This window comes from Mesorhizobium sp. L2C066B000, assembly GCF_000502335.1.
Taxonomy (GTDB): Bacteria; Pseudomonadota; Alphaproteobacteria; order Rhizobiales; family Rhizobiaceae; genus Mesorhizobium.
The window spans coordinates 338238-393913 of the sequence record NZ_AYWZ01000002.1; the positions used below are offsets into that span (position 1 = coordinate 338238).

The window sequence follows — 55676 nt, forward strand, 5'->3', positions numbered from 1 at the left end:
CTGGCTGGTCGCAGGCAGCCGATGGCGCCTCCATCAAGCGCAGCTTTGTCTTCAAGAATTTTTCCGAGGCCTTCGCCTTCATGACCCGCGTCGCGCTGGCCGCCGAGAAGATGGACCATCATCCCGACTGGTCGAACGTCTACAAGACTGTCGACGTGACGCTCAACACCCATGATGCCGGCGGTGTCACCGCGCTCGACATCGCGCTGGCCAAGAAGATGAATGGGTATGCTGGCGGCTGAACGCTGGGGCGGCAACGCCAAATCGGCGCCATCCTCTTGCAGTGGACCGGGACTTTCACCACATTTTCCGTGGCGGCCGCGCGCAACGCGTAGCGCGACGGCCGGCAAGGAGAGGATTGATGGCGCAGCAGCCCGGTTTTGATTTCTTCGGCTTCGGCAGCAAGCTCGGCGACGAGAGTGAAGTGCGCGCCAAATTCTGGCGCACGGCCAAAAAGGCCGCCCGGCAGATTCCGTTCATGGAAGAGGTCGTCGCCGGCTATTATTGCGCGCTCGACAGGAAGACGCCTTTGCGTGCCAAGGGCATATTGCTGGCAGCGCTTGGCTATTTCGTGCTGCCGGTCGACGTCATACCCGATTTCGTCTTCGGCCTCGGCTTCACCGACGACATCGCCGTGCTGACCGCCGCGATCTCCGCGGTAAGCGCCCATATCACCCCTGCGCACCGCAAGGCCGCCAAGGAGGCGATCGCCGACAAGAGCTGAATCGGCGTCGCGTTGGCAACTGGGTTCAGAAGAAATCCTCCGCTCAAACAGGACGATAGCGGCTTGGCTTCGGGTTCCGCTGCGGCCGTTGGAAAAGTCAAACTCTTGCCGCTTTCGTGGCCTCCAAGTCGCCGCAGGGACATTGCGAAAGCCGTTTTTTCAAGAAGCGGCGCGGAAATGGCGGTGGTTTCCATGGGTGAATGTCCTTTTCCAAGGGAAATTCACCGTTTGGTAACCCAGATTAAATCAAAATGAAGCGACGGGCAGGACGCCAAGCCGGCCTGCCCCGCACCATTTGGAATACGGGAAAAGCGATGCGCGGATTGATTGCACTAGTCTCGAGCCTGGTCCTGGTGGCCTTTGCCGCGCCGGCGCTGGCGCAGCAGGCGACCAAGATCGGCCAGCACAATGCCTGGGGCACCTACAGCTACCAGGCGCAGGGCGGCAAGGTCTGCTATGTGCTCACCGTGCCGACCGACAAGCAGCCGCCGACGCTCGATCACGGCGACATGTTCTTCTTCGTCAGCCAGCGCCCGGGCCAGCAAGTGTCCTACGAGCCGCAATTCATCGCCGGCTACACATTCCAGGAAGGCTCCAAGGCCACCGTCACCATCGACAAGAAGACGTTCTCGATGTTCACCCGCGGCAAGTCGGCCTGGGTCGAGAACGCCGCCGAAGAGCCGGTGCTGATCGCCGCCATGAAGACCGGCACCGACATGAAGGTCTCGGCGAAGTCCGGCCGCGGCAATCCGACGACCTATGTGTTTTCGCTGAAAGGCATCTCGGCCGCGCTGACGTCGATCGCCAAGTGCAAGTAGGCTGGCGCGGTTCCCGCCGCATGACTCTCGCCGCAACCTGTGCTATGCGCCGCGCTTCTTTTCGGCACGATGGATGAAATCGGCCGCAATTCGCTTATATTGGCGCTGATATGACCCTTTCCTTCGATCTCACCACTGAGGGCGCACGCGACGCGTTGCGCACTCGCGCCACGCCCGAGAAGCCGTCGCTGATCGGCCTGACCCGGACCGAGCTCGGCGAGGCCCTCATCAGTGCCGGCATCGTGCCCGAGCGCCAGGCGAAAATGCGCGCCCAACAGCTCTGGCACTGGATGTATGTGCGCGGCGTCTCCGATTTTGCCGGCATGTTCAACATCTCCAAGGATCTGCGCGCCGAACTCGACAAGCATTTTACCGTCGCCCGGCCCGAAATCGTCGAGGAGCAGATTTCCTCCGACGGCACGCGCAAGTGGCTGTTCCGCTTTCCGCCGCGCGGTGCCGGCCGTCCCGTCGAGATCGAGACCGTCTACATCCCCGAAATAGGCCGCGGCACGCTCTGCATCTCCTCGCAGGTCGGCTGCACGCTGACCTGTTCGTTCTGCCACACCGGCACACAGAAGCTGGTGCGCAATTTGACGGCGGAAGAGATCCTGGCGCAATTGCTCACCGCCCGCGACCGGCTCGGCGATTTCCCCGACCGCGACACACCCGACGGCGCCATCGTCCCTGCCGAGGGCAGAAAAGTCTCCAACGTCGTCATGATGGGCATGGGCGAGCCGCTCTACAATTTCGAGGCGGTGAAGAAGGCGCTGCTGATTGCCTCCGACGGCGACGGACTGTCGCTGTCGAAGCGCCGCATTACGCTCTCGACCTCCGGCGTGGTGCCCGAGATCTTCCGCACCGGCGAGGAGATAGGGGTCATGCTGGCGATCTCGCTGCACGCCACCAATGACGATCTGCGCGACTTGCTTGTGCCGATCAACAAGAAGTATCCGCTGAAGGAACTGATCGAGGCCTGCCGCGCCTATCCCGGCCTGTCCAACGCCAGGCGCATCACCTTCGAATATGTGATGCTGAAGGACGTCAACGATTCCATCGAGGACGCCAAGGGCCTGATCAAGCTGCTCAAGGGCATTCCAGCCAAGATCAATCTGATCCCGTTCAACCCGTGGCCGGGCACCAACTACCAGTGCTCGGACTGGGAGACGATCGAGAAGTTTGCCGACTACATCAACAATGCCGGCTATGCCTCGCCGATCCGCACCCCGCGCGGCCGCGACATCCTCGCCGCCTGCGGCCAGCTCAAATCCGACTCCGAACGCATGCGCAAGGTCGACCGCCTGGCGCTGGAAGCCATGATGATTGCGGGGCATGGCGAGGCGTGAGCCGCCTCTTCGCCTATATCCTCCGTTTCGCTGTCATCCTGTTCGGCTATGTCGTCGCCTCATTGGCGGCGAGCGCCTTTCTCAACGTGCTGTTCCTGGCTTCCGTCGGTTATATGCCGGACGATGCGCACCCAGCGGCGGCCGCGGCGCTGTATTTTTCGATCCCGTTCGTGGCGCTGTTTGTCGCCTATTTCGCTTTGATACCGGCGGTGGTCGCAATCCTGATCTCCGAGGTCCTCAGCCGCCGCGACTGGCTGTTCTATGCACTCGCGGGCGGCGTCGTGGCCGCGGCCTTCCTCGGCTTCGTCCACCAGAACGTGGATTTCGACGTCACCGAACCGCGCGCCATCGCCGCGGTGATCGGCTGCGGCATGGTCGGCGGCATCTTCTACTGGCTAAGCGCCGGCCGCTGGGCCGGAAGCTGGTGGCAGGCCGCTACTTCGCCTGAGCGGTCAGGATCTTGAGCGCGAAGGCCGAAAACACACCGGCAAAGAGATAGTCGACGACCCGCGTCACCCGCGGGCTGGCCTTCATCGCCGCCGAAAACCTTTCCGCGGCAAACACCATCGGCGCCGTCACAGGGATCGACAGCACGATGAACATGAGGCCGAGGAAGAACAGTTTTCCCGGCGCGTTCGGATCGTGAGCCGAGACGAACTGCGGCAGAAACGTCATGAAGAACAGGATGATCTTCGGGTTGAGCAAATTGACGCCGAGTCCGGCGGCCCAGCTGCGGAACAGCGAAATCTGCGGCCCGTTCTTCTTCTGCGGTGAAAACGCCGAGCCCTTGGTCATCGCCTGCCAGGCCAGGAACACCAGATAGGCGGCGCCGAAGATTTTCAGCACCAGGAAGGCCATCGGCGAGGCGACGATCAGCGCCGAGATGCCGACCGCCACCAAAGTTGTATGGATCAGCGTGCCGAACAGAGCACCCGCCAGCGAGGCAAAGCCGGCGGCGCGGCCCTGGCTCAGTGTTCGCGAGACGAACAGCGTCATATCCGGCCCCGGCGTGATCGCCAGGATCATGGTGGCGATGGCGAACTGGATCAGTGTTGTGGTGTCGGGAATGAAGGACATCGGTGGCCCCTGGCGAATGATCGTCGGTCTATAACGCAGCCTCCCCGCTCACGCCAGCAACTGACTGGCGTGGGCATCTGGTCCAGCGGCTGCGGCGGCCGGCGCCCGTTCATCCCTTGCGCTGGCCGGAAATGCCGTGATACCTCGCCCGCGAAACTCACGCGCGGAACCGCCAAAATGTCCCCAGCAATGCCCAAGACAAAAGACGTCAAGAAGGTCGTGCTCGCCTATTCCGGCGGTCTCGACACCTCCATCATCCTGAAATGGCTGCAGACCGAGCTCGGCGCCGAAGTCGTCACCTTCACCGCCGATCTCGGCCAGGGTGGCGAGCTGGAGCCGGCGCGCAAGAAGGCCGAGATGATGGGCATCAAGGATATCCGCGTCGTCGATGTGCGCGAGGAATTCGTCTCGGATTTCGTCTTCCCGATGTTTCGCGCCAACGCCGTCTATGAAGGCACCTATCTGCTCGGCACCTCGATCGCCCGCCCGTTGATTTCCAAGCACCTGGTCGAGATCGCCCAGGAGGTCGGCGCCGATGCCATTGCGCACGGCGCGACCGGCAAGGGCAACGACCAGGTCCGCTTCGAGCTGTCGGCCTATGCGCTGAATCCCGACATCAAGGTCATCGCGCCATGGCGCGACTGGTCGTTCAAGTCGCGCACCGACCTGATCAACTTCGCCGAGCAGCACCAGATCCCGGTGGCCAAGGACAAGCGGGGGGAGGCGCCGTTCTCGGTCGACGCCAACCTTCTGCACTCCTCTTCCGAGGGCAAGGTGCTGGAAGACCCGTGGAGCGAGCCGCCGGAATTCGTCCATCAGCGCACCGTCTCGCCGATGGAGGCGCCGGACAAGGTCACCGAGATCGAGATCGAATTTTTGAAGGGCGATCCGATTGCACTGAACGGCAAGAAGCTGTCGCCGGCCGCCATGCTGACGGCGCTTAACGATCTTGGCCGCGACAATGGCATCGGCCGGCTCGATCTGGTCGAGAACCGCTTCGTCGGCATGAAATCGCGCGGCGTCTACGAGACCCCCGGCGGCACCATCCTGATCGTCGCCCACCGCGCCATCGAATCGATCACGCTCGACCGCGGCGCCGGCCACCTCAAGGACGAGTTCATGCCGCGCTACGCCGAGCTGATCTACAACGGCTTCTGGTTCTCGCCCGAGCGGCTGATGCTCCAGGCGATGATCGACAAGAGCCAGGAAGACGTCGAAGGCACGGTGCGCCTGAAACTCTACAAGGGCAATGTCATGGTCACCGGCCGCAAATCCAAGAAGACGCTCTATTCCGACGCACTGGTCACCTTCGAGGATGACCGCGGCGCCTACGACCAGAAGGACGCCGCCGGCTTCATCCGCCTCAACGCGCTGCGGCTGAGGACGCTGGCGGCAAGGAGCCGCAAGGGTTGAGTCCAACTACTATTCCGGGCAACCCGGCGGAGACTGCCAAGAGGGGCTAACGCTGGGCTCTTGATTATTCGCATGGCCATGCACCAACAAAAAAGCCCGGCGTTGGCCGGGCTTTCATGTCGAATGAAGATTATCGTTCAGCTGCCGTCGATCGCGTCGGCGATCTGGGCGATGGCCTGCTGGTAGACGCTGGCGGAATTCCAGCCGGCGATGGCCCCCATATTCGCACTCGCGCTCGCACCGGCCCGCCAGCCATGAGCCTTGAGGAAGTTGGCCGTCGAAGCCAAGGCCGTCGCCTTGTCGCGCAGATTTCCGTTGCCGACGCCATACTTCAGGACATTGCCGGGCAGGAACTGCGTATGGCCGATCTCGCCATGCGCAGCCCCAACCGACGAGGCGCTCAGCGCGCCGCGATCGACCAGCTTCAGCGCCGCAATGGCATGCGGGTAAAAGAAGCCCGGGCGACGGCAATCATAGGCAAGCGTCAGAATGGCGGAGACCGTGTTCTGGTTGCCCAGGGAGGCTCCGAAGCCGGTTTCCATGCCCCAGATGGCCAGCAACACGCCCGGCGACACCCCATAATTGCTCTCGATCCTGTCGAACATCGCCGCATTCGACTTCTTCAGCGCACGGCCTCTGGAAATGATAGCAGCTCCGCCACGGCGCTTCATGAAGGCGTCCACCGAACCGCTGAACGCCTTGTGGATGGCGCGGTCGACGGAGATTGTCTTTGTCGCGTAGCTGGCACCGGCCAGAGCAGCCAGACCCTTCCCGCCGACACCTTCGGACCTGGCCTGCGCGGCAAAGTCCTGCTTCCACGCTTCGAAGCCCGCGCCGGTCTTGCCGCAGCTGGCCGCCGCCTGCGCGCCCGTCGCCAGCGCAAGTACCGCGACCACCGCGGCAGCAATAATCTTTCCCTTGGCAAGCAATGCCATGCTTTCTCTCCTGATTGCCTGAATCACGTCCCGGTTGCGAACTTGCCAGCGAAACGCGCCATTGTCACCGTACCCCCGGCGCTACGCTGGCCAATGCAGCGGAATTTGCTTACGATCAAGTGCTTATTGTGGCCGAAACGCCCGGGCGCCGGGCAGGCGAATTCGCTGCTCGGGTAAAAAGAGGCGACGGGGGCATGGAACGGCGGCCCGTGGCGGGCGTTTGGGCGAGGCGCCGCTCCGCACCATATTCCTCCTCTGACGCCATACGCCAACGCCTGACGCATCGAGATCGACATGAAACTGTTCGACTGCCCGCATTGCGGCCACCGCCTCTACTTCGAGAATGCGCAGTGCCTGAATTGCGGGAGTCTCGTGCTTTACGATCCCGAGCATGCGCGCTTTGCCTTGTCTGACGTCGACGGCATCTTCCACTGCACCAATGCGGATGAATGCGCCTGCAACTGGATGGCCGAACCGGGCCATACCTACTGCCGCGCCTGCTTGCTGAACCAGCTGATCCCCGACCTCTCCGTCGACGGCAACCGCCGCCGCTGGATACGCGTCGAGGCGGCCAAGAAGCGCGCCGTCTATTCGCTGCTCGCCTTCGGCCTTCCGGTCGCGCCCAAGCACAAGCACGGCGACGAAATCGGCCTCGCCTTCGACTTCCTTGCCGATCCGATCGGCGGCGGTCCCGGCGGCGAACGCATCCTTACCGGCCACGACAACGGCCTGATCACGCTCAACGTCGCCGAGGCGGACTCGGCCGAGCGCGAGCGGCGGCGCGTCGAGATGGGCGAAAATTACCGCACGCTGCTTGGTCATTTCCGTCATGAGCTTGGCCACTACTACTGGGACCGGCTCATCCGCGACGTGCCGCAACGGCTCGAAGCCTTCCGGGCGCTGTTCGGCGACGAACGCCCGGACTACGAGCGGGCGCTGAAGGCCTATTACGCCAATGGCGCTGCGCCCGACTGGCAGCAGAACCACATCTCCGCCTATGCGACGTCGCATCCATGGGAAGACTGGGCCGAGACCTGGGCGCACCATCTCCACATCACCGACACGCTGGAGATGGTGCACGCGCTGAATTTTCCACTCGGCCAGCTTGAGACGATGGAGACCAATGTGCTGCCGCAAGGCGACACCGGCGGCCGGTTGCAGGCGGCGCCCGCGGAACCCAACGCCGTGCCCGAGCCGTTCGGAAAGATTCTCGCCCGCTGGCTGGTACTCTCGGAAGCCTCCAACTCGATCAACCGCTGCATGGGCCTGCCCGACCTTTATCCCTTCGTCATTTCGGACGTGACGGCGCAGAAACTCAGCTTCGTGCATGAGCTTTTGACCGGTTTGCCGAAAGAAATCGGAACAAATCGTGAGCTGGCGTCGGTATTTTAGCCGGAACGCATGCGCTCTGGTTTCGTTTGGTGTCGCGAGGGACCATGAAAGGGAGAGAAATCATGAGACGCATATTGTTTCCGGCCGTCGCCGGGGCGCTTGTCGCGATGTCGGGTGCGGCACTCGCCGATACCGCCGTCTCGGCCGTCACCGACCTTAATGTGCGCGCCGGCCCCGGCCCGCAATATCCTGTGATCGGCGTGCTCGCCGCCGGCCAGTCGGCGACGCTCAATGGCTGCATCGAAAACAGCAAATGGTGCACCATTGCCGAAGCCGGAGGCCAGGGCTGGGTCTATTCCGACTATGTCACGGCCGATTTCGGCGGCAACCGGGTCGTTCTGACACGCCGCCCCGCCGACGCCGCCATCACCGTGGTTACACCGCCGCAGGATGATTATCCCGATACCTATACCGGTACGATTCTGTCCGACGACGGCCCCGTCGACCCCATCGACAGGCCACCGGCGGAAGTCGGCACCTATGTCAGCACGCACCGGCTCGATCCGGTCTATCTCGAGGGCGAGGTGGTGACCGGTGCTACCTTGCCCGACACGGTCGAACTACGCGAAATCCCCGACTACCGCTACCGCTACGTCTATGTGAATGGCCAGCAGGCGCTGGTCGACCCGCAGACACGGCGCATCATGTACGTCGTGCGCTGATTTTGCCTAGAAAGAATGACAAGTGAACTCGTGCCGCCCTCCTGCCGAGGCTGAGGGCGGCACAAGGGCTCGCTGAAACAGCAGCAATTGCGCGAGAGCCGACGATCCCCTAGATCATGCGACCCGATGCGTTCGGCAGAGGAACTCGCGTGATATCAGATCCAACCGCCTTCGAGCGCTATCGCAACACGGCCACCGAAAAGACGAACCTGCCGCGGCTGATAATCGGAACGGCGGTCGTCGTCCTGTTCTGGGTGGCGATCACCCTGGTTGTGGTGCTTGGCGGCACCTATGTCGCCATCCTCTGGCATGTATTGCCGGGCGATCCGCGCGGGCCGCTTCAGGGCTTTCTGGGCTCGCCCATCGGCATACTCACCGCACTCACCTCGTTTGCCGGCATCTGGCTCGGCCTCTGGCTTGCCATGCGTTTCGTCCATGGCGAGCCGCTCTCGGCGCTTTTCGGTGCCAGCCGCCGCGTGTCCTTGTCGGGCTTCCTCAAGGGCCTGGTCGCGGTGCTGATCACATCGGCGCTTTCCGAAATCCTGCTCTACTGGCTACAGCCCGAAATCGCCCGCGGCACGATCAACCTGTCGACCTGGCTGCTGTTCCTGCTCCCGATCGTGGCGCTGACCCTGCTGCAGACCTCGTCCGAGGAGATGCTGTTCCGCGGCTATCTGCTGCGCGGCCTGGCCAGGCGCTTCGAGAGCCCTTACGTGTGGGCGCTATTGCCCGCTTTGCTGTTCACCTCCTTGCATTGGAGCCCGGGCTCGACCCCCGCCATCAACGCCTGCGTGCTGGCCTCGATCGCCGCGTTCGCCTTGCTGTTGACGCTGGTGGTTTATGTCACCGGCAATCTCGGCGCCGCCTTCGGCGCCCATCTCGGCAACAATCTCACCGGCTTCCTGCTGATCTCGCATCAGGAGAACTACAATTCCTTCGCCCTGTTCAACGCCAAGCCGCTGGAAGGTCCGGACTGGACGACGACGGATGCCGTCATCATCGCCGGCATCGGTATCGTCTGCACCTTGCTGACGATGCTGCTGCTTCTGCACCCGCGCTCGCCGCTGAAGGTTACGGCCGACCCTCGGGATGCAGGGTGAACTAAACAGGGACCGACCCAGAGACCGGCAAGCCGCCCTTGTCTTGACTCTTCGGCCGATTTCCTGTCTACAGCCCCGAAATCCGCGACGAGTATCCCTCCGAGCAAGCCGACCAGGACGCCAAACCTTTTGAGGTGGGTGCTGTAAACAGATCCTGGAGGCCAACACCCGGCAGCGCTGAGCGCCCCCGGGTGCTTTTTGGTTTTGAGCTTTGCTTGGATGAGCGGCGCGAACGCACTACCTCTCGGGCACCATCGGGGTGCCTGAGAAAAGGAAACGGAATGTTTGAATCGCTGCAGGAGCGCACAAGAGGCGTGGAGGGCCATCGGCCCGACAGGGATCACCATGAATCCAAGGCGCTCTCGCGCGGCGGGTTGACCAATGTTTGAATCACTTCAGGAGCGCCTTGGCTCCATCCTGAACGGCCTGACCGGCCGCGGCGCGCTGTCGGAGGCTGATGTCTCGGCGGCGTTGCGCGAGGTGCGCCGTGCGCTGCTCGAAGCCGACGTTGCGCTGGAAGTGGTGCGTTCCTTCACCGACAAGGTGCGCGAGAAGGCCGTCGGCGCGGCTGTCGTCAAGTCGATCAAGCCCGGACAGATGGTCGTCAAGATCGTCCATGACGAGTTGGTCGACATGCTCGGCGCCGAGGGCGTCGCCATCGACCTCAATGCGCCGGCGCCGGTCGTCATCATGATGGTCGGCCTGCAGGGCTCCGGCAAGACGACGACCTCCGCCAAGATCGCCAAGCGCCTGACCGAGCGCCAGAACAAGAAGGTTCTGATGGCCTCGCTCGACACGCGGCGGCCCGCGGCGCAAGAGCAGCTGCGCCAGCTCGGCGAGCAGGTCAAAGTCGCGACCCTGCCTGTCATTGCGGGCCAGAACCCGGTCGACATCGCCAGGCGCGCCGTCCAGGCAGCCAAGCTCGGCGGTCATGACGTCGTCATCCTCGACACCGCCGGCCGCACCCATATTGACGAGCCGCTGATGGTGGAGATGGCCGACATCAAGAAGGTGTCGAGCCCGCACGAAATCCTGCTGGTCGCGGATTCGCTGACCGGCCAGGACGCCGTCAACCTTGCCAAAAGCTTCGATGAGCGCGTCGGCATCACCGGCCTGGTGCTGACTCGCATGGACGGCGACGGCCGTGGCGGTGCCGCGCTTTCGATGCGCGCCGTCACCGGCAAGCCGATCAAGCTGATCGGCACCGGCGAAAAGATGGACGGGCTGGAGGAATTCCACCCCAAGCGTATTGCAGACCGCATCCTCGGCATGGGCGACATCGTCTCGCTGGTCGAAAAGGCCGCCGAACACATCGACGCCGAGCAGGCGGCGGCGATGGCCAAGAAGATGCAGTCGGGCAAGTTCGACCTGAACGACCTTGCCGGCCAGCTTCAGCAGATGTCGAAAATGGGCGGCATGGGCGGCATCATGGGCATGATGCCCGGCATGGGCAAAATGAAGGACCAGATGGCCGCCGCCGGCCTCGACGACAAGATGTTCGGCCGCCAGCTCGCCATCATCTCGTCGATGACCAAGGCCGAGCGCGCCAATCCGGACATGCTGAAACATTCGCGCAAGAAGCGCATCGCCGCCGGCTCAGGCACGGATGCGGCCGAGATCAACAAGCTCTTGAAAATGCATCGCGGCATGGCCGACATGATGAAGGCGATGGGCGGCAAGGGCAAAGGCGGCGGCCTGATGCGCGGCATGATGGGCGGCCTTGCCTCCAAGATGGGCCTCGGCGGCATGATGCCGGGCGGCCCCGGGGGCATGATGGGCGGCGGCATGCCCGACCTCTCCAAGATGGATCCCAAGCAGCTCGAAGCCTTGCAGAAGCAGATGCCCGGTCTTGGCGGCATGAAGGGCCTGCCCACCCCGAGCGGCGGTGGCCTGCCCGGTCTGCCCGGCGGCATGAAGCTTCCCGGCCTTGGCGGCGGTGGTCTGCCCGGCCTCGGAAGGAAGAAGTGAGGACGCTATGAACGAAGAAAAAGACATGGCCGACGCACGCACCATCCTGGCCGGCTATCGCGCCTCGATCGACAACATCGACGCCGCCCTCATCCATATGCTCGCCGAGCGCTTCCGCTGCACCAAGGCGGTCGGCGTGCTCAAGGCCGAGCATGGCCTGCCGCCCGCCGACCCGGCGCGCGAGCAGGAGCAGATCACCCGCCTTCGCCAGTTGGCGGAGGACGCCCATCTCGACCCCGATTTCGCGGAAAAATTCCTCAACTTCGTCGTCCGCGAAGTGATCCGCCATCACGAGCAGATCGCCGCGTCCAACGGCGCAAGCAAAACCGGCTAACAAAGTGCATGTCGCCCAAAAGTGCGCAGCGGTTTTGGGACAACGACCTGCACCAGACAAAGCCATTAACCCAACACTGAGATCAGAAATTTTAGGAGAAATGAAATGCCCTTGAAGATCAGACTGGCCCGTGCGGGCTCGAAGAAGCGCCCTTACTACCACGTCGTCATCGCCGACGCCCGTTCGCCGCGCGACGGCCGGTTCATCGAGTCGATCGGCTCGTGGAACCCGCTGCTGCCCAAGGACGGCGAGCGCGTCAAGGTCGACGCCGACCGCGTCAAGCATTGGCTGTCGCACGGCGCCCAGCCGACCGACCGCGTGCTGCGCTTCCTCGATGAGGCCGGCCTCCTCAAGCGCGAAGCCCGCTCCAACCCGAAGAAGGCCGAGCCCGGCAAGAAGGCACAGGAACGCGCCTCTCTGCTGAAGAAGGCCCAGGAAGACGCTGCCGCCGCCGTTGCCGCCGCTGCTGCAGCCCCGGCCGAAGCGGAAGCCGCCACCGCCGAATAAGCATCGCGTCATCGCATTGCTAATGTGCGGCGATGTCATATGCGTTCGAACGAAAGATGACTGAGCGGACCGTCACGGAAGAGACCCTTTTCGGCGGCGTAGCCGGAGCGCTGTTGCGATGCGCCGGCGCCACGACAGGCGTCGTCGTGCTCAGCGGATCGAGCGGCCGCATCGACGTCACCCGCGCCCGGCTCTTTGCCAAGGAAGGAGCATCCGCTCTCGCGCTGCAATGGTTTGGCGGCGAAGGTCAGGTGCCCGGCATTTGCGAGATCCCGCTCGAAACGTTTTTCGCGGCGACCGACTATCTTGTCCAAATGGGATGCCGGCGCATCGTCTATGTCGGGACCTCGAAAGGCGCCGAGGCCTCCCTGCTTGCGGCGGCTCATGATCCACGCATTGACGCCGTGGTTGCGATCAGCCCGACATCGGTGGTCTGGGGCAATATCGGGCCGGGCCGCGACGGCGTCAGCTGGCCGGAACGATCGTCGTGGACGCTCGAGGGGATTCCTTTGCCGTTTGTCCCAAGCAATCCCGCTTGGAACGCTGAGTATGTCGATGGTCTGGTGTCCTACCGGGGGCTCTTCCTACGTGCCTTGCAAACCTTCAAGGACGCAGCGGCCAAGGCTGCCATTCCCGTCGAAGCTATTTCAGCCGACATTGTTCTGGTTGCAGGCGGCGACGACGCGCTATGGCCATCGCTGGATTTTGCCCAGTCGATCGTTCGGCGTCGCCAGGACACCGCAATGACCACCTGCCTCGTCTCAGTGCCCGACGCCGGCCACCGCATTCTGCTGCCGGGCGAAATCACGCCGCGCTCGAGGCTGCATGCCCATGGCGGCAATGACGACGCCGACACGCGCCTGGGCCGCCTGGCTTGGGAGCATATCCGGGGATTGCTGTAGCGCAGCCAGCCATGGTCCAGCTGCCTTGGGCAACAGCGAAACCGGCGATCTATAGCCGCCGGTTTCCGATGTTGGACCTGGCTGTGTTCAATAACCGTCGGGGCAGCTGGCGATATAGGTGCGCCCGTTGCGGCCGCGGTAGCGACATTGACCGCTTTCGCTGGCACGGCCGATCAGCGCGCCGGCTACGGCGCCGACGGCGCCGCCGACGACGGCGCCCTGAACCGGATCATTTGCCACAGCTGCGCCAACCGCCGCGCCGCCGAGACCGCCGACCGCGGCACCCTTTTCGGTTTGCGAGCACGCACCCAGTGCGGTCGCCAGTACCAGAATGATCATCGCTTTTTTCATTGTCGTTCCTCTCTCACGCGGATCGCCGTCCTCGCCGCCACGGCTCTAACTCCCAGACAGCTGATTTGATCCCGAAGACGTGAGAGATCCCGGTGCGCCCGCCTGTCACATTCGTAACGACCGCCGCCGAGCTTGTTGAAATGCAGGACGTTTTACCTTTCAGTGGCCTTCTTCAGATTGGCGAGGCCAGCCTCGAAATCCTTGCCGATCAGCGTATCGAAATTCATGAAGAGGCCCAAAAGCTTGGCAATGAAGGGCCGGCTGCCGCGCATTGCCCAGGTGACTGCGGTGGTGTCGCCCGAGGGCTTCAGGGTGAAGTCGACGCTGTTGTTGGCCCGGAACGGCTTCTCGAAGTCGAGCTTCAGCGACACCAGCGAGGATGGCACGGAATTGACGATCTCCATGCGTCCCTTGCCGGCCTTGGCATTGCCTTCCCAGGCGTAGGCGGCGCCCTTGCCGGCATCAGCGCCCGACAGCGTGCGCTTCATCTCGGGGTCGAGCTTTTCGTAGGGTGACCACTCCGGCCAGTGCTTGAAATTGTTGATCAGCGGAAAGATCGCTTCCGGCGCGGCCTTGATGCTGGCGGTGCGGGCGGTGACGAAATCATTCGACCTCGTCGCCGCATAGATGAGCACGGCGGCGATGATGACGACCAGGATGATGAGAATGGTGCTGAGCATGTTTTTCTCCTCGCTTAACGGCTGAACGGGATCAGGGCGCGCACGTTTGGGTCGCGCAGATAGAGACCGCCCCACAGGATGATGCCGAGATAGACGCTAAACAGCGTGTGCGAAAACAACGGGCTGCCGACGCGCATGTTTGTGGCGATGGCGCCGCCGAGATAGCCGGTGAGCAGGATGGCGCCGGGCACCGAGGTGCGGGGCAGCGCATAGAGCGCGGTCGAGATCAGCCCGACAATGCCGAGCGTGCGCGCGACATTGACATCGGCCGGCCAGCCGAGCGGCACCATGGTCTGGGTGACGACATCGAGCGGCGGCAGCTTGATGACGCCGTCGAAGATCATGAACAGGATGATGAGGCCGCTGAGCACGCGGCCGGTCCACAGGGCGCCCGATGAGACGGGCATGGTTTGAGAAATACTCACGGGTGTTCCCTCCTAAGCGGCTCGAGCCGTTTGCTGGCTTCGGACCAAGGACGAGCGATGGGGCGGCGATCCTACAGGGTGCGGATTCTTTTTGGGTAGCAGCAAGCAAAAGCCGCTGCGTGGCGATCCTTCACACCCCCCTCTGGCCCGCCGGCCATCTCCCCGCAAGGGGGGAGATTACACGCTCGACCGCTTCGGCAATGTTCCATGAATGAGCGGAGCATCGAAACCGCCGATCTCCCTCCTTGCGGGGGAGATGCCCGGCAGGGCAGAGGGGGGTGCTGTCCATTGACGGACTATCGACATCCACCAGTCACGGCTATTGATAGGGCTGGGAGAGAGACGAGCGAATGGCCGGCGAGACTGATCTGAAAAAGCTGCTGGCGGCGATGACGCCGGAACTGCTGCCGGACGTCTACGTGTTCGCTACGCTCACACCTGGAATCAGCCGGCAGGCAGGCCTCGATCCCGTGATGGTCTTTCGCGAGCGCGAGGGTGTGACACTGATCGTGACCGAGGACGCGGCACGGGCGGCCGGGCTGACCGCTTCGTTCCGCTGCCGCATGATCACCCTGAACGTCCACTCCTCGCTGGAAGCCGTCGGCTTCCTCGCCGCCATCACCGCCCGGCTGGCCGCCGCCGGCATGGGCGTCAATCCGGTCTCTGCTTTCTATCATGACCATCTGTTCGTGCCCGCTGAGCGGGCCGAGGAAGCGATGGAGTTATTGCGCCAACTGGCCAAGGATAACGCCGGCTGAATATCAAGCTCGACGCACGTAGAGAATATCCGGCAGGCCTTCTTCGTTGGTGGTGCCCGCGCCGAACGCCTCGGGGCGAAAGCCATGGCGCTCGTAGAAGCGACGCGCGCCGGTGTTGGCCTGGAAGCAATGCAGTTTAACGATCCGTAGCGCGGCGGTCGCTTGCACCAGCAGCCGGCTGCCGATGCCTTGCCCCGTCCAGGCGGGGTCGAGATAGAGCTGTTCCACCCAATCGCCGCTCAGGGCAATGAAGCCGACAATGCCGTGCCGGCCTCGGCGACCGTCACCTGCTGCCGGGACAGCACGATCTCGCGGATGAAGGCAAGATCCTCATCCGGCGTGTGGATGACCGGCATCCAGGAGAACGAGCCAAGTGCGGCCCGCATGACAATGGCGATGGTCGCGGCATCCAAAGCCGTGGCGGGGCGCAGCACGATTTTGGTGGGATCGTTCAAAGGCGTTTCTCAACAAAGGTCAGCGCTGCCCTCATCCCCCTGCCGGGACCTTCTCCCCGTGAACGGGGAGAAGGAAGGCTTCGGCCGAAGGCCGAGCCCGCGACTGCGGGCCGCCGGCTTTCCGGCGCCCCCGCGGAGGGCCCGCCGCGGCAGCGGCGATACGGCCCGTGAGCGAATAAACTATGCCGCCTTCTTCTTCGGCTGGATCAGGCCGCGCTCGACCAGCAGCTCGGCGATCTGCACCGCGTTCAGCGCCGCGCCCTTGCGCAGATTGTCGGAGACAATCCACATCGACAGGCCGTTGTCGATGGTCGAATCCTCGCGGATGCGCGAGATGAAGGTGGCGTCCTCGCCGGCCGATTCCAGCGGCGTGATGTAGCCGCCATCCTCGCGCTTGTCCAAGACCTGGCAGCCCGGCGCTTCGCGCAGGATGTCGCGCGCCTCGTCGGCGGTGATCGGCTTTTCGAACTCGATGTTGACGGCTTCGGAATGGCCGATGAACACCGGCACGCGCACGCAGGTCGCCGTCAGCTTGATCTTGGGGTCGAGCATCTTCTTGGTCTCGGCGACCATCTTCCACTCTTCCTTGGTCGAGCCGTCGTCGAGGAAGACGTCGATATGCGGAATGACGTTGAAGGCGATGCGCTTGGTGAACTTCTTGACCTCGACGCCATCGGCGACGAACACCGCGCGCGTCTGGGTGAAGAGTTCGTCCATGCCCTCCTTGCCGGCGCCGGACACCGACTGATAGGTGGCGACGACGACGCGCTTGATGGTGGCGACATCGTGCAGCGGCTTCAGCGCCACGACCAGCTGCGCCGTCGAGCAATTCGGATTGGCGATGATGTTCTTGCGGGTGAACAGCGAGATCGCATCCGGGTTCACTTCCGGCACGATCAGCGGCACGTCCTGGTCGTAGCGGAAGGCCGACGAGTTATCGATGACGACGCAGCCCTGCTTGCCGATCTTCGGCGACCACTCCTTCGAGACGTTGCCGCCGGCCGACATGATGCAGATGTCGGTGTCGGAAAAATCATACTGGTCGAGCGTCTTGACCTTCAGCGAACGGTCGCCGAACGACACTTCGGTGCCCTGGCTGCGCCGCGAGGCCAGCGCCACGACTTCGCTTACCGGAAAGCCGCGCTCTTCCAGTATGTTGAGCATTTCGCGACCCACATTGCCCGTGGCGCCGACTACCGCAACCTTGAAACTCATCAGAAATCTCCTGTCCCTCTCCGCTTGGTTTTTGGAGAAAACCCGCCGGCCAATGCGGGTTCCGTCCCCCGGGCCGGACCCGGGAGAGGGTGGTTAGGCCAAGGGAATCACACCGTGGTGGTGGTTTTTTTGGCCATGGTTTTGCTGGAACGGTAAGACGCGCCGACGCGCCCGGCCCCATGATTGTGGCCGGGGAAGTCGAAGGCAAGAAGAGCCATCAGAAGGCCGCGCATCGAAAATGATCCCGTTCGATGCCGGCTTTTACGCGGTTTGCGTCAGGAGTCAATTGCGGCCAGGCACACGCCTGCCCTGTACAATAGCGGCCGCAAGAAGTACGAACGCCCAAATAGTGTTTGGCTGGCGTGCGTCAGCCCCGGCATGTGCTCCATGATGAGCCCAGACCCTGAATTCCGAAAGAGTGAGATGTCCAATTTCGAAGCTATTGTTCCTGCGCTGGCAGAAGCGCTGGAAAAACGCGGCTATACCGAGCTGACGCCAGTGCAGAAGGCCGTGCTGGAGCTCGGCGAGTCCGACGCTCTGGTGTCGGCGCAGACCGGCTCAGGCAAGACCGTCGCCTTCGGCCTCGCTTTGGCGCCGACCCTTCTTGGAAGCGCCGAACGTTTTGACCAGGCTAGCGCACCGCTGGCGCTGGCCGTGGCGCCGACGCGCGAGCTCGCTCTGCAGGTGATGCGCGAATTGCAATGGCTCTACGCGCCGACCGGCGCCACCGTCGCGTCCTGCGTCGGCGGCATGGACATGCGCTCCGAACGGCGCGTGCTGGAGCGCGGCGCCCACATCGTCGTCGGCACGCCCGGCCGCCTGCGCGACCACATCACCCGCAACTCCCTCGACATGTCGGCGCTGAAAGCCGTGGTGCTGGACGAGGCCGACGAGATGCTCGACCTCGGCTTTCGCGAGGACCTCGAATTCATCCTCGATGCCGCACCGGCTCAGCGCCGCACGCTGATGTTTTCGGCCACCGTGCCGCGCTCGATCGCCACGCTGGCGCAAGGCTATCAGCGCGACGCCGTACGCATCTCGGCCGGCGGCGAGGAAAAGCAGCATCTCGATATCGAATACCGGGCGCTGAATGTCGCCTATCCCGACCGCGAGAACGCCATCATCAACGTGCTGCGCTTTTACGAGGCGAAGAACGCGCTGGTGTTCTGCAACACCCGCGCCGCCGTCAATCATCTGACGGCACGCTTCAACAACCGCAATTTTTCCGTCGTCGCACTGTCGGGCGAGCTCAGCCAGAACGAACGCACCCACGCGCTGCAGGCGATGCGCGACGGACGCGCCAAAGTCTGCATCGCCACGGATGTCGCCGCGCGCGGCATCGACCTGCCCAATCTCGAACTGGTCATCCATGCCGATCTGCCGACCAATCCCGAAACGCTGCTGCATCGCAGCGGCCGTACCGGCCGCGCCGGCCGCAAGGGTGTCAGCGCGCTGATCGTGCCCAACGGCGCCCGCAAGCGCACCGAGCGCCTGCTGCAGAATGCAGGGCTGAAGGCGACATGGGCGAGCCCGCCCTCGGCCGACGACGTGATCAAGCGCGACGACGAGCGCATCCTTGCCGATCCAGCCTTCGACGAGCCGGTGGCCGAGGACGAGCGCGGCTTCATCGACGCGCTTCTGGCCAGGCATGGCGCCGAACAGATTGCGGCCGCCTTCGTGCGCCAATGCCGCGCCAGCCGCTCGGCGCCCGAGGAGCTTACGGATGTCGCACCGTTCACGCCTTCGCGTGACAAACCGGCGGGCGAAAAATTCGAGCGCCGCGATGAAGCGCCAGGCCGGCGCGACGATTTCGGCGACAGTGTCTGGTTCTCGCTGTCGATCGGGCGCAAGCAAAATGCCGAGCCGCGCTGGCTGATCCCGATGCTGTGCCGCACCGGCAACATCTCCAAGCGCGAGATCGGCTCCATCAAGATGCAGCAGGATGAGACCTACGTGCAGATCGCGGCCGACTGGGCCGATCGCTTCCTCGCCNTCGGCTCCATCAAGATGCAGCAGGATGAGACCTACGTGCAGATCGCGGCCGACTGGGCCGATCGCTTCCTCGCCGCCGTCGGCCCCGACAAGAAATTGCAGGGCAACATTGCGGTGAAGCGCCTGGACGGCACGCCCGACCTGTCGCGGGCCGGCTACCAGGCGCCGAAGCCCGACAAGAAGCCGCATCGCGGCAAGCGCCCGTTCGAGGCGCCGCAAAGCGCACACAAGCCGAAATTCGAGAAGCGGGAACGGCCCCCCGGCGATGCAAAGCCTTGGGCCGGGAAACCGAAATTCGACAAGGCTGGACCGCCGAAGAACAAGAAACCGAAGAAGCGGCCGGTTTGAGGCTCTTATCGGCCAATTACAGATGCAGGCGCTGCCCCTCATTGCCCTGCCGGGCGTTTCTCCCCGTATAGTGACGGGGAGAAAGGGCTGACCGCAGCCTTGGCGCTCTCTTGCAACGTTGGCGATTGGCGGAATCGTCGATAACAGCGACCCCTCTCCCCGCCACTATACGGGGAGAGGATGCCGGCAGGCAGGTGAGGGGCAGCGCCAACGCACCGGAAAATAAAGCAACTCATGCCTGAACCGTTCGCCCTCCATTTCGTCCACCCCCTTGCAGTCCGCCGCAACTTTGAACAGTCTGTGCCTGCACGGGGGCGAGGCTAAATGCGCGGCGAAGTTCTTCACTATGACGAGGCCCAGGGTTTCGGCTTCATCACCGGGGCGGACGGCAACCGCTACACCTTCGCGCGCGAGGATCTGCGCCGTGATACCGTGATCGCGAACGGCGCTGTGGTCGAGTTTCTGCCGGCAAGCGGTCAGGCGCGCGACGTTTTTTCAATCCGCGCCCAGCCCGCCAGTCCCGCCACCGCTGCGCCAGCGGCAAGCGCCGCGCCGCCCAAGGCGGCTGCCGGTTCAGCCGCCCCACAGCATTTCGGCCGCCTGGCGGAAGACGGCGCGGTTCGCGATAGCGGACTGCCGGGTTATTTCTGGCGAGGCGTGACGCGCAACTACATCAACTTCGCCGAACGCGCCCGCCGCAAGGAATTCTGGGGCTACTGCCTGTTCTGGACCGTCAGCTTCATCCTGGTCGGAATTGCCGGCGCCCTCGCCGACCAGGCCGTCGGCAATTTCGATGCCGGCAACTGGCCGATTGTGATGATCGGCGTCTGGGGGCTGTTTTGGCTGGCGACGTTCCTGCCCTGGGTCGGGCTCGTCGTGCGCCGCTTGCACGACATCGGCCTGACCGGCTGGCTGGCAATACCTTACTTCGCAATCACCTTCATGTTCGCTCCGGCTACGCTGATCCTCGCGCTGATACTCGGATTGATCCCGACCCAGGCCCACGAAAACCAGTGGGGGCCGGTGCCTGGAGGAGGCGGAGCCTAGACCCGCACCAAGAAATGAGCAGCCGGCTGTTTGCGGACAGCCGTGCTATAACAATGGCTTAGGTCGCAGCCGGGAAGGCAGCTGCTGTTTTGACCGAACGAACGAAATATTTCTCTTGCCATTTAGTCTGTGCATAGATAATCTGTGCAATCATCAAATCGACGATCGAAAACGGATGATGGAGCCAAGACAAATGTGGACCAACGAGTACACCGCAATTTCCCCCCTTTCGGCGCAGGCCATCTGGAACGCGCTCAAGGCGCTGCACGAAGGCCGCCTCACCTACGAAGGGTCCGATACCTTCGTGCTGCACGGCCCGTTCGCCAAGGGCACCCGCGTCTCTGTAACGCCCGTCGGGCAGGACACCTTCGAATCGACGATCGTCGACCTCGTCGACGCTGTAACCTATGCCGACGAGACCTCGTTCGGCGACACGAAACTGCTGTTCAGGCATACGCTGACGCCGGTCGAGGGTGGCACTCAAGTGACTCATCGCCTCGAGATTTCCGGCCCATCGGCCGCCGAGGTCGGACCAGAGCTCGGGCCGCAGATCAGCGGCGATTTCGACACTTCGATGGCCAAACTGTTCGAGCAGGCAATGGTGTTGGCGAACGGTGGCTGATCAAGGGGATCTGAACACGCGCTTCAGCGGACCATCCGAGAGCCCCGGCTTGCTGCTCTGGCGAACCACCATGCGCTGGCAGCGCGTCATGACGGCGGCGCTGGCCCCGCTTGACCTTACCCATGTCCAGTTCGTGCTGCTGGCTTCGGCGATGTGGCTCGGCCGCTATGGCGAGCCGCCCAACCAGGTCCAACTCGCCGCCCAGGCCGGCACCGAGGTGAAGATGACGTCGGACGTCGTCGCCCGGCTTGAGGCAAAGGGACTGATTGTGCGGGACACCGACCCGCGGGATTCCCGCGCCAAGGTGATCCGCGTCTCCACGACGGGGACGGCCGCAGTCCAGCGCGCTATCGTCGCCGTCGAAGCCGCCGACGCTGCTTTTTTCTCAACCGTGGATGAGGCGCAACTCGTCGGCCTGCTGAAACGGCTGGCCGGCGAGATCCGCTGAGTCGGCCGCTAAGCCAGGAACTTGGCGATGATGGCATCGCCCATTGCGACAGTGCCGACTTCGGTCATGCCCTCGGACAAAATATCCTTCGTCCGCAGCCCGTCGTCGAGCACGGCGGCTATGGCGCCTTCGAGCTTGTCGGCCTCATCGACCATGCCGAAGGAGTAGCGCAGGCACATGGCAAACGACGCGATCATGGCGATCGGGTTGGCGATGCCCTGTCCCGCAATGTCGGGCGCCGAGCCATGCACCGGCTCGTACAGCGCCTTGCGCTTCCTGGTCTTCACATCGGGCGCGCCGAGCGAGGCCGACGGCAGCATGCCGATCGATCCGGTCAGCATGGCGGCGATGTCGGACAGCATGTCGCCGAACAGATTGTCGGTGACGATGACGTCGAACTGCTTTGGCCAGCGCACCAGCTGCATGCCGCCGGCATCGGCCAGCATGTGGTCGAGCTTGACGTCAGCATAGCGAGTCTTCTGGGTCTGGGTGACGACCTCGTTCCACAGCACCCCGGATTTCATGACGTTGCGCTTTTCCATCGATGTCACGTGGTTCTTGCGCGTGCGCGCCAGCTCGAAGGCGACGCCGGAAATGCGCTCGATCTCGAACGTGTCGTAGACCTGCGTGTCGATGCCGCGCTTCTGGCCGTTGCCGAGATCGATGATCTGCTTCGGCTCGCCGAAATACACTCCGCCGGTAAGCTCGCGCACGATCAATATGTCGAGGCCCTCGACGACTTCCTGCTTCAGCGAGGACGACGCGGCCAGCGCCGGATAGCAGATGGCGGGCCGGAGATTGGCGAACAGCTCCATATCCTTGCGCAGCCGTAGCAACCCGGCCTCGGGACGCACCTCGTAAGGCACCTTGTCCCATTTCGGCCCGCCGACGGCGCCGAACAGCACGGCGTCCGCAGCCATCGCCTTTGCCATGTCGCCATCCGAAATCGCCGCGCCATGCGCGTCGTAGGCACAGCCGCCGACCAAGCCTTCATCAGTGGCAAAACCGCTGCCGAGCTTTGCGTTCATGGCCGCGATCAGCTTCTTCACCTCGGCCATCGCCTCGGGGCCGATGCCGTCGCCGGCGAGCAGGAGAAGATTTTTCGAAGCCATGGAGAACCGTCCGATGCTGTTTGGAGAAACCGCGGCCTTGCTAAACGCCAAGAGCTTGCGGCGCAAGGGGATGAAGAACGCTACGACGGCGCCCGCCTCTCAAGACCTGGGTTCCTCGCCGTGGCCAGAGGCGGGGGAGAGGAACAAATCACTTGTGCGACAAAATATTCACCAACCGGCCGAACGGATCGTGCACATAAAACCGCCGTACGCCCCACGGCTCGTCGGCCGGACCGTATTCGACGGCAAAGCCGGCGGCCCTCATGCCTTGCAGCGCCGCATCGACATCGTCGACCTCGATGGAGAGGTCCGGCACCGGCGTGCCGGAGCCGCCCTGGGCCATGAAGCTGATCTGCACCTGCATCCGTTCGTCGGACCCGTAGGTGACGATCCAGCCCTGATCCATCAGCACATCGAGGCCAAGCACGTCCTGATAGAAGCGTTTCGCCGCCGCCGCGTCCTGCGTCCCGATATTGGCTACGATGCGCCGGACCGTCATGGCTTTGGCCTCCTCAAGCCGTGCGCCGCAGCGCCGTGACTTCGATCTCGATCTTCATTTCCGGCTTGTTGAGCTGGCACACGATCATCGTCGCCGCCGGCCTGATGTCGCCGAAAGCCTCGCCGAGGATGGGGAAGACGACGTCCACGATGGCCCGGTCTGTGATGTAGTAATGCGCCCGCACCACATCGGCCATGTCGAAGCCGCCATCCCTCAGCGCCTCCGCGATGGTCGCCAGGCAATTGCGCGTCTGCGCCTCCACCGTTTCCGGCATGGTCATCGTCGCATAGTCGTAGCCGGTCGTTCCCGACACGAAGCACCAGTCGCCCTGCACCACCGCGCGCGAATAGCCGGCGGTTTTTTCGAAGGGCGAACCGGTGGAGATGAGTGTGCGCATGGAGCCTCGCTGTGGTTTCGGACACTTTGCAGGAAAGGACCGGCCAGGCCATGGGCCAAGTCAGGTGCAAATCTTGGTCGTCGGCGGGACAGCACCCCCCTCTGGCCTGCCGGCCATCTCCCCCTCAAGGGGGGAGATTAGCAGTCCGGACGCCTTTCTCGCTTTCCACATTTGCGATTGGCGAAAGCCAGAGTGACGTCTGATCTCCCCCCTTGAGCGGGAGATGCCCGGCAGGGCAGAGGGGGGTGTGACGGATCGCGACGGAACAAGCATGAACACCGAGTGTTCGCCGCGCTGCCGCGAACTCTAGTTCCCCGACTCCTGCGCCTTGTCCATTGCTTCCTTCACATCCGCAGGCCAGGTCTTCACGTCAGGCCACGCCTGCGGCTCGCCATTGTCGCCGCGCCGGGCGAAGTAGAGCGTGTGCTTGGCCGGGTCGACCGCCATGAAACCGTCATTGCTGCCGCATGCGTGCGGCACGCAGCCGGTGGCGTAGAAGGCGCCCGACGCCGTCTTTTCGGTGCCGCCGCCGACCAGCAGGCTGGTCGCCATGTCGGGCATGGTGTCGCCGAGTAGCGTCTGCGCCGCCTTGTAGACGGCCTCATTGTGGAAGGCGTCGATGATGTTCTGGTATTTGGCCGGATCGACGTCCTTCCAGTCCGTACCCGGCTCCGGCGCGTAGGTCAGGTCGCCGGAGATCGTCAGCCCGTCGCTGGGCGACCATTGCAGCGCTTGCTTCGTATCGCCCGGCAACAGATACGGCACGAAAAAGATGGCGTTGTCGGCCACCGCCGCCGGCGGCGCGCCGCATTCGTCCTGTTCGACCTTGAGGCTTTGTATCTCGCCGCCTTCCGGCTTCCAGACGATGACCTTGGCCGGGCCGCACTGGTTGCCGCCGTCGCCGACATCGACCAGCGCCACGTCGACGCCGCCGACCTTGACTGTTCTGTCGAAGAACACGTCGTAATTGCTGGCCAGCTGCTTGCCGTCATAGGCCAGCACCTTTTCGCCATCCTGCTCCGGCTGGGTGATGGTCAGCTGCCCGCCCTCGAACGGGACCGGCCCTTGGCTGTCATCGTCCGCCAGGGCCGCATTGCTCGACGCGCCCGGATCGGCGGCGGACGGATCTTCTGCCGGCACGAGGACCGTGTCGGTCTGTGCTTGCGCGCCGGCCACCGGCATCAGCATCCACGCCAGCGCGCAGGCGCCGGCAAGAAGAAAACGTGTCATGACTGTCCCCTCCGTTCAGCCGCCACGAACCCGGCTTTGTGGCGGCCGGGCCATCTCGTACCACTCAGGCCCAAGGACGCTCGGCAGCGTTCTTCTTCTCGAACGAGGCGATGGCGCCGGCCTTCTCCATGGTCAGGCCGATATCGTCGAGACCGTTCAGCAGGCAGTGGCGCTTGAAGTCGTCGAGGTCGAAGGTGACCACGCCGCCGTCGGGGCCGCGGATTTCCTTGGCCTCGAGGTCGACCGACACCGTCGCATTGGAGCCGCGCGAGGCGTCGTCCATCAGCTTCTCCAGGTCTTCGGGGCTGACGGTGATCGGCAGGATGCCGTTCTTGAAGCAGTTGTTGTAGAAAATGTCGGCGAACGACGTCGAGATGACGCAGCGAATGCCGAAATCGAGCAGCGCCCACGGCGCGTGTTCGCGGCTCGAACCGCAGCCGAAATTGTCGCCGGCGACCAGGATCTCCGCCTTGCGGTAGGCTGGCTTGTTAAGCACGAAGTCGGGGTTTTCCGAGCCATCGTCCTTGTAGCGCATTTCGGCGAACAGGCCGCTGCCGAGCCCGGTGCGCTTGATCGTCTTGAGATAATCCTTGGGGATGATCATGTCGGTGTCGACATTGACGATCGGCATCGGTGCGGCGACGCCGGTGAGCTTGGTGAATTTTTCCATGGCTTTTGCCCGTTCTTGATCGAATTCGTTGCGTCAGGGTTTGCTGCGCCCGGTTTACACAAAGCCGCCGGCAAATAAAAGGCAACTGTTGGTGCGCGGCCCGATCGAAAGATCGGCGGCAAACGTCTTTAAAACCGGCCGCCGCTGGTGCACCTTGCGCCCATGACCACACAATCGAATATTATCTATGCCAGTGAGCCTGAGCTCGACGTCGCTGAATTCCGCCGCGTTCTGGTTGAATCCACGCTCGGCGAAACACGCCCCGTCGATGACGACGCCCGGCTGCAGGCGATGCTTTCGGGCGCGAACCTGGTGCTGACCGCGCGGCTCGATGTCGAAGGCACGCCGCTGATTGGGGTTATCAGGGCATCACCGATTTTTCCTGGGTGTGCTACATTTCAGAGCTCGCCGTATCCCAATCTGCGCAAGGCCTCGGCATCGGCAAAGGCCTGATGGACGAGGCCCGCCGGCAGCTTGGGCCTTCGGTCGCCATCAGCTTGATCTCGATGCCCGACGCCGTCGGCTTTTATGAGCGTATCGGCATGAAGCGAATGGCCGACGCGTTCTGGTTCTCCCGCGAGCACTGACGCGCGTCGGGCGCAATTGCCGATCGGGTTGGGGAGTCAAGGCGGGCAAGGTTCTCGGGCAATGCGGAACGGTGTTCAGGACCCCGCGGAGCAACGCCTCCTTGTCGCCCTTGACCCGCGCTTCATCCGGTCCAAATCCGCAGCATGGGAAATCGCCGATCTCTGATAGGCACCGCCGGATGGGGAATTCCGTCTCGATACAAGGCTGACTTTCCGCAGCCCGGGTCGCATCTCGAACGTTACGCAAAATGCTTTCCGGTCGTGGAAATCGACACCTCCTTCTACAAACCGCACCGCCGCGAGACCTATGAGCGCTGGCGCACGCCGTGCCGGAGCACTTCCGCTTCGCGGTCAAGGCACCGAAGAGCATGACCCATGAGCATCGCCTCGCCGATTGCGAGGGGCTGACAGAGGACTTTCTCGGGCAGGTCGAAGGTCTCGGCGAAAAGCTGAGCGTGCTTCTGGTGCAGCTGCCGCCAAGCCTGCCCTTCGAGCCGGAGGTCGCCGGCGGCTTCTTCGACATGTTGGGCAGGCGTAGCCTGGCAAGGCTGGCATGCGAGCCGCGCCATCCCAGCTGGTTCGGTGCCGAGGCGGACGCACTGCTCGCCGGTCACCAGGTCGCACGGGTCGCCGCCGACCCGGCTTCGGTTCCGGAGGCAGCAGGGCCGGGTGGCTCGCCCGGCCTTGCCTATTTCCGCTGGCACGGCGCGTCGCGCATCTACTATTCGGGTTACGATGCCGAAACGCTCGACCGGTTTGCGCGGCAAGTGGAAGCAGCGGCCGCTTCCGGTGCCGAGGTCTGGGGCATTTTCGACAACACGGCCGCCGGGCATGCACTGGGCAACGCGATGGCTGTCAGTGCGATGGTTGCTTAGACTCTCGCGGGACAGCACCCCCCTCTGGCCTGCCGGCCATCTCCCGCGCAAGGGGGGAGATCAGATGCCGCGACCGCTTTCGCCAATCGCCGACGTTGCAAGAATGGCGCCTTCGCCGAAGCTGCCAATCTCCCCCCTTGCGGGGGAGATGCCCGGCAGGGCAGAGGGGGGTGGGCGGGAACTCGACAGTGAGCTTTTGCCGCCTCAAATCACGTTCAATTCCCGAAACGCCCTTCCCTCAGCCACTCTGGCGTACCCAAACGCCGAGCAATCCACCGTCCGATACCCGCCATGCACCAACAACTCCGCCAGCGCCTTGCCGACCGCCGGCGCCTGTTGCAGGCCGTGGCCGGAAAATCCGTTGGCGAAGATGAAATTGCCGACCTCTGGATGCGGCCCGATCACGGCGTTCTGGTCGAGCGTGTTGTAGTCGTAATGGCCTGCCCAGGCGCGGGTCGGCTTGATCGCCTCGAAGGCGGGGATGCGGGTTGCCAGCACGGGCCAGATCACCTCTTCGAACAGCGGCCAGTCGACGTCGAAATCCCTGGGGTCGGCGGGGCCATCGCCCTCCTCCGGTTCGGCGCCGCCGGTGAGATAGACCGAGCCTTCCGGCCTGACATAGATGCCGGAGGGATCGACCAGCAGCGGCATGTCGGCGTATTTTTCCCGCGCCTCGAAGACGAAGACATTGCGCTTGCGCGGCTCGACCGGCAGCGCGAGCCCGGCAAGAGCGGCGATCTTGCCGGCGTTTGGACCAGCGGCGTTGACGACGATGCCGGCTTCCAGCTTTTCGCCATTGTCGAGGCGCACGCCGGTAACGCGGTTGGCCTGGCGCTCGATGCCGGTGACATCGGCGGCGATGAAATCGACTTGTCTGTCACGCAATGCCTTGCGAAACAGCGTCAGCATGGCATGCGCGTCGAACCAGCCCTCGCCGGTGCGGCCGAAGGCGCCGGCGCTGATGCCTTCCGTCGACAGCCAGGAAAAACGCTTTGCCAGCTGGTCGGCATCCTCGAGCAGAATGTCGGCGCCCTCTGCGACCTGCGCTTCGTGATTGGCTTTCAGGATCGGCAGCCCGGCCTCGCCGGCCAGGATCAGATAGCCGCCCTCGCGAAAGCCGATATCGGCATCGGCGCCGAAGGTCTCCTTCAGCCGCCGGAACAGGTTTAGCGTGAACTGCGACAGCCGGATGTTTTCCGGGATCGAGAATTGCTGACGGATCGAGGCCATGGACAGCGTCGTTGCCGCATGGGCGAATTGCGGATCGCGTTCGATCAGCGCAATCGAGCCGGTAAAGCCTTCCTCGCGCAGATAATAGGCGACAGAGGAGCCGACGATGGCCCCGCCGATGATGACAATGTCGTAGCGCACGTTTTCTCCGATCCGGCCGCCGGTATGCTTCACGCCGCCGGCACAATGATCTCGAAGCGCGTGCCGCGTCCGGAGTCAACCAGCGCGATCGTGCCATCATGCGCTTTCAGGAGGGCCAGCACGATGCCGAGGCCCATGCCGGTGCCGCCGGACTCACGGCGCGTGGTGAAGAACGGCTCGAAAATGCGGGCCCTGTTGCTCGGCGAAATACCGGCGCCGTCATCGCTGACCGCAACGGTCGCCTTGCCGTCGGCGGTGGCCGCAGAGAGAAGAACCTGGGTGGCTCCGTGCCTGGCCGAATTGTCGATCAGATTGGCAAGCACGATCGCCGCATTCTCGGCTGATATCCGCAGGCCGATTTCGCCACCCGCCTCAATGTTGACCGCCAGCCGGCCATCGACCGGAAGCAGCGCCAGCGCTGCATCGAGCGATGTGCTTTCGCCGCTCGGCGCCAGATTTTCGGCGCGCGCCAGGTCGAGCAGGCGACGCACCAGCAGATTGAGCCGGCCGGCGTCATTGACGATGTTGCCGGAGAACCGCTTGCGCTCGGCGGCATCCATCGCCTCGCCGGAATCGCGCAGCAGCTCGGCCGCGCCCTGGATCGCCGTCAGCGGCGATTTGAGCTCGTGCGAGACATGGGTGGCAAAAGTCTGGATGCTGTCGGAGCGCGCTTGCAGCTTTTCGGCCATGTCGAGAAAGGCGGCGGACAGCTCCGCCATTTCGCGCGTGCCGTGATGGTCGAGCGGCCGGATCGCGTCGCGGTCGCCGGCGGCGATGCGCCTGGTGCGCTCCATCAGCGCGTAGATCGGCCGGCTGACGGTGCGCAGGAAGACCAGCGCGATCAGCAGCGTGCCGAACAGCATGGCAATGGCCGCCAGCGTCACCTTGCCGCGTTCGCCATAGAGATGTTTGACGATGTTGTTCGGCGTCCGGGAGAGATAGATCACGCCGGCGACGTGGCCAGCGACCGCAATCGGCATGGCGACGAAGACACGAACTTTCGTGCCGCGGCTGACCGAATAGAGCGGCGGCGGCGGCTGATCGGGGATTCGTTGCCTCAATGCGCTGGCATAGCGGCCGGCAAGGGCCTCGCGCACCTCCTCGACATTGGCCAGGGATAGTCCGACCTCGTCGCGCCCGGCAATGACGACGCCCTTGGGATCGAGCAGCCGGAAGCCGGCCAGCGTGGTTTTTTGCGTCGTGTCGAGAATGCCGGACAGTCGCGCGCCGATGGCCGTGAAGGCTGGATCGGTGGCGGCGGCAATGCCGGCGGGCCGGGTCGGCAGCAGATAGTCGGAAGCGAGATCGAGGCTCGGCTCGATCGGCTGGTAAGGCGAGTCGTCGCCGCGGCTGGCATCGCCGCTGTCAGCCTGCATCGGCACCCCTAGCTTCTCCGGGGCAATGGCGGCGTCACTGATATTCTGTGCATAGATGGCGGCGATGACGGCGCCTTGCGCGATCAACTCGCCCTCGGTCTGGCGGATCAGCTGGTTTTCATAAAGCCGGAAGAAGAACAGGCCGACCAGCGGCAGCGCCAGCACCATGATGAGGATGGCGAGGACCACCGTGGCCAGCCTTGGCCGCCATTTGGTGCCGATCCATTTGGCGTCGCTCAGGCGCCGCATCGGCCGAGCCGGAAACCAACGCCATGCACGGTTTCGATGGCGTCGAGACAGCCCGCCGCCGCCAGCTTGGCGCGGATGTTGCGGATGTGGCTATCGACGGTACGGTCGGCGACATGGATGTTGGCGGCATAGGCGCTGGCGACCACCAGGTCGCGGCCCAGCACATGCGCCGGCCGCGCCAGAAATCCTTTCAGGATCGAGAATTCGATCGCCGTCAGCGCCAGCGCCTTGCCGTCGAAACTGGCGCCGTGGCTGGCCGGCACCAGGCTGAGCTTGCCATGCGCAAAGTTCTTGTCATCGGCGGGGTCCGGCGCCACCGGGCGGGCGCGGCGCAGGATGACGTTGACGCGCGCCACCAGCTCGCGCGGGCTGAACGGTTTCGTCACATAGTCGTCGCCGCCCATTTCGAGCCCGAGGATGCGATCGATCTCCTCGTCTCGCGCCGACAGGAACAGTATCGGCACATCGGAGCGCTGCCTCAGCCGCCGGCAGACTTCCAGCCCGTCCATCTCCGGCATGCCGATATCGAGCACGACGAGGTCGGGCTCGCGGCCTTCGATCGCCTGCAGGGCGGCTGCGCCGTCAGCGACGGCCTGCGTCTTCATCCCGGCCCTCTCCAGCGCAAAGCAGATGATCTCGCGAATGTGCGGATCGTCGTCGGCGACCAGGATCTGATGCGGCATGGATCTAACGGTCCGGCACTGAAGGTTGCGAGGGCTGGGTAGGTGGAGGAAGCACGAGCGGACCTCTCTTGTCGAGAACCTGCAGGAGCCTCCAGCCGCGAAAGCTCCAGGCGCGCCACTGCTTCTGCTCGGCGATAGTGTCGTCGATCATCATTTGGTCGGCCAGACAGGTGGTTTGGTTTCCGAATTGGTGCATGTAGAGGCGGTCCAGCGCCGGCATGGCGGCAGCGCCGAGCGAGCGCAGATATTCGGTATCGATAGGCGTGCCGTCGCCGGTCATTTCAAGGGAATGGTCGACATTGAAATTGGCGATCATTGCGGCGAAGTTGATGAAGCAGCAGGCATAAAGCGTCGCCGATAACGTCGCAAGATTGGCGGAGAGCAGCCATTCGTTGGATTTTCCAAGCGCGATGCGGGCAATGATCAGTACAAGCCCTGACGCCACCAACCCCATCCAGACGAAAGCCGCGATGCGCCAGTAGGTCAGTGCATAGACGCCGATATAGAGATCGAGCCTGAGAATCGACGAAATGACCAGCACGATGTTCTGCGCCACCCAGGCATAGACCAGTCGGCGGATCAGCGGATCGCTTGACGTTTCGCTGCCCGGCCGCAGCGCCGCCAGCACGAAGCCGGCGGCCAGCAGCGCGGTGGCGATCAGCGGATAGGCGCCGCGATGCGCATAAGCGGCATAGCTCAACCCGTCGGGAAGGGCGACCCCGCCCCAGAGATAGGCGGCGTCGAGCCCGGTCTGCAGCGCAAACAGGGCATTGAAGACGATCAGCGCGCGCAAGATCGCGGCCTTGCCGAAGACGACGGCCTCGATCGTGGTGGCGGATTTTGTCGCGGCCGGTGCGGCCACGGCTGCAGGCGGCGCCAAAGGTGGAAGGCGGCGTGGGGGTCGGCGCAGCAAGCGCGGCAGGCGAGGCCGCAGGAAAGCCCAGACGCCGGCGAGCACGAACAGCCAGAAGACGATCCGCGCCAGCTGGATGAGATCGAGCAGCTTCATCAGGTCGATCAGCGACAGCCAGTATTCGATGACCGGATTGGCGGTGCCGAACAACAGCAGGAACACCGCGCCCAGCGTCACCGGCATGACCCAGACGATGATGGACGCCAGGTGGATGCGGCGGCCGCCAAGCCGGCGCACCGTGCGGCGCCATTGGAAAAAGTCACGGATAAGGCGCAGCGGCGCCGCCAGCAGGAACAGCGCGACCTGGCCGGCAATGCGGGCGATGCCGTGCCGCAGCCGCCCGGACAGGGACAGCGCAAACACCACCAGCGCCACGACAGCTATCGCCACCGACAGCGGGCTGACGTTCTCGGCCAGCGGCAGCAGCGCGACCAACAAAGCGGCCGGCTTGAGCCAGGGTCGGGTGGAATTCAGTGCGGCAGGATGCACAGCGACCACCGCGCCGGCGATCAGGATGGCAAACAGCAGCACCGTGATCCCGGCGGGCTGGCCGTAAAAGAAAAAATCCGCCAGCGCCACGAGCAGGACGGCGATGCCGAAGCGGCTGGAAAAGCTTGCAAACGATGTCATGCGCGGATTTTCCTGATGGGCTGGGTCCGCTCGGCCGGTGGGCGGATAAAAGGGAGCAGGCTCGCTTCCAGGTACGGGCGGGCCTGCGTCCGGGGCGGATCGACCAACCACCAGCTTTCGCTGCGCAGGCGATAGGGCAAGGACCAAAGGTGAGCGTTTCGCTGTTGCATGCCGCTGTTGTCGCGGGCTCGCATGGAAACGGCGGGGCGGAGCGGAGGAGGTTTTCCGCAGGGATGTGCAGTTTTCGTGCAGGACCTGCGCTTACGGCCGGGGCGCTGCCCGCCATCTTTCCGGACGTTGGCGCTGTCCCAGCCAGGCTCCTTTCCTCTCCCTCAGGAGGGGGGAGAGGTGGCTCGGCGAAGCCGAGACGGAATGGGGGAACCACCTGGCAATCGCCGCGAACGGACACAGGAAGGGCATTCGGTGCAAACATCGCCTCGCCTTGCGCCCCGAGGGTCGACATCCACTCCGTCGACCCCCACTCCGTCGAGCTTCGCTCGACACCTCTCCCCCGATCGACGGGGGAGAGGAAAGGCCCCCCTTCCGCAACTGCTGCGGGACGGGCGGGGCAGCGCAAGCNCGTTCGCGGGGGTGAGTTGCGACGAAAGTCGACCGCCACAGATCGACTCCCACTCCGTCGAGCTTCGCTCGACACCTCTCCCCCGATCGACGGGGGAGAGGAAAGGCCCCCCTTCCGCAACTGCTGCGGGACGGGCGGGGCAGCGCAAGCTTTCGCGGTTGGCTCGTCATCAGGTACCGGTCGGACGCTTGCCTCCCCCGCCCACACGCGGCATAGATCGGCCATGACAAGCGAACCTTACCGCCCGCGCCGCTCGGTGCTTTACGTCCCCGCCTCCAACGACAAGGCGCTGGCCAAGATCGCGACGCTGGCCTGCGATGCCGTGATCATCGACCTCGAGGACGCCGTTGCGCCCGCCGACAAGGTCGCCGCGCGGGGCAAATTGGCCGGCATTTTCGCCAGCCGACCGAAACGCCGCTGCGAGATGATCGTGCGCGTCAACGCGCTGTCCAGCGAATGGGGCACTGAAGACCTGCTCGCCGCGGCAAAATCCGAGCCCGACGGCATCCTGTTGTCCAAGGTCGCCACGCCGCGCGATATCCTCGAAGTCGGCGACGTGCTCGACGACAATTTTGCCCCCGACAGCGTCAAGCTCTGGGCGATGATCGAGACGCCCAAGGCCATGCTCAACATCGGCGCCATTGCCGAACTCGGCCGCGACCCGGCCTCGCGCCTAGCTTGTTTCGTTGCCGGAACGAACGATCTGGTCAAGGAAACCGGCATTCTGGCGACGCCTGATCGGCGCTACCTCGTGCCTTGGCTGATGCAGATGGTGCTGGCGGCGCGAGCCGGCGGCATCGACATACTCGACGGCGTCTCCAACGATTTTCGCGACCTCGACGCGTTTGCGCGCGAATGCACGGAAGCCGCCGCCATGGGGTTCGACGGCAAGACGCTGATCCACCCCGCCCAGATCGAAACCGCCAACCGCGCCTTTGCGCCCGCGCCCGAAGCCTTGGCCGAGGCGCACGCGGTGAAAGAGGCTTTCGCCTTGCCCGAAAATGCCGGCAAGGGCGTGATTGCGCTGGATGGCAGGATGGTCGAACGGCTGCACCTGGTGCAAGCCGAAAAACTGCTGGCGAAGGCCGCCGCCATCGGCGCATGATTGCCTAAGCCGGCTTCGGAATATCCCGCCCTACAAGACAGAACTTACGACAGGACCTGACCCATGAGACTCTACCGCTTTCTGTCCGCCCCCGATGATTCCACCTTCTGTCACAAGGTAACCGCGGCGCTGAACAAGGGCTGGCATTTGTACGGCTCGCCGACCTACGCCTATGACAAGAAGACCAAATCGATGCGCTGCGGCCAGGCGGTGGTGAAGGATATCGACGGCCAGGAATACGGGCCGGATACCAAGCTGAGCGACTGGTAGGCTTTGCCAGGCACGGACGCAGGCTGTGTCGAGATTCAGGTCAGGCCGAGCCGAGAACAGTGGTTTCCGAGAACCGGAGCGGAGCGTACTTAAAGTACGCGAGCACCGGAAGCGCAGGAAGCTGCCGTTCGCAGGCCGGCTTCACCTGAATATCGGCGCAGCCTCACTCCGCCGCCTCTTCGATTTTCTCCATATCATCATCCGACAGGCCGAAATGGTGGCCGATCTCGTGGATCAGCACGTGGGTGACGATGTCGCCCAGCGTCTCTTCGTTCTCGGCCCAGTAGTCGAGGATGGCGCGGCGGTAGAGGGTGATGCGGTTCGGGCCTTCGCCGGTCTGCGGGTTCCAGCGCTCGGCGATGCCGCGGCCCTCGAACAGGCCGAGCAGGTCGAACGGCGTCTCCAGCGACAGATCGTCCATGATCTCGTCGGTCGGGAATTCGGCGATCATGATGACGATCTCGCCGGTCAGCTTGCGAAAATCGTCGGGCAGATGTGCGTACGCCTCCAGCGCCAGAAACTCGATCTCCTCGATCGAAGGCGAGAGTTCATCGTGCCAGGTGCGGGTCTTGTAGATGCGGGCCATGCTTTGTCCTTTGATCCCGGCATATAGGCTTTCCCTCCGGACTCGGCAAATGGACGGGTACCTGGCCAATGACTGTTTCTTTGCGCCGAATGGCTGCGACCAAAGTCCAAGGTTGGCCTCGCCACCTTTGATCAAGGAATAAATTCCTTCTGACTCCGCTTGACTCTTCCGGCACCCTCTGGAATCTATAGGAACATAACAGGAACAATTGTGAGAGAAATTGACCGTCATGGCGACATCAGCCGTGGCGCGGGAGACTGTTTTTGCCCTGCGCCGCCAGATCGCGAAGATCGAGGGAACGCTGCCCGAGCGCCTGGCCGCGCCGGCTGGCGAGGGGCTGCGCGCGGGTCCTGGCGGCGGTCTCGACGCCGCGCCTGAACCCGATGCCGATGTCACCATCATCCGGCGCGGGCTTGCCGTGGCTTCGCCGGATGCTTTCCTGGCCACCGGCGTCGAGCGCCTCGATGCGGCGCTGAGCGGCGGCCTTCCGAAAGCCGCCTTGAGCGAAATCCATGGCCTTGAGACCCGCAATGCCGGGGCCGTCGCCGGTTTTGTGCTGTCGCTTGTCAGCCTGATCCTCAAGGGCCAGCCCTTGCCCGTGCTGTGGATCGGCACATCGGAGATTTTTCGCGAGGCCGGCTTTCCCTATGCCAGGGGATTGCAGGGCATGTTCGGTCTCGCACCGGAGCAATTGCTGTTTTCCGAGGCGCCGAAACTCACCGATGCGCTGTGGGTAGCCGAGGAGGCCGCGAAGATGACGGCGCTCGCCGCAATCATCCTCGAAATCCGTGGCAGCCCGCAGCGGCTCGACCTCACCGCGACGCGCCGGCTGCACGCGCGCGCCCAAAACGCCGGCCGGCCGGTGTTCCTGCTGCGCCAGGCTGGCGAAGCCGAGCCGACCGCCGCCCCGGTGCGCCTCATCGTGTCGGCTGCACCAGCGGCGAGCCGCCGGACGATCGCCGGGTCGCTCGCCGGCTCGATCGGCCGGCCTGCCTTCACCGTCAGCATCGGCAAGAGCCGCACCGCTCTGCCTGGACAATTCACACTGGAGTGGAACCCCGATGAACACGCATTCGAAGAAAGAAAGCCCCGCGAAAAACGGGCAGAGAATTCTGTCGCTGTGGTTCCCGCATCTGGCGGCAGAACGGATCCTGCGCCAGCGCCTGGGACGGTCGTGGCGTTCCCGGCCTTCGGATCATCTGCCGCCATCTCACCCACCGCTCGTGATCAGCCATCGCGACCGCAACGCCCAGCGCATATCGGCCCTCGACGAGCGGGCTGAGGCGCTGCATCTGAAGCCTGGCATGGGCATTGCCGACGCCCGTGCCATGCATCCCTCGATCGACATTGTCGAGGCCGATCCGGAGGCCGACCGCCGGCTGCTCGAAGGCCTCGCCGACTGGTGCGACCGCTATACGCCGCTGGTGGCGCTTGACGGCGTCGACGGGCTTTATCTCGACGTCACCGGCTGTACCCACCTGTTCGGCGGCGAGCGCGCCATGCTGGACGACATCCTTGCGCGGTTTTTCCAGCAGGGTTTCGATGTCCGCGCCGGGTTGGCCGCGACGCCGGGTGCAGCCTGGGCGGCAGCGCGCTTTTGCGGCGACCGCATCGTTGTCTCCGGCGAGGAAGAAGCGCTGCTCGCCCCCTTGCCGCTGGCCGCACTGCGCATCGAGGCCGATATCCGCGCCAGCCTGGAAAGCGTCGGTCTGCGCACCGCCGGCGCGGTCATGGCAGCGCCGCGCGCGCCGCTCGCCCGCCGTTTCGGCGCGACCTTGCTGTTGCGTCTTGACCAGGCGCTCGGCCGCCTCGACGAGGCGGTATCGCCGCGCCTGCCGGTGGCCTCGCTTTCGGTCGAACGCCACCTGGCCGAGCCGGTCGTGCTGACCGCCGAGATCGAACGGCTGGTGCTCTTGCTGGCGGTGACGCTGAAGGCCGATCTCGAACGCCGCGGCGAGGGCGCAAGGATGCTGGCGCTGCTGTTGTTTCGCGTCGACGGCGCCGTCAGCCGCATCGCTGTCGGCACCTCGCGTCCGCTGCGCGAACCGAAGCTGATCCAGCGCCTTTTCCATGAGCGGCTGGCCGCGCTCGAACAGGACATCGATGCCGGCTACGGCTTCGACCTGGTTCGGCTTTCGGTGCTGGCGGCCGCCGGCTTCGACATGCAGCAGGCCGATTTGACCGGCGAGGCCGAGGATGACGGCGCCGACATGGCACTCTTTGCCGACCGCATCCGCGCCAGGCTCGGCGACAGTGCGGTGCTGAAACCGGTCGCCCTCGAGAGCCATCTGCCGGAGCGCGCCATCGCCACCATCCCGTTCTCGGAAGCGCCACAACGCAAAACACCGCTCAGGAAGCCGGGCTCGAAAGACGCGCCGCGCGCAACCATCTTCCCGCCGGAACGGCCGATCCGGCTGTTCCGTTCGCCCGAGCCGATCGAGGTGCCGGCCACCGAAATGCCTGAGGGTCCGCCGATGAATTTCCGCTGGCGCCGCGCGCTCTACCGGGTCGCGCGCGCCGAGGGGCCGGAACGCATCGCGCCGGAATGGTGGCGTGAAACGTCAAGCGATCCGCTCACATCGACGCGTGACTATTTCCGGATCGAGGATGCCGACGGCCGCCGCTACTGGCTCTACCGGCAAGGCCTCTATGGCAACCCGCAGGTGCCGCCGCGCTGGTTCATGCATGGGGTCTTCGCATGAACGCGCTGACCGTCATCCCCTATGCGGAATTCGGCATCCAGTCGAACTTCTCCTTCCTGCGCGGCGCCTCCAAGCCGGAGGAGCTGGTGGTGGCGGCCAAATTCCTCGGCTTTTCCTCGATCGGACTGGCAGACCGCAACACGGTGGCCGGCGTCGTGCGCGCCTGGCAGCAGGCCAAGGTCGAGAAGCTCGCCTATCACCCCGGTTGCCGCCTGGTGTTCGGCGACGGCACGCCGGACATTCTCGCCTATCCGCAGAACCGCAAGGGCTGGGGCCATCTCTGCCGCATGCTGACGCAAGCCAATTTGCGCGATGAAAACGAGAAGGGCGCGACCCTTCTCCAGCGCAGCGACCTGCTCGAATGGGGCGACCTGCTGTCGCTGGCGGTGCTGCCGGATCTCTCGGCGAATGCCGACGATCCCCTGGCATTGGTCCGTCAACTGAAAGACCGTTTCGGCGCTAATTTGCGGCTAGGCATGGCGCCGGATTATCGCGGCAATGACCGTTTCCGCATCGAGCAGGCGGCGGGCATGGCGGACATCGTCGGCGTGCCGCTGATGGCGACCAACGACGTGCTTTATCACAGCGCCGAGCGCCGCTCGCTGCAAGATGTGCTCACCGCCATCCGCCTCAATTTGCCGGTCGCCGAGGTCGGGGTGGAGCTGACGGCCAACGCCGAGCGCCATCTGAAGCCGCCGCTGGAAATGGCCCGTCTCTTCCGCCCCCATCCACGGGCGCTGGCCGAGACGCTGCGCTTTGCCGGCGAACTGACCTTCTCGCTCAGCGACCTCCAGTACAATTATCCCGACGAGCCGACGCAATCAGGGCTTGGGCCGCAGGCCGAGCTAGAGCGTCTGGCCAGGGAGGGGGCCGCCACGCGCTATCCGGCGGGCGTCCCCGCTTCCGTCTTGCAGCGCATCAGTGAGGAGCTCGCTCTGATCGAGCGTCTGAATTATGCGCGCTATTTCCTGACCGTTTACGACATCGTCCAGTTCGCCCGCAATGAGGGCATTCTGTGCCAGGGCAGAGGCTCGGCCGCCAACTCGATCGTCTGCTACTGCATCGGCATCACCGAGGTCGGCCCCGAGCGCATCGACACGTTGTTCGAGCGCTTCATTTCCGAGGAACGCAACGAGCCGCCCGACATCGACGTCGACTTCGAGCATGAGCGGCGTGAGGAGGTGATCCAGTACATCTACTCCAAATACAGCGCCAAGCGCACCGCGCTGGCGGCCGCCGTCATCAGCTATCGCGGCCGCTCGGCGCTGCGCGAGGTGGCCAAGGCCATGGGCCTGTCGGACGATGTCCGCAGTGCGCTCTCCAGTTCGATCTGGGGCTGGTCGACCTCGGAGCTCGGCGAGAAGGAGGCCCATGCCGGCGGCCTCGACCGCAACGAGACCTCGACCAGGCATGTGATCGCCCACGCCAACGAGATCATGGGCTTTCCCCGGCATCTGTCGCAGCATGTCGGCGGCTTCGTCATTACCCGCGACCGGCTCGACGAGATCGTCCCCATCGTCAAGACGGCGATGGAGGCGCGCAAGATGGTCGAGTGGGATAAGGACGATCTCGACGCGGTGAAGATCCTGAAGGTGGATATTCTAGCGCTTGGCATGCTGACCTGCCTGAAGCGCGCCTTCACCTTGCTCACCGACCATTATCCGAAGGCCCGGGATGATTACTGCCGACCCTATGTGCTGGCCACCCTGCCGCCGGAAGAGAACAACGTGTACGACATGATCTGCCGCGCCGACACGCTCGGCGTCTTCCAGATCGAATCGCGCGCGCAGATGTCGATGCTGCCGCGTCTAAGCCCGCGCGAATTCTACGACCTGGTCATCGAGGTGGCGATCGTGCGGCCCGGCCCGATCCAGGGCGACATGGTGCACCCCTATCTGCGCCGTCGGCAGGGCAAGGAAGCGGCTGAATATCAAAAGCCAGAGCTGGAGGCTATTCTCAAGAAGACACTCGGCGTGCCGCTGTTTCAGGAACAGGCGATGAATATTGCAATCGTCGCCGGTGGTTTCAAACCCGGCGAAGCCGACGAACTACGCCGCGCCATGGCCACCTTCAAGCGCACCGGCACCATCGGCAATTACCGCCAGCGCATGATCGACGGCATGGTCGGCAAGGGATACACCAAGGACTTCGCCGAGCGCTGCTTCAAGCAGATCGAAGGCTTCGGCGAATACGGCTTTCCCGAAAGCCACGCCGCCTCCTTCGCTTTGCTCGTCTATGCCTCCTGCTGGTTCAAAACCTTTTATCCCGACGTGTTCTGCGCCGCGATCCTGAATTCGCAGCCGATGGGGTTTTACCAGCCGGCCCAGCTGGTGCGCGACGCGCGCGACCATGGCGTCGACATCCGCGACGTCGACGTCAATTTTTCCGACTGGGACTGCACCCTGGAGAAAGCCCAATTCGATCCGGGCCGCATCCTGGCGCGCCATGCCGAAATGCGCGGTGTCATCAAGACCCGGTACGCCGTCCGGCTTGGCTTCCGTCAGATCAAGGGCTTGGCCGAGAAGCGTATGGAAGCTTTCACCGCGCGGCGCGGCGCCGGCTATACAAGCGTCAGGGATGTCTGGCTGCGCTCGGGCCTCGATGTCGGCGAAATCGAAAGACTGGCGCAGGCTGACGCCTTCCGCTCACTCGGCCTCGATCGTCGTGAAGCCTTGTGGGCGGTGCGCGCGCTGGATGGCAAGAGCGCCGCCGAACGGCTGCCGCTGTTCGACCAGCCGGCGATCCGGCTGCGCGAACTCGAGCCCGAGACAAAACTGCCGACAATGCCGCTCGGCGAGCACGTCATCCACGACTACCGCGCGCTCGGCCTGTCGCTGAAGGCGCATCCGGTCGCCTTTCTGCGCGAGCGGCTCGACCGCGCCGGCGTCATTCCCAATGCCAATCTCGGCTCGGTGCGCGACGGCAGGCGGGTCTCGGTCGCCGGCCTGGTGCTGGTGCGGCAGCGGCCCGGCAAGGGCAATGCGATCTTCCTGACGCTAGAAGACGACAAGGCCGTCGCCAACGTCATTTTCTGGGAGCGGACCTTTACCCGTTTCCGGCCCATCGTCATGGGCGCGCGCTTCGTCAAGGTCACCGGCAAGCTGCAGTCGGAATCCGACGTCATCCACATCGTCGCCGAAAAGATCGAGGATTTGACACCGTGGCTGACGGTGCTGCTGGAAGAGATGACGCCGGCTGCCCGGCCCGACATTGCCACCCTCTCGGACAAAGCTGAAAGGGTCATGCCCAAGGGGCGGAATTTTCAGTAGGGCAAGTGCAGGGCGGTCGGGAGCCCATGACATTAATGCCGGCAAGGGCAGAGGGGGGCGCGAAGGATCGCCAACAGAATGGCTTCTTAGGCTGAGGTCCGTTTGAACCACCCCTGGTCCCTCAGCCCGGCCCACCCAATCGCGGCGGCGACAGCACGTCTTCCGCCGAAATCGTCCGCGCCTCCGAGGGCAGCATGATCGGGATGCCGTCGCGCACGGGATAAGCGAGCTTGGCGATCCGCGAGATCAACTCGCCGCGCACCGGGTCCCAGGCCAGCGGCCCCTTGGTCAGCGGGCAGGCCAGCAGCTCCAGCAATTTTGGATCGACATTGACCGACTTGCCGTCACGCCCATCCGCAGCCATTGGATCCCCCTTCAGCCATCGGCTCAGCCCTTATTGCAGGCTGGAGCCAAAGTCCTCATTCTCGCGCGCCAGCGCCATTTCGGTGATGGCGATCAGCGTCTCCGCGCGGGCTTTCAGGTCGGGCGCCTCCAGCAGCGCCTGTTTCTCGGCCGGTCCGTAGGGCGCCATCATCGACAGCGCATTGACCAGCATGGTGTTCTCGGCGCGGCTGACGCTTTCCCAATCGGCTTCGAGATCGTTGGCCTGCAGATAAGCGCGAAACGCTTTCAACAGCGCCGGCCGGTCGACCTCGCTTGCCGCCTGGTCTTCGGCAAGATCGGTGAGGAACGGCGCCAGCTTGCATTGCCGGAAAGGCGTCTTCACCGGCAATTCGCTGGTGATGCGGAAACGGCAGACGCCCTGCAGCGAAACCAGATAGCGGCCGTCGCCGCTCTCGGCCATCGAGATGATGCGCCCGGCGCAGCCGACATTGCACAGTTCCGGCTCCCCGTCGGCGCGCAACGCGCCATTGAGGCTGGGCTGGACGATGCCGATCAGCCGCGCGCCGGCGATCGCCTCATCCACCATCTGCAGGTAGCGCGGCTCGAAGATGTTGAGCGGCATGCGCCCGCCCGGCAGCAGCAGCGCGCCGGCAAGCGGAAACACCGGAATGGTTGCCGGCAGATCCTTGCCGACCCGGTAAAATGCGTTTCCGACCTGCACCTTCACTCCTCCGACCCGCTTCGGGCGCGATGTTATCGGCCTAATCTGGCGCGGCGGCCGCCGACCGCAAGGCCCGACAGCCACGCCCCGGCAATTTGGCCGGCAAACGGCTCAGGAAAACAGCAGCGACGACAATTTGCGCCGTGCCGCCAGCGTCGCCTCGTCGGTCATGCCCCAGGCCTCGAACAGTTTCAGCAGCTGCGCCCTGGCGCCGTCCTCGTTCCACGTCCGGTCGGCTTTTATAATCGCCAGAAGATTGTCGGCCGCCGCATGGCGCTCGCCCCTGGCGTTCTGGATCATGGCGAGGTCGAAACGCGCCTGGTGGTCGCCGGGATTGGCGGCCAGTCGCTGCTCGAATTCAGCTGGATTGCCAAGTGCTGCCGCTTCCGCAGCCAGCGTCATCTTGGCACGCAGCGCGGCAAGTGCCGGCGCATTTTTCTTGGCCTCCGGCGCCGTTGCCAGCAGCGCCTCGGCGCCGTCGCTGTCGCCGGCCTCGAACAGAAGCTCGCCCAGCCCGGCAATCGCCTCGATCGTCTCCGGCGCTTGCGCCAGGATGGCGTCGTAAATGTCGGCTGCGGTCTGCGCATCGCCCGCCGCATGCGCTTCCGCCGCCGCGGCCAGTGCTTCGGCCACCGGCGGCGCGCCATTGCCCTTGCCGCCGACCTTGGTGATGAACTCGGCGATCTGGCTCTCGGGGATGGCGCCCATGAAGCCGTCGACAGGCTGGCCGTCCTTGAAGGCGATGACCGCCGGGATCGACTGGATGCCGAGCTGGCCGGCGATCGAGGGATGATCGTCAATGTTCATTTTGACCAGCTTGACCTTGCCGCCGGCGGCCTTGACCGCCTTTTCCAGAAGCGGCGTGAGCTGCTTGCAGGGCCCGCACCACGGCGCCCAGAAATCGACCAGTACCGGCTGTTTGCGCGATTCCTGGATGACGTCGGCGGCGAAAGTGGCGGTCGTGGTGTCCTTGATCAGCTCGCCAGCGGCAGGTGCTGCGCCGGGTGTCGGGCCAAGTGCCGACTTGGCCGGCTCGGCGCCGCCATATTGCACGGACGTGGTGTACTGGCCAGAATTGCCGCCGAACTGGCCGCCAAACGGATTGTTGTTGTCGCTCATGTCGTCGCCCTTCCGATCGCGCCCAGCGGAGCAGCGCGACGTCCTTAACTAGAGGTCAGTTTTCGCCATCCATGTGGCGATCAAGCCGAGACTTTCAAGATAGCAGCATCATGTCCGGTTGCCTCGACGAATCTGATGAGGTCGGCGGACGCGATCGACGTCGTCGCCTCATTGGTCAGCGGATGCGCGTTGACTGTCGCATGTGCTATCAAATCTTGGTCGAGCACCACTTTGACCCGTCTTTCGGTGTCGTTGATCAGCCCGAACACGGTGACCGCGCCCGGAATGACACCGAGCAGCTCCATCAGCATCTCCGGCTTGCCGAACGACACCCGGCCGGCGGCGCCGATCATCGTGTGGATCTGCTTCAGGTCGACGACCGCCTCCTCGCCGACGCTGACCAGGAAGAAATTGTCCTTCTTGTCCTTGAGAAACAGATTTTTCGTGTGCCCGCCCGGTATCTCGCCGCGCAGCGACTGCGAATCGGCCACCGTATAGAGCGGCGGATGGCGCACGGTCGACACTGATATGCCGAGATCGGCAAGAAAGGCGAAAAGCTCGGCTTCGGTCTTCGGCATTGGTGGTCTTCCCCTGTATCGGCGCGCGGCAAAGCCGTTTACGGCCAATGATGCCGCCGAGACAAGACCGTCATGCGGGAAGTCGATGAACCACCCGCGTGGCCGACAAGGTTCCGCCAAGCGATTTGGCGCGACCAAAAAGCCCGTCATTTCCCTGTTGCAATCGCCGCGCTCTTCAGCCATATAGGCCCGGCTTGCGGCCAAAGGGCCGTGTGAGCGGGTGTAGCTCAGGGGTAGAGCACAACCTTGCCAAGGTTGGGGTCGAGCGTTCGAATCGCTTCACCCGCTCCAGTTTCCTCTAGGGGGAATCAAGCGATGAAGAGGCGCCTTTCGGGGCGCCTTTTGCTTTTTCCAGACCGGCGATGTAAGCGCGTTGCGGAACACTTGTTCTCCCTCAGAACCAGGCGCAGGTAAGACGGCGTGGCGCACAATCCCTCGGGTTCAATTTCGGCGAAAGGCGGCACCGCATCTGAAGCGCTTGCTTGGCTGGCGTTGCGGAACGCCGCGTCCGAATGCGGCTCAGGCTCGCGCTTGATCGACCCGCAGCCCCTGCGCGCACTCCCGGCGGGACGCAAGTGGGCGCATGAGATTGCCAAGGTAATCTTCGATGGCCTCATGGCAGGAAGCCTGTCGGTGCCGGCGCAATTGGCTGCCGGATGGGCGAGGTTCGGCAGCGCAACCACCGCGTTGATCATCGAACTCGGCAAGATCTGGGACAATCCCGCAGCGGCTCGCCGCGTCCAGTACCAGCTTGAGCAAATGCTTCTCGAACCCGACGATCTTGCCACGCCGCGCAGGCTGGCGCGAACGCTCGGAATTCGCGTCGACGCTCGCAATCCGACCGCGACCGAACTGCCGGAAGGCATCGATCAGATCTATGCCCATCTGATGCTGGATGGCCGGATCGAGGCTGTCGTGCAGTTCGGTGCACTCGGGACGGTGACGAGCGATCATTGGATTGAATTGATCCTGGATGTAGTGCCTGCTGAGCGGCTTGCGGGAGGATCGCCTGCACCGCAAAAGGGCGCCGGCGCGACCACGTCAAACACGCCTGCAGCCGAGGTATCGTTTGCCATGGCGGGAAGCGAGCCCGATCAGGACAGCCACTTCGGCAAACTCGCGCAATTGGCCGCACAGGCGCATGACCTGGTTCGGTCGAGCGCTGAACCGTCAGAGCCTGTTACGCCGCGCCGCGCACGGGTCGCGGACAAGCACGACAAGGATCGCACGGCGTTCTGGAACAGCTATTTCGCGACCGAGGATCCCTGGAACTACAGCTCGCTCTATGAGCAGGAAAAATATGAGCGGCAGATCGAGATCCTGCCTGCCGGTCCCATCGGCCGGGCGCTTGAGCTGGCCTGTGCGGAGGGCCATTTCACGCGGCAGCTGGCGCCGCGCGTGGGCCATCTGACCGCAACCGACATCTCCGCCATAGCCATCGAGCGAGCCCGCGCCCGATGCAACAATCAGGCGAATGTCGAGTTCGGCGTACTCGATTTCGCTGCCGACACGCTGCCGGGTGAGATGGATCTGATCTTCTGTTCGGAGGTGCTCTACTATCTGGACGATCTCGCCGAGTTGCGGCGCATCGCCAAGAAATTTGCCGAGGCGTTGGCGCCTGGCGGTAGTTTCATCAGCGCACACGCATTCGTGCTGCGTGACAATGTCGAAAAGACGGGCTTCGACTGGAACACATTCGGTGCCCAGGCGATCTCCGAGACGCTGGCAGCGACCGAAGGCCTGGTGCTCGAGCAATCGATCCAGACCGAGCTCTACCGCATAGACCGCTTCCGCCGCCTATCGCCGGGCGATGTGGCGACGGACCCGGTGATCGATCATGTGCCGATCCGCGCGCCCATCGAAATCGGCGTCGCGCGAAATATCGTATGGGGTGGGGCGCGAGCCTTGCGCCGCGACGTCGCACGTAACGAGCAGCGCCAGCATATCCCTGTCCTCATGTATCACGGCGTTGCCGATGAAGGTCCGGCCGCGCTCGCTCGCTTTCGGCTCACGCCCGCCGCATTCGCCAGCCAGATGGGATGGCTGCGCGCCAATGGCTTTCACGCCATTGGCTCCGAGCAGCTGGAAGCATCCATCGCCAACCGTCAGCCTTTCGTCGGCCGCCCGGTGCTCATCACCTTCGATGACGGCTTCCAGAACTTCGCCGACCATGCCTGGCCGATCTTGCGCGCCAACGACCTGAACGCGGAAGTGTTCCTGGTGACGGACCTGGTGGGCGAAAGTGCAAAGTGGGACACCGACATCGGTCCGCCGACGCCGCTTATGGGCGCCGGGACGGTGCGACGCCTCGCTGCCGAAGGCGCCTTCTTCGGCAGCCACATGGCGACGCATCGCGCCATAGATGGTCTGTCGAGCGCTGACCTGGCCGCCGAGCTCCTGCGCTCTCGTCTGTTCATCGAACGCTGGACCGGCCGGCCAACCAGGGCGTTCGCGGCCCCCTTCTCCGTCACCGACCGACGGCTTGGCCGGCTGGCTAGGGAGTGCGGCAATCGAGTAGGCTTCGGCCGCAGGCACGGGCCGGCGGACCTCCATAGCGATCTCATCGACCTTCCGCGCATCGAGATTCGCGGCGACCGCTCGCTCGATGACTTTGTCGCCACTGTCGAGGCCGTGCTCGGATAAACGGTGAACTTGTCAGTTCATTATTGGGCGACTTGCGACACGGCTGACATCAGCTCCTTCGGGTTTGGGGCGCCAAACATGTATCGCCCACCCTCCGGGACCTCCGTGAAGCTCCAGCGGACGATCCCCTGCCGGTCCAGCAGGAACTGACCAACCAGTTGTCCGTGTCCCGTGGCCATCATCTGCTCGTCGGCTTCGGTCAGTTCGTAGTGGTCCTTCTTGTCGAGGATTGCGGCGGCTGTCATCGGATCCATGGGACCGGGCAATTCGCCAGGTATGTCGACCCGCATGTCCTGTGCCGCTGCCATCGCGACCTTGTACGGCCAGTTCGTCTCGTTCTCGGTGAATTCGAGATTGGGCAGTCCAAAAGCACGATGTGAAGCGCGTTCCGGGTCCGACGCCGCAAGCAGGTTCGGCATTGGATGGTAGCGGAAATAGAGCCGCGCCCGTTCGATCGGCGTGTTGACCACCGTCAGGCTCTCCACGCCCTTTTCGCGCAGCTCCGGATCGAGACGCGCCTGAGCGGCGATGTGGCGCCGGCAAAACGCACAATGCAGACCTCGAAACAGGCCGACCAGCACCGGTTTTTGCCCGCGAAAGTCGTCAAGCGCAATCTTGCCTTCCTGGGTAATGGCGTCGAGTATCAGGTTCGGCGCCCGGTCGCCCGGTTGAAGCGGTATCAATCCACTAGGCGCGGACATGTCCAACCCCCTATCCCGGCTAGTCGAGAAAAGGCAGCACCACAAGCGCTTCCGGGTCGAGCCCGTGCTGGGCGCATATACCCTGCGCCAGGGAAAAGTAGCGTTCGGCCTCGGCCAGATTGTCGAGGTCGAGATTAAGCGTTGCGAGTCCATCATAGCACGGAAACAGAAGTTGGGGCTCGCCCGTTTCGCGGGCTACCTCCAGTGCTTCGTGGAACAAGCCGATCGCCAGTTCCGGATGGCCGTTGCACTGGTGGATCTGCCCAAGCACGATCAACGGCACTGGCAGGTGCTCGCGCTGGTCGAGCGCCCGGTCAATCTCGATGGCCTTCTCGGCAGCAGGCACGCCCTCCGTTGGACAGCGATCCGTGAAAGTACAACAAGCTACCGCCAGATTGGCGAGGAGGCGCGCCTGGAAACCCAAATCGCCAATACGGCGCGCCACTTCAAGACCGCGCCGACAGACCTCCATCGCCTTCGCCGGATCGATGGTCGTGTAGAGCACCCCGAGATTGGTGTAGCCGCGGCAGGCCGCGCCCAGCAGACCGGCGGCTTCGGCCAATTCAATGCTGCGCTCAACCTCACGCACGGCTTCATGGTTTCGCCCAAGGCGAGCCAGCGCAACAGCCTTGGTATTAAGTGCCTCGGCGGTCACGAGGGTGGCATCATCGGAGACATGTTCCGTTGTCAGAGAGCGTACGCAATCCAGCGCCGCGTCTGCCCATTTTGCCGCGAGAGTGTGATCTCCGCTGCGGAACGCCTGTCGGCCACGTTCTTGCCAGAGATGCGCCTGCTCGATCGGGGCATCCGCTCCATCGAGGAGCGCTGCCGCTTCAGCGTAGCGCGATTCCGCGTCGTCCCGCTTGCCCACGTCCCAAAACAGCCGACCGATCTTGCGCAAAACGCGCGCCGCCGCGACACGATCGGCTGACTCGCGATAGGCCTGCAGCACCGCCTCGTAGTGGCGGTGTGCAATCTCGCGGCGGCCTGCCGGGCCGCTCAAATCGGCAATGCGCTCTGCAATTGCCAGTTTGAGCGGTGTTTGCCCGATCGCGCCCAACGCAGTCAGTGCTCGCTCGTAGAAACGAAGGGCGTCGTCATTGGCGTATATCATGCGAGCGCGATCTCCCGCCGCCTGCAGGTAATGCGCGCCCCTCTCCCGCTCGGCGCTCTGAGCGAAATGATGACCGAGCACGGCCAGATCCTCGAACCGTTCCGGCTTGTCGCCGCACAGTTGCTCCAGGGCGGCACCTACCCGGCGGTGGATGTCGGTCCGGCGTTGCAGGAGCAGATTCTGGTAGATCACGTCCTGCAGCAATGTTTGCGTAAAGCGGTAGCTTTGCGACGAGACCGAGCCTGATCCGGCAACTTCCTCGATGATTTCCGCATCGCAAAGCAGTTCGCAGCCCGCTTCCAGTCGGCCGGGGTCGGCTGCCACGGCTTTCAGAAGCGTGGCATCGAAGCGCGGGCCGATTACCGCGGCTTCCTGGGCCAACCGGCGCACCTCTTGCGGCAGCCGGTCGACGCGAGCAAGCAACATTGCCTGGATCGTGGCGGGGATGCCGGTTGCGACTTCGCCTGCCACGGTCCGCCATTGCTGGCCCTCGCGCACCAATACACCGCGATCGATAAGGCCGCGAACGATCTCCTCCAAGAAAAGCGGGTTGCCGCCCGCGCGCTCGAGGATCTGGTCGAGAAGCCCTCCTGCGGCGTTTACCCAGCTCTCGCCGAAAAGCGCCGCCACCAGTCGGCGTCCGTCATCGCTGTCGAGCGGCGAAAGCCTGAGCGCTGTGTGGCTGACCCGACTTGAGTCGAGTTGGTCGTTGTCCGACGCCGGACGATGCGTGACCAGCAACATCAGCCGCGTGCGTTCCAGTCTGTCCATCACGAAACGCAGTGCCTCGAGCGAGACGGAGTCGGCCCAGTGCAGGTCTTCGACGACAATCAACAGCGGCGACAACGCAAGCCGCCGTTCCATGATTGTGCGGACCGCGTAGAGAATTTGCCGCCGCAGCTGCTCGGGCTCGACATGCTGCAAGGTGGCATCGGGGTCGCCGAGGCCAAGCACATGGTAGAGCAAAGGCATCAGCCGCTTCGCCTCCTCGCCCTGCAGGCCGAGATCGGCAAGCAAGGCTGCGAGCTTGCCCCGCATTTCGTCCACATTGTCGTTTTGCATCATCCCGGCAGCGCTGCGCACCACTGCACCCAGGGCGCCAAATGATTGTTCACCCAGCGGTGAGCACGTGGCCTGCCGCACGGCGACGTTGCGAAAACGATCCTCGTCGCCGACGCTGGCGACGAACTCCTTCACCAACCGCGACTTCCCGATACCGGCTTCGCCGACGAGGCGGACAAGCTGGGCCGAGCCGCCGCACGCCAAGTCAAGGCTCGCCAGCATTCTGTTGAGCTCCGCATCACGACCTATTATGGGCGCACTGAGGCCGAGCGCCTCGAGCCCGCGCGCTGCACGCGGCGCCGCAAGCGGTGCATCCAGTCGGTGGACGAGCACACTGCCAGCCTTGCCGCGAAAGACGACATCGCCCAGCGACTCGTACGAGAAGGCATGCCGGGTCAGCCTGTGCGTGAGTTCGCCCACCAGCACCTCACCCGGTGCAGCCAGCGATTGCAGGCGTTGCGCCGTATTCACCGTGTCGCCGGTCACCGAATAGGATTTGGCGGTGCCGATGCCCAATCCGCCAGTAACGACCGGACCCGTGTTTATGCCTATGTGGAGCAGCAGCGGCGAGCCGGAGTGGCGGGTGCTTTCACCGAGCCGCGCCGTCCGGGCGATCATGTCGAGAGCGGCTCGAAGCGCACGTTCCGGATCGTCCTCATGCGCGACCGGCGCACCGAACAAGGCGAGCAGAGCGTCGCCGATGAATTTGTCGACGAAACCACCAAAGCCTTGCACGGCCGCCGTCAATTCCTTGAACAGTTCGTTCTGCGCCGCCTGCATGACCTCGGGGTCGAGCTGCTCGCTGAGTGTCGTGAAGCCGCAGAGATCGGCGAACAGCACCGTTACCGTTCGTCGATCGGCGTCGGAGACGGAATGCGGCCCCTCTTCGCTTTCGATGTTCGGCGACGGAGCTCGAGAGGGCTGCGCAATGGTGCGGCTTGGTCTCGGAGCAGGCCGTTCGGCAGCTTTTGCGGACGCACCGACGCTTGCCCCACATTTAGGACAGAACTCGAAATCAGGTGCGCAGGCGTAGCCGCAACTGGCGCATGGCACGGGCTGGCGGCGGCCACACTTCGGACAGAAGGCGTAACCGCCCTCGATCTCGAAACCGCAGCCCGAGCAGTTCATGGACACCTCACCAGAGCATGATGCCGAAGAGTGTGAAGCGGTTTTCGGACGACATCATGCTCTATCTCTTTGACCTTGGGCCATGACGCGTGATCTCGCCACGCTCGTCACGGCCGGGGTATTCACAAGGATGAACCGATAGTCGTCAACCGGCAAGCGGCAGCGCAAATGAGCATCGGTCTGGGTTCGGCGGTGGAGCACTGCCGATACGGGCGGCCGCGTGGCCGTGATTTCGCGAAAATTCCCTCGTCCCGCCGTCTTCCTGCTATGATGGAGATGAGGAGGCGACCCATGAGCGAGAACCGTAAGCTGGCCGCAATCCTGGCTGCAGATGTGGTCGGATACAGCCGGCTCGCGAGCGCGGACGAAGATCGTACCTTGGCGCGGTTGCGGGCACTGCGCAGCGACCTGATCGATCCGATCATTGCAGTGCACCACGGGCGGGTTATCAAGCGTACCGGAGATGGGGCACTGGTTGAGTTTCGCAGTGTGGTCGATGCCGTGCGCTGCGCCGTTGAGATTCAAAACGGTATGGTTGAGCGCAATGCCGGCGTACCGCAGGAGCGCCGCATCGAGTTCAGGATCGGCATCCATCTGGGCGATGTGGTCGAAGAGAGCGATGGCGATCTGATGGGTGACGGCGTCAACATCGCCTCGCGTCTGGAGGGCGTTGCGGCGCCCGGCGCCATCTGCCTGTCCGAGGATGCCTATCGCCAGGTCAAGGCCAGGCTTGACCTCTCGGTCAGCGATCTCGGCAGCACACAGCTCAAGAACATCGCCGAGCCGATCCGGGTCTATTCGCTGCAAGTCGGCGCCGGGGCCAAGGCGGCCGCGACCTCGCAAACCGCGACGAGCCCTCCGGCTGCGGCAGCGCCGCCGAAACTGTCGATCGCCGTGCTGCCGTTCGCCAATATGAGCGGTGATGCCGAACAGGACTACTTCGCCGACGGCATCTCCGAAGACATCATCACGGCGCTGTCCAAACTGTCACAGCTCTTCGTCATCGCTCGCAATTCGTCCTTCATCTTCAAGGGCCAGAACGTCCATGTGCAGGATGTCGGCACGAAGCTCGGCGTGCGCTATGTCCTTGAAGGCAGCGTACGCAAGTCGGGGAACAAGGTACGCATCACCGCGCAGCTCATCGATGCAATTTCAGGCGGCCATCTTTGGGCGGAGCGGTTCGATCGCGATCTGACCGACATATTCGCCGTGCAGGATGACGTGACGCAGCACATCGTCGGTGCGCTGGCGCTCAATCTGACCGAGGATGACCGTCTGCGGCTGGCACCCGAACACCAGCGCAACCCGGAGGCGTATGACTGTTTCCTGCGGGGCCGAGAGCTGTGGCACCGGCTGACGAAGGACACGAACGTCGCGGCCCGCGAGCTCTTGCAGCGGGCCATCGAACTGGACCCGAAATTTGCCTCTGCCCACGCTTTCCTAGCCCTCACGTACGGGCTCGATTACCTCAACAGGTGGGGTGCGTCGGACTCGATGGCGCAATCGGAAGAGGCAGCAACGCGAGCGGTAACGCTGGATGACAGCGATCCCTGGGCGCACTGGGCGCTGGCATCGGCCAAGCTTTACACACGGCGGCACGATGAAGCCATCGGCGAGGTCGAGCGCGCGATAGCTCTCAATCCGAACTTCGCCGAAGCGCACGTCGCCCGCGGCGAGGCGCTGTATTATTCGGGTAGATCCGCGGAGGCGCTAGAGAGTTTCGCCCGGGGAAAGACCTTGAATCCATACTTCCCGGATGTGCTTCTGCACTTCCAGGCTTTGGCATCGTTTCAACTGGGAAGGTACGAAGAGGCCGTCGACCTCTTGCTGCAACGGCTGGCTCGCAACGCTGTCACCGACGTCTCGCGTGCGCTTCTGGCCGCATGCTACGGCCATCTGGGCCGTTTGGAGGAGGCCCATGCGGCATGGCAGGACCTGCTTCGCGTTAATCCCGCCTATTCGCTGGAACATCGTCGCAAGGTCTTGCCTTACAAGAACCCTGCCGATTTCGAACTGATGGTCGAGGGGCTCCGCAAGGCCGGCTTGGTGCAATGACGGGCTAAAGCCCGGCCGGATCAGAGGCCTGAGGCCCGGCCGATCTTGCACCATCGGGCGTTTTCGCGAACCGGTTTCAGGTCGTCGGTCGTCTCGGCAAATGTCCGCAACCGGTATTGCCGCAGCAGGTCCGGGAAGAGCGCCCCTTCCGGCAGGCCGGCAAGCTGCTCGCGGACCGAGATCTTTTCATCGATGACCCGCATGCCCCAGGCATTTTCCCGAACCTGCAGCTCGGCGGCCAGATCGCGCTCTTCTGGCGCGTTTTCATCCAGCGCAGCCAGCAGGATCGAGTGGAAAAGCGCGACATAGCCAATCTGTCTCAGGCCGCCCACAACCCGCACGCGCGGCAATATGGCAAGGGCAAGGAACATCAGGAACAAGTCCGGCAAAAGCAGGCCGTCCAGCAGTGCCTGCTGGAGATGCGGCCGCTCGAACGGGATGGAAAGACCATGCGGCCTGTCAGGCTCGATCAGCCGCCCCTTCTCGAGGACGAGCTTGCGCACGCGCTGCTCGCGGATGCCCCAGAAATAGTCCGTGGCATTGGGCAGGAACCTGCCAAATGGGCCAGATGCGGCTTCTTGCAAGGCATGGTCGAGACGCCGGCGCCTTGCGGGCTCGAGGAGCAGCCTGGAAAGAAGGCTGCCTTCATCTTCCAGATGCCGCGACACGACAGTCGCGGCCAGCCTATCATCGATGAAAACCGGCCGAGCCATGCCGGAACGATCCCAATCGGCGACCAGATCCTCGTTGAGTTCTGTCAGCGCATCGGCGGCGGTTGCAAACACCTTGTCCTGGCTGGCAAGCAGCGTGCCCAGCCAGCTTCTGGCATCCGTCTCATTGCCCACCGTTTCGAGCGCGCGCCCGTTGAGGGCGACGGGACCGGCCGCGCAGGCGCTTTTGCGGCACAGTTTGTGGCGCCCCATGCCAAACAAATTGACCTTGTCGTCGCCGACATCGAGCCATCCCGGCCCCTCCCGGCCGGTTGTCTCCATGGTCATGGTCGTTCCCATGAAGCCGAAAAAAGCCGACAGCCTGTTTTCGACCGCGCCGAGCCAGGCAAGCAGCAGGGCATCGAAGGTGATGCGATCCATCAGAAGCAGGCAGTGCAGGCCGGACTGGATAACCGGTCTGTGGTCGAATTCGTCGAGGGCCTTGCCGATCGCTTCAGGCTGCATGATCGCACCAAGGCGCTGCTGCAGGACGTCGCGCAGGATCGAGCGGGCAGCAATCGACGGGGCCGATCCAGGCCTTGCCACCGGCCGCCACAGATGGCGGGCATAATCGGAAACCGGTGCATTCCAGTTCTGCTCGATGTCACGCACGACCTCGGGGCAGAGCAGCGACAGCACGGCCAAAATGTCCACCGGAGGGGCAAGGGCAGGGACGGTGGTCATCAGAACCGCAGCCGGGCCATGCTCAGGAGGTCGTGGTACTGCCCGTCGGTAAAACCGGCCTTCACATGCCGGCCTTCGACCTCGAAGCCATGGCTTGTGTAGAGACGGATGGCCGGTTCGTTGTCGGCATAGACAGTCAACTCGACCCGCTTAAGGGCGCGCCAATTGTCGGCCACGTCAAGCAGCGCGCCTAGGATGGCAGAGCCGATGCCTCTGCCGACAAAACCATCGTCAAGGCCGATATTGATCTCGCCGATATGCGAGCGGCGCGGCGAACCCTGCGCGACCAGGCTGCCATGGCCGACAACCTTGCCGTGCAGCTCGGCAACGATCCAGGTGGTTTCCGGGCCGGACTTGGCGATGCGCCGCTCCACCTGCTCCACCATCTCGAATGGCATCCTGAGTGTGCCCCAGCGGAAGCCCGGCATATTGAAGATAGCGCAAAGCGCCTCGGCATCGCTTGGCCGGACGGCCCGGAGCTGCGGCTGGATTTTCTCTAGGGGTGGCGTGCTGGTCATGGCTTTTCCGGCTACAGCAATTCCAGGAAAAGTGTGAGCGGTTTTCCGTCCGGAATTGCGTCAGAACAAAGGACAGAGGCAATATGCCCGGCACGATGCACCGGACGTCACCTGAAAATCCAGCCGTCTCTGCGACCTATGCCGATTGCGCGGCAAAATGCCGGTGGGCGGCGCAGAGTTTGAGGATACCGCTGATGCCGATCCAGCCGAAAAGGGCGAGCCAGCACAATGTCCCGGCCGCCGTCCAGTCGATCCGGTGCACGGCGGCGTCGGTGATGAAGAGGCCAAGAACAGCAAGCAGGCCAACCAGAAACTGCGCCAGGCCGAGCACCAGCAGTTCCTCGCGCGGCGCACTTCTCCAGACGAGATAGGTGCCGCCGGCACCCGCCAGGAAGATGGCGCTGTAGACCTGGGCGTGGAAGGCATCGATCGGCCACGGCCAGAAGCCACCGAATGTCAGGGGAAACAGCAACAGGCCGACGCCGTAGAGCCCGAGGATCGCCATCTCCACCGGTAGGTAGGCGCGCCATGCGGGGTTTAAGATCACGCCTTTTGCAGAAGGGCGGGCCCTTGCCCGCCACAGGAACAGCGCGGATACAGCGGCCGACGCAAGATAGACCAGAAACCATAGCCAGGGGGCTTTGCGCTCGAAGTTGAAATAGCCAAGGTTGATGAACGAAGCCGCCGACACGATGACGGTGAAGATGAAGGCCATGACCAGCACAAGCCTGCCGGGCGACCAGCGATTCCAGACCAGCAGCACCGCCATCACTGCCATTTCGGCGGTGTAGAAGCCGCCGAGGAAGCGGGCATTGAACGGCGTGACGGCCCAGGGCCAGCGCGGCTTGACCAGCGCAGGCGCGAAAAACAGGCCGGCCCCAACGATCAGGACGATGATGACCCCCGCCGAGAAAAGGCGAAGGGCCGCCGGAAATGGCGGGTTGTCGCGTGTCGGCATGGAGAAAACCCCAGAGATGAATGCCCCATGGGCTATCATAGTTTGGAATTCAACAAATGGAAATTGACCTGTCACCAGGCTTGTCCATTCGAATGGCCGTACGGTCCGTTTCGCAGTATGATGGAGCGTTCGGGTCGAAGATCGGTCCGGCCAACACGCCTAGAGCCGGATGATTTCAGGTCTGTCCGACCTGAAATCATCCGGCTCTAAATCAGGAAATAGAGCATGATGTCGTCCGAAAACCGCTTCACACTTTTCGGCATCATGCTCTAGCGGCGCAATTTCCGGAGCCTGCACGATGACCGAAGCTCAGGATCTGTTCTCGCTTCTGCGGCAATCGACCGATGTCGATCCGCAGGCAATCGACGCAATCCGGCAAACCATCGCCGAGGGCAAGGACCGCGAACTTTGCCGCATCAATGCGCTCGCCTTCGCCAGCAAGCATGGCCTCGACGAGGAACGCACCATAAGCGCCTTTCTCCATGCGGCGCGGGTGGGCATCTTCGACATTTCCTGGAATGTTCTGTGCCCCGGCTGTGGCGGCGTGCTCGACACCAACGCCACGCTGAAAACCATGCAGAAGGACGAATACACCTGCGCGCTGTGCTCCCAGGGCTATTCGCCGACCCTCGACGAGATGGTCGAGGTGACATTCACCGTCAGTCCCCGCGTGCGCAGGATTGCCGCCCACAATCCACACGAACTGCCGTTGGTGGAATA

At 63.9% G+C, this 55676-nt stretch carries 56 protein-coding genes, 1 tRNA gene and 1 pseudogene (2 of these 58 cut by a window edge); 30 read left to right on the top strand and 28 right to left on the bottom strand.

Annotated features, from left to right (window positions below; genetic code table 11):
* The 5 genes from X733_RS155530 to X733_RS155510 form a co-directional block, all read left to right on the top strand.
* Positions 1-242 carry the 3' portion of a 4a-hydroxytetrahydrobiopterin dehydratase gene (locus tag X733_RS155530; protein WP_023706758.1) on the top strand. It extends 55 nt beyond the left edge of the window, so 242 of the gene's 297 nt are visible here — the last part of the coding sequence; its start codon lies beyond the left edge, outside the window; the stop codon is at positions 240-242.
* A 119-nt stretch (positions 243-361) separates the two neighbouring features.
* Positions 362-724, top strand: a complete 363-nt coding sequence (locus X733_RS155525) for a YkvA family protein (RefSeq protein ID WP_023687669.1) — start codon at positions 362-364, stop codon at positions 722-724.
* Between the two features lie 314 nt (positions 725-1038).
* Entirely contained in the window at positions 1039-1542 is a 504-nt protein-coding gene (locus tag X733_RS155520; protein WP_023671718.1) for an invasion associated locus B family protein, read from the top strand.
* Between the two features lie 110 nt (positions 1543-1652).
* Entirely contained in the window at positions 1653-2885 is a 1233-nt protein-coding gene (gene rlmN / locus X733_RS155515) for a 23S rRNA (adenine(2503)-C(2))-methyltransferase RlmN (RefSeq protein WP_023818343.1), read from the top strand.
* A complete protein-coding gene (locus tag X733_RS155510; protein WP_023818344.1) occupies positions 2882-3349 on the top strand; it encodes a hypothetical protein in 468 nt (155 codons plus the stop codon). The genes rlmN and X733_RS155510 overlap by 4 nt, the downstream gene beginning before the upstream one ends.
* On the opposite strand, the gene X733_RS155505 is transcribed toward X733_RS155510, so the two are convergent.
* Positions 3321-3962, bottom strand: a complete 642-nt coding sequence (locus X733_RS155505) for a LysE family translocator (protein WP_023747392.1) — start codon at positions 3960-3962, stop codon at positions 3321-3323. The genes X733_RS155510 and X733_RS155505 overlap by 29 nt on opposite strands.
* Positions 3963-4151: 189 nt before the next feature.
* Here X733_RS155505 and X733_RS155500 point away from each other — a divergent pair, with 189 nt between their 5' ends.
* Complete coding sequence (locus X733_RS155500) at positions 4152-5375, top strand: argininosuccinate synthase (protein ID WP_023818345.1); 1224 nt, start codon at positions 4152-4154, stop codon at positions 5373-5375.
* Positions 5376-5512: 137 nt separating this feature from the next.
* Here the strand turns inward: X733_RS155500 and X733_RS155495 are convergent, their stop codons facing one another.
* Positions 5513-6310 (bottom strand): lytic transglycosylase domain-containing protein, encoded by a 798-nt coding sequence (locus X733_RS155495; protein ID WP_023694544.1) that lies wholly within the window; start codon positions 6308-6310, stop codon positions 5513-5515.
* Between the two features lie 294 nt (positions 6311-6604).
* Between X733_RS155495 and X733_RS155490 the strand changes: the two genes are divergently transcribed.
* The 7 genes from X733_RS155490 (at position 6605) to X733_RS155460 (ending at position 13175) form a co-directional block, all read left to right on the top strand.
* Positions 6605-7702, top strand: coding sequence for a putative zinc-binding metallopeptidase (locus tag X733_RS155490; RefSeq protein ID WP_023818346.1), 1098 nt, complete (start codon positions 6605-6607; stop codon positions 7700-7702).
* Between the two features lie 62 nt (positions 7703-7764).
* Positions 7765-8364 (top strand): DUF1236 domain-containing protein, encoded by a 600-nt coding sequence (locus tag X733_RS155485; RefSeq protein WP_023818347.1) that lies wholly within the window; start codon positions 7765-7767, stop codon positions 8362-8364.
* Between the two features lie 149 nt (positions 8365-8513).
* Positions 8514-9464 (top strand): type II CAAX endopeptidase family protein, encoded by a 951-nt coding sequence (locus tag X733_RS155480; RefSeq protein ID WP_023818348.1) that lies wholly within the window; start codon positions 8514-8516, stop codon positions 9462-9464.
* Between the two features lie 381 nt (positions 9465-9845).
* Positions 9846-11432, top strand: coding sequence for a signal recognition particle protein (gene ffh, locus X733_RS155475; protein ID WP_023818349.1), 1587 nt, complete (start codon positions 9846-9848; stop codon positions 11430-11432).
* Between the two features lie 7 nt (positions 11433-11439).
* Complete coding sequence (locus tag X733_RS155470) at positions 11440-11766, top strand: chorismate mutase (protein WP_031193176.1); 327 nt, start codon at positions 11440-11442, stop codon at positions 11764-11766.
* A gap of 105 nt (positions 11767-11871) precedes the next feature.
* The gene (rpsP, locus tag X733_RS155465) at positions 11872-12273 is read left to right on the top strand and encodes a 30S ribosomal protein S16 (protein WP_023671705.1); all 402 of its coding nucleotides are present in this window, start codon (positions 11872-11874) and stop codon (positions 12271-12273) included.
* 56 nt (positions 12274-12329) lie between these two features.
* Positions 12330-13175 carry an acyl-CoA thioester hydrolase/BAAT C-terminal domain-containing protein gene (locus tag X733_RS155460; protein WP_023818351.1) on the top strand — a complete coding sequence of 282 codons (846 nt, stop codon included), beginning with the start codon at positions 12330-12332 and terminating at the stop codon, positions 13173-13175.
* An 87-nt stretch (positions 13176-13262) separates the two neighbouring features.
* Here the strand turns inward: X733_RS155460 and X733_RS155455 are convergent, their stop codons facing one another.
* The 3 genes from X733_RS155455 to X733_RS155445 form a co-directional block, all read right to left on the bottom strand.
* Positions 13263-13526 (bottom strand): YMGG-like glycine zipper-containing protein, encoded by a 264-nt coding sequence (locus X733_RS155455; RefSeq protein WP_023683830.1) that lies wholly within the window; start codon positions 13524-13526, stop codon positions 13263-13265.
* Between the two features lie 152 nt (positions 13527-13678).
* Positions 13679-14206, bottom strand: coding sequence for an SRPBCC family protein (locus tag X733_RS155450; RefSeq protein WP_023752732.1), 528 nt, complete (start codon positions 14204-14206; stop codon positions 13679-13681).
* Between the two features lie 14 nt (positions 14207-14220).
* On the bottom strand, positions 14221-14631 hold the full coding sequence (locus X733_RS155445) for a DoxX family protein (protein WP_023818352.1): 411 nt from the start codon (positions 14629-14631) through the stop codon (positions 14221-14223).
* Positions 14632-14981: 350 nt separating this feature from the next.
* Here X733_RS155445 and X733_RS155440 point away from each other — a divergent pair, with 350 nt between their 5' ends.
* The gene (locus tag X733_RS155440) at positions 14982-15389 is read left to right on the top strand and encodes an ACT domain-containing protein (RefSeq protein WP_023671700.1); all 408 of its coding nucleotides are present in this window, start codon (positions 14982-14984) and stop codon (positions 15387-15389) included.
* A 3-nt stretch (positions 15390-15392) separates the two neighbouring features.
* On the opposite strand, the gene X733_RS1000000170680 is transcribed toward X733_RS155440, so the two are convergent.
* The 4 genes from X733_RS1000000170680 to X733_RS1000000171290 form a co-directional block, all read right to left on the bottom strand.
* Positions 15393-15617 (bottom strand): GNAT family N-acetyltransferase, encoded by a 225-nt coding sequence (locus X733_RS1000000170680; protein ID WP_245274402.1) that lies wholly within the window; start codon positions 15615-15617, stop codon positions 15393-15395.
* A gap of 11 nt (positions 15618-15628) precedes the next feature.
* Positions 15629-15844: a hypothetical protein gene (locus X733_RS1000000170685; RefSeq protein ID WP_023706770.1), complete on the bottom strand. Its 216-nt coding sequence runs from the start codon at positions 15842-15844 to the stop codon at positions 15629-15631.
* A 180-nt stretch (positions 15845-16024) separates the two neighbouring features.
* A complete protein-coding gene (locus tag X733_RS155435) occupies positions 16025-17059 on the bottom strand; it encodes an aspartate-semialdehyde dehydrogenase (RefSeq protein ID WP_023671698.1) in 1035 nt (344 codons plus the stop codon).
* Between the two features lie 107 nt (positions 17060-17166).
* The gene (locus tag X733_RS1000000171290) at positions 17167-17292 is read right to left on the bottom strand and encodes a hypothetical protein (RefSeq protein WP_023671697.1); all 126 of its coding nucleotides are present in this window, start codon (positions 17290-17292) and stop codon (positions 17167-17169) included.
* A gap of 190 nt (positions 17293-17482) precedes the next feature.
* Here X733_RS1000000171290 and X733_RS155430 point away from each other — a divergent pair, with 190 nt between their 5' ends.
* The 4 genes from X733_RS155430 to X733_RS155415 all read left to right on the top strand — a co-directional run bounded on the left by X733_RS155430 (position 17483) and on the right by X733_RS155415 (position 21516).
* Positions 17483-19399, top strand: a complete 1917-nt coding sequence (locus tag X733_RS155430) for a DEAD/DEAH box helicase (protein WP_023818353.1) — start codon at positions 17483-17485, stop codon at positions 19397-19399.
* Between the two features lie 324 nt (positions 19400-19723).
* A complete protein-coding gene (locus tag X733_RS155425; protein ID WP_023740120.1) occupies positions 19724-20446 on the top strand; it encodes a DUF805 domain-containing protein in 723 nt (240 codons plus the stop codon).
* Between the two features lie 193 nt (positions 20447-20639).
* Positions 20640-21068 (top strand): polyketide cyclase, encoded by a 429-nt coding sequence (locus X733_RS155420; RefSeq protein ID WP_023708789.1) that lies wholly within the window; start codon positions 20640-20642, stop codon positions 21066-21068.
* A 49-nt stretch (positions 21069-21117) separates the two neighbouring features.
* Positions 21118-21516: a MarR family transcriptional regulator gene (locus X733_RS155415; RefSeq protein WP_245260091.1), complete on the top strand. Its 399-nt coding sequence runs from the start codon at positions 21118-21120 to the stop codon at positions 21514-21516.
* Between the two features lie 8 nt (positions 21517-21524).
* Here the strand turns inward: X733_RS155415 and leuB are convergent, their stop codons facing one another.
* The 5 genes from leuB to leuD form a co-directional block, all read right to left on the bottom strand.
* On the bottom strand, positions 21525-22628 hold the full coding sequence (gene leuB / locus X733_RS155410; protein ID WP_023818354.1) for a 3-isopropylmalate dehydrogenase: 1104 nt from the start codon (positions 22626-22628) through the stop codon (positions 21525-21527).
* Between the two features lie 148 nt (positions 22629-22776).
* Complete coding sequence (locus tag X733_RS155405) at positions 22777-23127, bottom strand: VOC family protein (protein WP_023818355.1); 351 nt, start codon at positions 23125-23127, stop codon at positions 22777-22779.
* A gap of 13 nt (positions 23128-23140) precedes the next feature.
* Complete coding sequence (locus X733_RS155400) at positions 23141-23524, bottom strand: RidA family protein (protein ID WP_023814784.1); 384 nt, start codon at positions 23522-23524, stop codon at positions 23141-23143.
* Between the two features lie 306 nt (positions 23525-23830).
* Positions 23831-24754, bottom strand: coding sequence for a hypothetical protein (locus X733_RS155395; protein WP_023694555.1), 924 nt, complete (start codon positions 24752-24754; stop codon positions 23831-23833).
* Positions 24755-24818: 64 nt separating this feature from the next.
* Positions 24819-25424 carry a 3-isopropylmalate dehydratase small subunit gene (leuD, locus tag X733_RS155390; protein ID WP_023683818.1) on the bottom strand — a complete coding sequence of 202 codons (606 nt, stop codon included), beginning with the start codon at positions 25422-25424 and terminating at the stop codon, positions 24819-24821.
* A 162-nt stretch (positions 25425-25586) separates the two neighbouring features.
* Between leuD and X733_RS01000000166055 the strand changes: the two genes are divergently transcribed.
* The 3 genes and pseudogenes from X733_RS01000000166055 (at position 25587) to X733_RS01000000166060 (ending at position 26886) form a co-directional block, all read left to right on the top strand.
* On the top strand, positions 25587-25877 hold the full coding sequence (locus X733_RS01000000166055) for a hypothetical protein (RefSeq protein WP_348625860.1): 291 nt from the start codon (positions 25587-25589) through the stop codon (positions 25875-25877).
* Positions 25811-26011 carry a GNAT family N-acetyltransferase gene (locus tag X733_RS1000000171435; protein WP_348625859.1) on the top strand — a complete coding sequence of 67 codons (201 nt, stop codon included), beginning with the start codon at positions 25811-25813 and terminating at the stop codon, positions 26009-26011. The genes X733_RS01000000166055 and X733_RS1000000171435 overlap by 67 nt, the downstream gene beginning before the upstream one ends.
* A 144-nt stretch (positions 26012-26155) precedes the next feature.
* A pseudogene (locus X733_RS01000000166060) lies at positions 26156-26886 on the top strand (DUF72 domain-containing protein).
* A 204-nt stretch (positions 26887-27090) separates the two neighbouring features.
* Here X733_RS01000000166060 and X733_RS155385 read toward each other — a convergent pair.
* Genes X733_RS155385 through X733_RS155370 form a run of 4 tightly spaced genes read right to left on the bottom strand, consistent with a single transcriptional unit; the run spans position 27091 to position 32108 of the window.
* Positions 27091-28257: an FAD-binding oxidoreductase gene (locus X733_RS155385; RefSeq protein ID WP_023818356.1), complete on the bottom strand. Its 1167-nt coding sequence runs from the start codon at positions 28255-28257 to the stop codon at positions 27091-27093.
* Between the two features lie 29 nt (positions 28258-28286).
* Positions 28287-29882, bottom strand: coding sequence for a HAMP domain-containing sensor histidine kinase (locus X733_RS155380; RefSeq protein ID WP_023694560.1), 1596 nt, complete (start codon positions 29880-29882; stop codon positions 28287-28289).
* Complete coding sequence (locus X733_RS155375) at positions 29870-30565, bottom strand: response regulator transcription factor (RefSeq protein WP_023694561.1); 696 nt, start codon at positions 30563-30565, stop codon at positions 29870-29872. Before X733_RS155375 ends, X733_RS155380 begins: the two co-directional genes overlap by 13 nt.
* Before the next feature lie 4 nt (positions 30566-30569).
* Complete coding sequence (locus tag X733_RS155370) at positions 30570-32108, bottom strand: DUF4173 domain-containing protein (RefSeq protein ID WP_023818357.1); 1539 nt, start codon at positions 32106-32108, stop codon at positions 30570-30572.
* 803 nt (positions 32109-32911) lie between these two features.
* On the opposite strand from X733_RS155370, the gene X733_RS155365 reads away from it, so the two are divergent.
* Positions 32912-33793 (top strand): CoA ester lyase, encoded by an 882-nt coding sequence (locus X733_RS155365; protein WP_023818358.1) that lies wholly within the window; start codon positions 32912-32914, stop codon positions 33791-33793.
* A 63-nt stretch (positions 33794-33856) separates the two neighbouring features.
* Positions 33857-34063, top strand: a complete 207-nt coding sequence (locus X733_RS155360) for a DUF1737 domain-containing protein (RefSeq protein WP_023673921.1) — start codon at positions 33857-33859, stop codon at positions 34061-34063.
* A 163-nt stretch (positions 34064-34226) separates the two neighbouring features.
* Here the strand turns inward: X733_RS155360 and X733_RS155355 are convergent, their stop codons facing one another.
* Positions 34227-34649, bottom strand: coding sequence for a metallopeptidase family protein (locus tag X733_RS155355; protein WP_023818359.1), 423 nt, complete (start codon positions 34647-34649; stop codon positions 34227-34229).
* Between the two features lie 229 nt (positions 34650-34878).
* Between X733_RS155355 and X733_RS1000000170690 the strand changes: the two genes are divergently transcribed.
* From X733_RS1000000170690 to X733_RS155345, 3 genes are read left to right on the top strand one after another with little or no spacing between them, the layout of a single operon-like run.
* The gene (locus X733_RS1000000170690; RefSeq protein ID WP_023730283.1) at positions 34879-35931 is read left to right on the top strand and encodes a hypothetical protein; all 1053 of its coding nucleotides are present in this window, start codon (positions 34879-34881) and stop codon (positions 35929-35931) included.
* On the top strand, positions 35873-37351 hold the full coding sequence (locus X733_RS155350; protein WP_023740131.1) for a DUF6504 family protein: 1479 nt from the start codon (positions 35873-35875) through the stop codon (positions 37349-37351). Before X733_RS1000000170690 ends, X733_RS155350 begins: the two co-directional genes overlap by 59 nt.
* Positions 37348-40620, top strand: coding sequence for an error-prone DNA polymerase (locus X733_RS155345; protein ID WP_023818360.1), 3273 nt, complete (start codon positions 37348-37350; stop codon positions 40618-40620). The genes X733_RS155350 and X733_RS155345 overlap by 4 nt, the downstream gene beginning before the upstream one ends.
* A 121-nt stretch (positions 40621-40741) precedes the next feature.
* On the opposite strand, the gene X733_RS155340 is transcribed toward X733_RS155345, so the two are convergent.
* From X733_RS155340 to X733_RS155325, 4 genes are all read right to left on the bottom strand, one after another.
* Positions 40742-40984 (bottom strand): Trm112 family protein, encoded by a 243-nt coding sequence (locus tag X733_RS155340; protein WP_023687636.1) that lies wholly within the window; start codon positions 40982-40984, stop codon positions 40742-40744.
* A gap of 30 nt (positions 40985-41014) precedes the next feature.
* Positions 41015-41686: an LON peptidase substrate-binding domain-containing protein gene (locus X733_RS155335; RefSeq protein WP_023685086.1), complete on the bottom strand. Its 672-nt coding sequence runs from the start codon at positions 41684-41686 to the stop codon at positions 41015-41017.
* 111 nt (positions 41687-41797) lie between these two features.
* Entirely contained in the window at positions 41798-42805 is a 1008-nt protein-coding gene (gene trxA / locus X733_RS155330) for a thioredoxin (RefSeq protein ID WP_023736734.1), read from the bottom strand.
* A gap of 80 nt (positions 42806-42885) precedes the next feature.
* On the bottom strand, positions 42886-43383 hold the full coding sequence (locus tag X733_RS155325) for a prolyl-tRNA synthetase associated domain-containing protein (RefSeq protein WP_023672125.1): 498 nt from the start codon (positions 43381-43383) through the stop codon (positions 42886-42888).
* A 216-nt stretch (positions 43384-43599) separates the two neighbouring features.
* On the opposite strand from X733_RS155325, the gene X733_RS155320 reads away from it, so the two are divergent.
* Positions 43600-43674 (top strand) — tRNA-Gly (locus X733_RS155320).
* A gap of 129 nt (positions 43675-43803) precedes the next feature.
* Entirely contained in the window at positions 43804-46026 is a 2223-nt protein-coding gene (locus X733_RS1000000167090; RefSeq protein WP_023818361.1) for an SAM-dependent methyltransferase, read from the top strand.
* 20 nt (positions 46027-46046) lie between these two features.
* Here the strand turns inward: X733_RS1000000167090 and X733_RS155315 are convergent, their stop codons facing one another.
* Both X733_RS155315 and X733_RS155310 read right to left on the bottom strand, forming a co-directional pair.
* On the bottom strand, positions 46047-46727 hold the full coding sequence (locus X733_RS155315; RefSeq protein WP_023672127.1) for a redoxin domain-containing protein: 681 nt from the start codon (positions 46725-46727) through the stop codon (positions 46047-46049).
* A 19-nt stretch (positions 46728-46746) separates the two neighbouring features.
* Positions 46747-50031 carry an adenylate/guanylate cyclase domain-containing protein gene (locus X733_RS155310; RefSeq protein ID WP_023818362.1) on the bottom strand — a complete coding sequence of 1095 codons (3285 nt, stop codon included), beginning with the start codon at positions 50029-50031 and terminating at the stop codon, positions 46747-46749.
* Positions 50032-50322: 291 nt separating this feature from the next.
* Between X733_RS155310 and X733_RS155305 the strand changes: the two genes are divergently transcribed.
* Complete coding sequence (locus X733_RS155305) at positions 50323-52086, top strand: adenylate/guanylate cyclase domain-containing protein (RefSeq protein ID WP_023745924.1); 1764 nt, start codon at positions 50323-50325, stop codon at positions 52084-52086.
* 20 nt (positions 52087-52106) lie between these two features.
* On the opposite strand, the gene X733_RS155300 is transcribed toward X733_RS155305, so the two are convergent.
* The 3 genes from X733_RS155300 to X733_RS155290 form a co-directional block, all read right to left on the bottom strand.
* Positions 52107-53480 (bottom strand): hypothetical protein, encoded by a 1374-nt coding sequence (locus X733_RS155300; RefSeq protein ID WP_031193181.1) that lies wholly within the window; start codon positions 53478-53480, stop codon positions 52107-52109.
* Positions 53480-53998 carry a GNAT family N-acetyltransferase gene (locus X733_RS155295; RefSeq protein ID WP_023818363.1) on the bottom strand — a complete coding sequence of 173 codons (519 nt, stop codon included), beginning with the start codon at positions 53996-53998 and terminating at the stop codon, positions 53480-53482. The genes X733_RS155300 and X733_RS155295 overlap by 1 nt, the downstream gene beginning before the upstream one ends.
* 136 nt (positions 53999-54134) lie before the next feature.
* Complete coding sequence (locus X733_RS155290) at positions 54135-54956, bottom strand: hypothetical protein (protein WP_023745922.1); 822 nt, start codon at positions 54954-54956, stop codon at positions 54135-54137.
* Positions 54957-55254: 298 nt separating this feature from the next.
* Between X733_RS155290 and X733_RS155285 the strand changes: the two genes are divergently transcribed.
* Positions 55255-55676 carry the 5' portion of an adenylate/guanylate cyclase domain-containing protein gene (locus X733_RS155285; RefSeq protein WP_023685078.1) on the top strand. The gene runs 994 nt beyond the window's last position, so 422 of the gene's 1416 nt are visible here — the first part of the coding sequence; it begins with the start codon at positions 55255-55257; the stop codon falls past the right edge of the window.

What these genes read in the sequence shown, in the direction of transcription:
- X733_RS155505 (WP_023747392.1), bottom strand. Translation starts at nt 3,962, where the DNA reads ATGTCCTTCATTCCCGACACCACAACACTGATCCAGTTCGCCATCGCC.
- X733_RS155525 (WP_023687669.1), top strand. Translation starts at nt 362, where the DNA reads ATGGCGCAGCAGCCCGGTTTTGATTTCTTCGGCTTCGGCAGCAAGCTC.
- X733_RS155365 (WP_023818358.1), top strand. Translation starts at nt 32,912, where the DNA reads ATGACAAGCGAACCTTACCGCCCGCGCCGCTCGGTGCTTTACGTCCCC.
- rpsP (WP_023671705.1), top strand. Translation starts at nt 11,872, where the DNA reads ATGCCCTTGAAGATCAGACTGGCCCGTGCGGGCTCGAAGAAGCGCCCT.
- X733_RS155345 (WP_023818360.1), top strand. Translation starts at nt 37,348, where the DNA reads ATGAACGCGCTGACCGTCATCCCCTATGCGGAATTCGGCATCCAGTCG.
- X733_RS01000000166055 (WP_348625860.1), top strand. Translation starts at nt 25,587, where the DNA reads ATGACCACACAATCGAATATTATCTATGCCAGTGAGCCTGAGCTCGAC.
- leuD (WP_023683818.1), bottom strand. Translation starts at nt 25,424, where the DNA reads ATGGAAAAATTCACCAAGCTCACCGGCGTCGCCGCACCGATGCCGATC.
- X733_RS155450 (WP_023752732.1), bottom strand. Translation starts at nt 14,206, where the DNA reads ATGCTCAGCACCATTCTCATCATCCTGGTCGTCATCATCGCCGCCGTG.
- leuB (WP_023818354.1), bottom strand. Translation starts at nt 22,628, where the DNA reads ATGGCTTCGAAAAATCTTCTCCTGCTCGCCGGCGACGGCATCGGCCCC.
- X733_RS1000000171290 (WP_023671697.1), bottom strand. Translation starts at nt 17,292, where the DNA reads ATGCGCGGCCTTCTGATGGCTCTTCTTGCCTTCGACTTCCCCGGCCAC.
- X733_RS155395 (WP_023694555.1), bottom strand. Translation starts at nt 24,754, where the DNA reads ATGACACGTTTTCTTCTTGCCGGCGCCTGCGCGCTGGCGTGGATGCTG.
- X733_RS155380 (WP_023694560.1), bottom strand. Translation starts at nt 29,882, where the DNA reads ATGCGGCGCCTGAGCGACGCCAAATGGATCGGCACCAAATGGCGGCCA.
- X733_RS155520 (WP_023671718.1), top strand. Translation starts at nt 1,039, where the DNA reads ATGCGCGGATTGATTGCACTAGTCTCGAGCCTGGTCCTGGTGGCCTTT.
- X733_RS155370 (WP_023818357.1), bottom strand. Translation starts at nt 32,108, where the DNA reads ATGACATCGTTTGCAAGCTTTTCCAGCCGCTTCGGCATCGCCGTCCTG.
- X733_RS155360 (WP_023673921.1), top strand. Translation starts at nt 33,857, where the DNA reads ATGAGACTCTACCGCTTTCTGTCCGCCCCCGATGATTCCACCTTCTGT.
- X733_RS155355 (WP_023818359.1), bottom strand. Translation starts at nt 34,649, where the DNA reads ATGGCCCGCATCTACAAGACCCGCACCTGGCACGATGAACTCTCGCCT.
- X733_RS1000000170690 (WP_023730283.1), top strand. Translation starts at nt 34,879, where the DNA reads ATGGCGACATCAGCCGTGGCGCGGGAGACTGTTTTTGCCCTGCGCCGC.
- X733_RS155405 (WP_023818355.1), bottom strand. Translation starts at nt 23,127, where the DNA reads ATGACGGTCCGGCGCATCGTAGCCAATATCGGGACGCAGGACGCGGCG.
- X733_RS155325 (WP_023672125.1), bottom strand. Translation starts at nt 43,383, where the DNA reads ATGCCGAAGACCGAAGCCGAGCTTTTCGCCTTTCTTGCCGATCTCGGC.
- X733_RS155400 (WP_023814784.1), bottom strand. Translation starts at nt 23,524, where the DNA reads ATGCGCACACTCATCTCCACCGGTTCGCCCTTCGAAAAAACCGCCGGC.
- X733_RS155435 (WP_023671698.1), bottom strand. Translation starts at nt 17,059, where the DNA reads ATGAGTTTCAAGGTTGCGGTAGTCGGCGCCACGGGCAATGTGGGTCGC.
- X733_RS155295 (WP_023818363.1), bottom strand. Translation starts at nt 53,998, where the DNA reads ATGACCAGCACGCCACCCCTAGAGAAAATCCAGCCGCAGCTCCGGGCC.
- X733_RS155420 (WP_023708789.1), top strand. Translation starts at nt 20,640, where the DNA reads ATGTGGACCAACGAGTACACCGCAATTTCCCCCCTTTCGGCGCAGGCC.
- X733_RS155340 (WP_023687636.1), bottom strand. Translation starts at nt 40,984, where the DNA reads ATGGCTGCGGATGGGCGTGACGGCAAGTCGGTCAATGTCGATCCAAAA.
- X733_RS155310 (WP_023818362.1), bottom strand. Translation starts at nt 50,031, where the DNA reads ATGAACTGCTCGGGCTGCGGTTTCGAGATCGAGGGCGGTTACGCCTTC.
- X733_RS155375 (WP_023694561.1), bottom strand. Translation starts at nt 30,565, where the DNA reads ATGCCGCATCAGATCCTGGTCGCCGACGACGATCCGCACATTCGCGAG.
- trxA (WP_023736734.1), bottom strand. Translation starts at nt 42,805, where the DNA reads ATGAGCGACAACAACAATCCGTTTGGCGGCCAGTTCGGCGGCAATTCT.
- X733_RS155290 (WP_023745922.1), bottom strand. Translation starts at nt 54,956, where the DNA reads ATGCCGACACGCGACAACCCGCCATTTCCGGCGGCCCTTCGCCTTTTC.
- X733_RS155425 (WP_023740120.1), top strand. Translation starts at nt 19,724, where the DNA reads ATGCGCGGCGAAGTTCTTCACTATGACGAGGCCCAGGGTTTCGGCTTC.
- X733_RS155485 (WP_023818347.1), top strand. Translation starts at nt 7,765, where the DNA reads ATGAGACGCATATTGTTTCCGGCCGTCGCCGGGGCGCTTGTCGCGATG.
- X733_RS155490 (WP_023818346.1), top strand. Translation starts at nt 6,605, where the DNA reads ATGAAACTGTTCGACTGCCCGCATTGCGGCCACCGCCTCTACTTCGAG.
- X733_RS155500 (WP_023818345.1), top strand. Translation starts at nt 4,152, where the DNA reads ATGCCCAAGACAAAAGACGTCAAGAAGGTCGTGCTCGCCTATTCCGGC.
- ffh (WP_023818349.1), top strand. Translation starts at nt 9,846, where the DNA reads ATGTTTGAATCACTTCAGGAGCGCCTTGGCTCCATCCTGAACGGCCTG.
- X733_RS155455 (WP_023683830.1), bottom strand. Translation starts at nt 13,526, where the DNA reads ATGAAAAAAGCGATGATCATTCTGGTACTGGCGACCGCACTGGGTGCG.
- X733_RS155495 (WP_023694544.1), bottom strand. Translation starts at nt 6,310, where the DNA reads ATGGCATTGCTTGCCAAGGGAAAGATTATTGCTGCCGCGGTGGTCGCG.
- X733_RS155460 (WP_023818351.1), top strand. Translation starts at nt 12,330, where the DNA reads ATGACTGAGCGGACCGTCACGGAAGAGACCCTTTTCGGCGGCGTAGCC.
- X733_RS155315 (WP_023672127.1), bottom strand. Translation starts at nt 46,727, where the DNA reads ATGTCCGCGCCTAGTGGATTGATACCGCTTCAACCGGGCGACCGGGCG.
- X733_RS155470 (WP_031193176.1), top strand. Translation starts at nt 11,440, where the DNA reads ATGAACGAAGAAAAAGACATGGCCGACGCACGCACCATCCTGGCCGGC.
- X733_RS155305 (WP_023745924.1), top strand. Translation starts at nt 50,323, where the DNA reads ATGAGCGAGAACCGTAAGCTGGCCGCAATCCTGGCTGCAGATGTGGTC.
- X733_RS155300 (WP_031193181.1), bottom strand. Translation starts at nt 53,480, where the DNA reads ATGACCACCGTCCCTGCCCTTGCCCCTCCGGTGGACATTTTGGCCGTG.
- rlmN (WP_023818343.1), top strand. Translation starts at nt 1,653, where the DNA reads ATGACCCTTTCCTTCGATCTCACCACTGAGGGCGCACGCGACGCGTTG.
- X733_RS155440 (WP_023671700.1), top strand. Translation starts at nt 14,982, where the DNA reads ATGGCCGGCGAGACTGATCTGAAAAAGCTGCTGGCGGCGATGACGCCG.